The organism is Pseudomonas sp. GM33, assembly GCF_000282295.1.
Classification (GTDB): domain Bacteria; phylum Pseudomonadota; class Gammaproteobacteria; order Pseudomonadales; family Pseudomonadaceae; genus Aquipseudomonas; species Aquipseudomonas laurylsulfatiphila.
Genome location: NZ_AKJO01000028.1, coordinates 1 through 57,671 on the forward strand (window position 1 = coordinate 1; position 57,671 = coordinate 57,671).

General features: G+C 60.2%; 46 protein-coding genes and 1 pseudogene (1 of these 47 running past the window's edge). 17 read left to right on the forward strand and 30 right to left on the reverse strand.

Annotated features, from left to right (window positions below; all coding sequences use genetic code 11):
• Positions 1-184: 184 nt before the first annotated feature.
• Entirely contained in the window at positions 185-886 is a 702-nt protein-coding gene (locus tag PMI26_RS24620) for an EthD domain-containing protein (protein WP_007971204.1), read from the forward strand.
• 44 nt (positions 887-930) lie between these two features.
• Here the strand turns inward: PMI26_RS24620 and PMI26_RS24615 are convergent, their stop codons facing one another.
• Positions 931-1,866, reverse strand: a complete 936-nt coding sequence (locus PMI26_RS24615) for a LysR substrate-binding domain-containing protein (RefSeq protein WP_007971206.1) — start codon at positions 1,864-1,866, stop codon at positions 931-933.
• 90 nt (positions 1,867-1,956) lie between these two features.
• On the opposite strand from PMI26_RS24615, the gene PMI26_RS24610 reads away from it, so the two are divergent.
• Positions 1,957-2,907, forward strand: a complete 951-nt coding sequence (locus tag PMI26_RS24610; protein WP_007971208.1) for a DMT family transporter — start codon at positions 1,957-1,959, stop codon at positions 2,905-2,907.
• A 37-nt stretch (positions 2,908-2,944) separates the two neighbouring features.
• On the opposite strand, the gene PMI26_RS24605 is transcribed toward PMI26_RS24610, so the two are convergent.
• Genes PMI26_RS24605 through PMI26_RS24595 form a run of 3 tightly spaced genes read right to left on the reverse strand, consistent with a single transcriptional unit; the run spans position 2,945 to position 6,784 of the window.
• The gene (locus tag PMI26_RS24605; protein WP_007971210.1) at positions 2,945-4,372 is read right to left on the reverse strand and encodes a GGDEF domain-containing protein; all 1,428 of its coding nucleotides are present in this window, start codon (positions 4,370-4,372) and stop codon (positions 2,945-2,947) included.
• 23 nt (positions 4,373-4,395) lie between these two features.
• Positions 4,396-5,355: an alpha/beta fold hydrolase gene (locus PMI26_RS24600; RefSeq protein WP_007971212.1), complete on the reverse strand. Its 960-nt coding sequence runs from the start codon at positions 5,353-5,355 to the stop codon at positions 4,396-4,398.
• A gap of 16 nt (positions 5,356-5,371) precedes the next feature.
• Positions 5,372-6,784: a hypothetical protein gene (locus PMI26_RS24595; protein ID WP_007971214.1), complete on the reverse strand. Its 1,413-nt coding sequence runs from the start codon at positions 6,782-6,784 to the stop codon at positions 5,372-5,374.
• 367 nt (positions 6,785-7,151) lie between these two features.
• Between PMI26_RS24595 and PMI26_RS24590 the strand changes: the two genes are divergently transcribed.
• Together PMI26_RS24590 and PMI26_RS24585 are read left to right on the forward strand one after the other, a co-directional pair.
• On the forward strand, positions 7,152-7,433 hold the full coding sequence (locus tag PMI26_RS24590; protein ID WP_007971216.1) for a DUF2790 domain-containing protein: 282 nt from the start codon (positions 7,152-7,154) through the stop codon (positions 7,431-7,433).
• A gap of 272 nt (positions 7,434-7,705) precedes the next feature.
• A complete protein-coding gene (locus PMI26_RS24585; protein ID WP_007971218.1) occupies positions 7,706-8,359 on the forward strand; it encodes a hypothetical protein in 654 nt (217 codons plus the stop codon).
• A gap of 83 nt (positions 8,360-8,442) precedes the next feature.
• Here the strand turns inward: PMI26_RS24585 and PMI26_RS24580 are convergent, their stop codons facing one another.
• The gene (locus PMI26_RS24580) at positions 8,443-8,742 is read right to left on the reverse strand and encodes a hypothetical protein (protein WP_007971219.1); all 300 of its coding nucleotides are present in this window, start codon (positions 8,740-8,742) and stop codon (positions 8,443-8,445) included.
• 242 nt (positions 8,743-8,984) lie between these two features.
• Positions 8,985-9,626, reverse strand: a complete 642-nt coding sequence (locus PMI26_RS24575) for a response regulator (RefSeq protein WP_007971220.1) — start codon at positions 9,624-9,626, stop codon at positions 8,985-8,987.
• Between the two features lie 349 nt (positions 9,627-9,975).
• Here PMI26_RS24575 and PMI26_RS24570 point away from each other — a divergent pair, with 349 nt between their 5' ends.
• Both PMI26_RS24570 and PMI26_RS24565 read left to right on the forward strand, forming a co-directional pair.
• Entirely contained in the window at positions 9,976-14,838 is a 4,863-nt protein-coding gene (locus tag PMI26_RS24570; RefSeq protein ID WP_007971221.1) for a response regulator, read from the forward strand.
• Entirely contained in the window at positions 14,835-15,965 is a 1,131-nt protein-coding gene (locus PMI26_RS24565; protein WP_007971222.1) for an ATP-binding response regulator, read from the forward strand. Before PMI26_RS24570 ends, PMI26_RS24565 begins: the two co-directional genes overlap by 4 nt.
• Positions 15,966-16,031: 66 nt before the next feature.
• Here the strand turns inward: PMI26_RS24565 and PMI26_RS24560 are convergent, their stop codons facing one another.
• The 3 genes from PMI26_RS24560 to galB are packed head-to-tail and all read right to left on the reverse strand — an operon-like array spanning position 16,032 to position 18,570.
• Positions 16,032-17,120 carry a 4-oxalomesaconate tautomerase gene (locus tag PMI26_RS24560; protein ID WP_007971223.1) on the reverse strand — a complete coding sequence of 363 codons (1,089 nt, stop codon included), beginning with the start codon at positions 17,118-17,120 and terminating at the stop codon, positions 16,032-16,034.
• A 2-nt stretch (positions 17,121-17,122) separates the two neighbouring features.
• The gene (locus PMI26_RS24555) at positions 17,123-17,839 is read right to left on the reverse strand and encodes a 4-carboxy-4-hydroxy-2-oxoadipate aldolase/oxaloacetate decarboxylase (protein ID WP_007971224.1); all 717 of its coding nucleotides are present in this window, start codon (positions 17,837-17,839) and stop codon (positions 17,123-17,125) included.
• Positions 17,836-18,570 carry a 4-oxalmesaconate hydratase gene (galB, locus tag PMI26_RS24550; protein ID WP_007971225.1) on the reverse strand — a complete coding sequence of 245 codons (735 nt, stop codon included), beginning with the start codon at positions 18,568-18,570 and terminating at the stop codon, positions 17,836-17,838. Before galB ends, PMI26_RS24555 begins: the two co-directional genes overlap by 4 nt.
• Before the next feature lie 157 nt (positions 18,571-18,727).
• Between galB and PMI26_RS24545 the strand changes: the two genes are divergently transcribed.
• A complete protein-coding gene (locus tag PMI26_RS24545) occupies positions 18,728-19,939 on the forward strand; it encodes a LysR family transcriptional regulator (protein ID WP_007971227.1) in 1,212 nt (403 codons plus the stop codon).
• A 95-nt stretch (positions 19,940-20,034) separates the two neighbouring features.
• Here the strand turns inward: PMI26_RS24545 and PMI26_RS24540 are convergent, their stop codons facing one another.
• From PMI26_RS24540 to PMI26_RS24530, 3 genes are all read right to left on the reverse strand, one after another.
• On the reverse strand, positions 20,035-21,282 hold the full coding sequence (locus PMI26_RS24540; RefSeq protein WP_007971229.1) for an OprD family porin: 1,248 nt from the start codon (positions 21,280-21,282) through the stop codon (positions 20,035-20,037).
• A gap of 125 nt (positions 21,283-21,407) precedes the next feature.
• The gene (locus PMI26_RS24535; RefSeq protein ID WP_007971231.1) at positions 21,408-22,670 is read right to left on the reverse strand and encodes a gallate dioxygenase; all 1,263 of its coding nucleotides are present in this window, start codon (positions 22,668-22,670) and stop codon (positions 21,408-21,410) included.
• Positions 22,671-22,695: 25 nt separating this feature from the next.
• The gene (locus PMI26_RS24530; RefSeq protein WP_007971232.1) at positions 22,696-24,033 is read right to left on the reverse strand and encodes an MFS transporter; all 1,338 of its coding nucleotides are present in this window, start codon (positions 24,031-24,033) and stop codon (positions 22,696-22,698) included.
• A gap of 341 nt (positions 24,034-24,374) precedes the next feature.
• Between PMI26_RS24530 and PMI26_RS24525 the strand changes: the two genes are divergently transcribed.
• Both PMI26_RS24525 and PMI26_RS31800 read left to right on the forward strand, forming a co-directional pair.
• Positions 24,375-25,394 carry an amidohydrolase family protein gene (locus tag PMI26_RS24525; RefSeq protein WP_007971234.1) on the forward strand — a complete coding sequence of 340 codons (1,020 nt, stop codon included), beginning with the start codon at positions 24,375-24,377 and terminating at the stop codon, positions 25,392-25,394.
• Positions 25,395-25,433: 39 nt separating this feature from the next.
• A pseudogene (locus PMI26_RS31800) lies at positions 25,434-25,583 on the forward strand (MBL fold metallo-hydrolase); the annotation flags it as partial.
• A 65-nt stretch (positions 25,584-25,648) separates the two neighbouring features.
• Here the strand turns inward: PMI26_RS31800 and PMI26_RS24520 are convergent.
• The 7 genes from PMI26_RS24520 to PMI26_RS31305 form a co-directional block, all read right to left on the reverse strand.
• Positions 25,649-26,647, reverse strand: a complete 999-nt coding sequence (locus tag PMI26_RS24520; RefSeq protein ID WP_007971236.1) for a 3-hydroxybutyryl-CoA dehydrogenase — start codon at positions 26,645-26,647, stop codon at positions 25,649-25,651.
• Positions 26,647-27,753 (reverse strand): NAD/NADP-dependent octopine/nopaline dehydrogenase family protein, encoded by a 1,107-nt coding sequence (locus tag PMI26_RS24515; protein ID WP_007971239.1) that lies wholly within the window; start codon positions 27,751-27,753, stop codon positions 26,647-26,649. The genes PMI26_RS24520 and PMI26_RS24515 overlap by 1 nt, the downstream gene beginning before the upstream one ends.
• Before the next feature lie 96 nt (positions 27,754-27,849).
• Positions 27,850-28,824, reverse strand: coding sequence for an AraC family transcriptional regulator (locus PMI26_RS24510; protein WP_007971240.1), 975 nt, complete (start codon positions 28,822-28,824; stop codon positions 27,850-27,852).
• 85 nt (positions 28,825-28,909) lie between these two features.
• On the reverse strand, positions 28,910-30,271 hold the full coding sequence (locus PMI26_RS24505; protein ID WP_007971242.1) for a spinster family MFS transporter: 1,362 nt from the start codon (positions 30,269-30,271) through the stop codon (positions 28,910-28,912).
• A gap of 160 nt (positions 30,272-30,431) precedes the next feature.
• Positions 30,432-31,682: an OprD family outer membrane porin gene (locus tag PMI26_RS24500; RefSeq protein ID WP_007971244.1), complete on the reverse strand. Its 1,251-nt coding sequence runs from the start codon at positions 31,680-31,682 to the stop codon at positions 30,432-30,434.
• A 637-nt stretch (positions 31,683-32,319) separates the two neighbouring features.
• Positions 32,320-32,670, reverse strand: coding sequence for a BON domain-containing protein (locus tag PMI26_RS24495; RefSeq protein WP_007971245.1), 351 nt, complete (start codon positions 32,668-32,670; stop codon positions 32,320-32,322).
• 134 nt (positions 32,671-32,804) lie between these two features.
• Positions 32,805-33,269: a hypothetical protein gene (locus PMI26_RS31305; protein WP_157222256.1), complete on the reverse strand. Its 465-nt coding sequence runs from the start codon at positions 33,267-33,269 to the stop codon at positions 32,805-32,807.
• A gap of 420 nt (positions 33,270-33,689) precedes the next feature.
• On the opposite strand from PMI26_RS31305, the gene PMI26_RS24490 reads away from it, so the two are divergent.
• Both PMI26_RS24490 and PMI26_RS24485 read left to right on the forward strand, forming a co-directional pair.
• Positions 33,690-34,343 carry a hypothetical protein gene (locus PMI26_RS24490; protein WP_007971247.1) on the forward strand — a complete coding sequence of 218 codons (654 nt, stop codon included), beginning with the start codon at positions 33,690-33,692 and terminating at the stop codon, positions 34,341-34,343.
• A 91-nt stretch (positions 34,344-34,434) separates the two neighbouring features.
• Positions 34,435-34,641, forward strand: a complete 207-nt coding sequence (locus tag PMI26_RS24485) for a co-regulatory protein PtrA N-terminal domain-containing protein (RefSeq protein WP_007971248.1) — start codon at positions 34,435-34,437, stop codon at positions 34,639-34,641.
• Positions 34,642-35,060: 419 nt separating this feature from the next.
• On the opposite strand, the gene PMI26_RS31310 is transcribed toward PMI26_RS24485, so the two are convergent.
• The 9 genes from PMI26_RS31310 to kynU all read right to left on the reverse strand — a co-directional run bounded on the left by PMI26_RS31310 (position 35,061) and on the right by kynU (position 45,429).
• Positions 35,061-35,669: a hypothetical protein gene (locus PMI26_RS31310; protein WP_050549197.1), complete on the reverse strand. Its 609-nt coding sequence runs from the start codon at positions 35,667-35,669 to the stop codon at positions 35,061-35,063.
• A gap of 400 nt (positions 35,670-36,069) precedes the next feature.
• Entirely contained in the window at positions 36,070-36,819 is a 750-nt protein-coding gene (locus tag PMI26_RS24480) for a hypothetical protein (RefSeq protein WP_007971251.1), read from the reverse strand.
• A gap of 102 nt (positions 36,820-36,921) precedes the next feature.
• Positions 36,922-38,544, reverse strand: coding sequence for a DUF5666 domain-containing protein (locus PMI26_RS24475; RefSeq protein ID WP_007971252.1), 1,623 nt, complete (start codon positions 38,542-38,544; stop codon positions 36,922-36,924).
• Positions 38,541-39,383 (reverse strand): DUF6502 family protein, encoded by an 843-nt coding sequence (locus tag PMI26_RS24470; protein WP_007971253.1) that lies wholly within the window; start codon positions 39,381-39,383, stop codon positions 38,541-38,543. The genes PMI26_RS24475 and PMI26_RS24470 overlap by 4 nt, the downstream gene beginning before the upstream one ends.
• A gap of 130 nt (positions 39,384-39,513) precedes the next feature.
• Positions 39,514-40,290: a hypothetical protein gene (locus tag PMI26_RS31805; protein ID WP_081500939.1), complete on the reverse strand. Its 777-nt coding sequence runs from the start codon at positions 40,288-40,290 to the stop codon at positions 39,514-39,516.
• Between the two features lie 423 nt (positions 40,291-40,713).
• Positions 40,714-41,145 carry a glycine zipper domain-containing protein gene (locus PMI26_RS24455; protein WP_007971259.1) on the reverse strand — a complete coding sequence of 144 codons (432 nt, stop codon included), beginning with the start codon at positions 41,143-41,145 and terminating at the stop codon, positions 40,714-40,716.
• A 122-nt stretch (positions 41,146-41,267) separates the two neighbouring features.
• Complete coding sequence (locus PMI26_RS24450) at positions 41,268-42,677, reverse strand: amino acid permease (RefSeq protein ID WP_007971261.1); 1,410 nt, start codon at positions 42,675-42,677, stop codon at positions 41,268-41,270.
• Between the two features lie 85 nt (positions 42,678-42,762).
• Positions 42,763-44,076 (reverse strand): OprD family porin, encoded by a 1,314-nt coding sequence (locus PMI26_RS24445; RefSeq protein WP_007971263.1) that lies wholly within the window; start codon positions 44,074-44,076, stop codon positions 42,763-42,765.
• A gap of 102 nt (positions 44,077-44,178) precedes the next feature.
• A complete protein-coding gene (gene kynU, locus PMI26_RS24440; RefSeq protein WP_007971265.1) occupies positions 44,179-45,429 on the reverse strand; it encodes a kynureninase in 1,251 nt (416 codons plus the stop codon).
• Between the two features lie 210 nt (positions 45,430-45,639).
• On the opposite strand from kynU, the gene PMI26_RS24435 reads away from it, so the two are divergent.
• Positions 45,640-46,113, forward strand: coding sequence for an Lrp/AsnC family transcriptional regulator (locus tag PMI26_RS24435; protein WP_007971266.1), 474 nt, complete (start codon positions 45,640-45,642; stop codon positions 46,111-46,113).
• 14 nt (positions 46,114-46,127) lie between these two features.
• On the opposite strand, the gene PMI26_RS24430 is transcribed toward PMI26_RS24435, so the two are convergent.
• The gene (locus tag PMI26_RS24430) at positions 46,128-47,141 is read right to left on the reverse strand and encodes an AraC family transcriptional regulator (RefSeq protein WP_033047484.1); all 1,014 of its coding nucleotides are present in this window, start codon (positions 47,139-47,141) and stop codon (positions 46,128-46,130) included.
• 374 nt (positions 47,142-47,515) lie between these two features.
• On the opposite strand from PMI26_RS24430, the gene antA reads away from it, so the two are divergent.
• Genes antA through antC form a run of 3 tightly spaced genes read left to right on the forward strand, consistent with a single transcriptional unit; the run spans position 47,516 to position 50,438 of the window.
• On the forward strand, positions 47,516-48,907 hold the full coding sequence (gene antA / locus PMI26_RS24425) for an anthranilate 1,2-dioxygenase large subunit (RefSeq protein WP_007971270.1): 1,392 nt from the start codon (positions 47,516-47,518) through the stop codon (positions 48,905-48,907).
• Positions 48,907-49,398: an anthranilate 1,2-dioxygenase small subunit gene (gene antB, locus PMI26_RS24420; protein WP_007971272.1), complete on the forward strand. Its 492-nt coding sequence runs from the start codon at positions 48,907-48,909 to the stop codon at positions 49,396-49,398. The genes antA and antB overlap by 1 nt, the downstream gene beginning before the upstream one ends.
• 17 nt (positions 49,399-49,415) lie before the next feature.
• Positions 49,416-50,438, forward strand: a complete 1,023-nt coding sequence (gene antC / locus PMI26_RS24415; RefSeq protein ID WP_007971274.1) for an anthranilate 1,2-dioxygenase electron transfer component AntC — start codon at positions 49,416-49,418, stop codon at positions 50,436-50,438.
• 45 nt (positions 50,439-50,483) lie between these two features.
• Here the strand turns inward: antC and kynB are convergent, their stop codons facing one another.
• Positions 50,484-51,137 (reverse strand): arylformamidase, encoded by a 654-nt coding sequence (gene kynB, locus PMI26_RS24410; RefSeq protein ID WP_007971275.1) that lies wholly within the window; start codon positions 51,135-51,137, stop codon positions 50,484-50,486.
• Positions 51,138-51,491: 354 nt separating this feature from the next.
• Between kynB and otnI the strand changes: the two genes are divergently transcribed.
• Both otnI and PMI26_RS24400 read left to right on the forward strand, forming a co-directional pair.
• Positions 51,492-52,295 (forward strand): 2-oxo-tetronate isomerase, encoded by an 804-nt coding sequence (gene otnI, locus PMI26_RS24405; RefSeq protein WP_007971277.1) that lies wholly within the window; start codon positions 51,492-51,494, stop codon positions 52,293-52,295.
• A 277-nt stretch (positions 52,296-52,572) separates the two neighbouring features.
• The coding region annotated (locus tag PMI26_RS24400) for a GH36-type glycosyl hydrolase domain-containing protein (protein WP_007971278.1) crosses the window boundary (this coding region is incomplete at its 3' end): on the forward strand, positions 52,573-57,671 show 5,099 of its 7,434 nt. Its footprint extends 2,335 nt past the window's final position.

A 57,671-nucleotide genomic window follows, 5' to 3' on the forward strand; every position in this document is an offset into this window, starting at 1 on the left:
AGAAACGGACAGTCGAGCGTGCGCCCGAACCCAAAGCGCCGGCATCTCCCCGCCTGTTTTTTTGTTGAATAGTCTGTTTGAGGTATTACCGAGGGCTGAGTTTGATCAACCATGACGCCCGTATTTTCCCCACGTGTCTGCACGGTTGCTTCATCCAACAATCACAACGAGGCGCTTGATCGCTATGGAAAAAGTCATCTATCTGCTGTGGCGTGATACTCAAGTCAGTCCTGATACCTTCAGCCATCGCCTGCGCAGTGAAGTCGCCGGGCAATTGCTGGCACTCGGTGCCTGTGGTGTGCAATTGAACCTGTCCGATGTCGATGTGCAGCCCGCAGCCGGACTGCGTCAGGAAAACAACCGACCACTGCCCGATGCCAGCCTGTCGCTGTGGCTGGACAGTGCCAACGGGCCCGCTCGTCGTCCTTTCGACAGCGTCATCACGGCCGCAACGGTACGCATGGCCGCCTACCTGGTATGCGAGTCGGTAGCCATCGCCAATACTCGCTTCCCTTCAACGCCCGGTGAACGTACTCACGGGTTCGCCCAGTTGGCCCTGCTGACCCGACCTCCGCGTCTGACGCACGAAGCCTGGCTGGACATCTGGCGCAACCATCACACTGAGGTGGCCGTAGACACCCAGGACAACTTCCAATACGTGCAAAACCTGGTGGTGTTGGCTCTGTCGCACGGTGCGCCAAGGATCGATGCCATAGTCGAAGAATGTTTCCCACCCGCGGCCATGACCGATCCCCGGGCCTTTTTCGATGCAGTGGGCGACGAAGCGAAATTCCAGCGTAACCTGGCGACGATGATGGACAGCTGCAGCCGATTCCTCGATTTCGACAAGATCGACGTGCTGCCTACCAGCCAGTACTGTCTGTAGGCCCGACGCCGACTTACGGCGAAGGGCTGATCTGCCCTTGGCCATCAGTCACCCATCGACCCCAGTAGCCACTGGCGAAATATCTCGGCGGAGGCAGAACGCTTGCGATGCTTGAGCGACACCAGGAATTCGCCATTGCCCGTCACGCATTCGAAAGGCGTCACTCGCTGCAATTCCCCCTTGGCCAGCGCCTCATCCGCCATGAACGTCCAGGCCAGGCCGATGCCCATGCCTTGCTGAACGGCCCGATACGCCAACGTCAGCTGGTTGAAGACCGGGGCCTTGTCCCGTGCGACGAAGTCGATACCAAAGTGGCCGAACCATTGATGCCAGTCCAGACACTGCCAGGCGCAAGTGTCGATCTGCACCAGGTTGGCTTGCGCCAATTGTTCCAGTGTCTCGACCCCCGAGATATCCAGTGAAGGATGAGCCACGGCGTAGACGATTTCCGGCAGCAGGAAATCGCTGTCCAGCGAGGGCCATTGGCCAGAACCATAGAGTACGCCCACGTCGAAATCATTGAGGCTGGCCTCATCGAATTCATTCATCGCGTGAACGTGCACGGCGATGTCGGGGTACGCCTTGTTGAATTCGATCAGTTTCGGGAACAGCCAGAATTGGGCCAAGGCATGGGTCGCCAGCACCGAGACAGCGTTGGACTGATGAACGTTGCGAATTCGCGTGACGCTTTGGTACATCGTGGTCAGGAGCACGTTGACCGTCATCAGCAGTTCATCCCCTGCGCTGGTCAACTTGACCCCTCTCGGCTTGCGTTCGAAGAGCGGGACGCCCATGCAGTCCTCAAGCTGGCGCATCTGTTTGCTCACGGCGCTCTGGGTCAGAAACAGTTCGCCGGCGGCGCCCGTGAAGCTGGCGTGTCGTCCCACGGCCTCGAACGTGATCAGGGTCTCCAATGGGGGCAAGGTACGCAGATAACGGTTGATGACGGTTCTCCAGGACTGGCGATTGCCGCAAGACATTCCCCTGCGGAATGGGTGACCAACTTTATATCGCAGGTGGCGCTTATCTGCCATGGCTAGAATGCGGCTAAACAGCCTGTCAGAGCCGAGATGATGAACAGTGGAGTTGTATTTGCGATACTGGCGGGCGCCATATGGGGTGGCGTGATTATCGGCCCTTCGTTGCTGCCGGAATTCAATGCCGTGCTGATCAGCAGCGTACGGTTTGCCCTGTACGGGATGATCTCGCTCCTCGTGGCCTTGCCCTTCGCATCCCGACTGCTGTCGCGTTTGACACGCCGCGATGCCTGGATGCTGCTGCGTCTGTCACTGACCGGCAACGTCCTGAACTACGCGCTCCTGGGCGCTTCCGTACAGCTGAGCGGGGTGACCGCGGCCGCCCTTATCAACGGCATGATGCCGGTCGCCATCACCTTTCTGGGGCGTAGCGATGCAGGGTCCCTGCCCCTGACCAGGCTCAAGCTCCCTCTGCTGCTGGTATTCCTGGGCATCGTATCGGTCAGTCTGGAACATACCGGCGTGCAGGTGGCGAGCACCTCGCTGTCTTCGCGGTTGCTGGGCCTGGCCTGCGGGTTCAGTGCTGTGGCCTGCTGGTCGTGGTACGCCACCCACAACGCCCGGTATCTCAAGCAAAGCCATTTCAACAGCAGCGAATGGTCGACGCTGACCGGCATCGTGACGGGCATCGTGGCGATCGTGTTCGGCATCGCGGCCTTGATGCTGTTCCCGAACCTGGTGCCCTCTGAAGTTGAAAGCAGCCGCTGGACGACTTTCCTGTGGGTTTGCCTGTTCCTGGCACTCTGTGGTTCATGGCTGGCCAATGGGCTCTGGAATGCTTGCTCGCGTCGCATGCCCGCGTCGTTGAGTGGCCAGATGATCGTGTTCGAAACGCTGTTTGCCTGCGTTTACGGCTTTCTGTTCAGCCAGCGAGTGCCTGGCTTGATGGAAGTGATCTCGATCGTGTTGCTGGTGGGCGGGGTCGTATGGGCGGCGAAACGTCATCGGATAATGCCGGTGAAACAGGCTGAACCCTGCGAGTGACACCCCATACCGTGGCGCAACGACTTCGAGACGACGGTCAAGGCAGAGGTTGCAGGCTGGTCTTGAAGGCCGTGACCACACGGTTACGGCCTTGGTGTTTCGCGTGATACAGGCGTTGATCGGCGGTACGCAGAATGGCCTCGATGGTGTCGCCATCGCGACCGGATTGCGATACGCCGATGCTCACTGTGACCACGGTTGGCCGCTGCAGGCCATGAAAGGAACTATTGGCCACGGTGCTTCGCAGACGCTCGGCGATTTCGTGCGCGCCTTCAAGTGAAGTCTGAGGCAGCAGTATCATGAATTCTTCTCCGCCCACTCGGGCCACGCCGTCATACGGCCGGATCGAGTCGAGGCATTTCTCCACGAAACTCTTCAGGATGTCATCGCCCACCTGATGCCCGAAGCGATCGTTGATGGACTTGAAATTATCCAGGTCCAGTGCCAACACGGAGAACGGCGCATCGCCGCGTTTGGTCCGGCCAATTTCGCCTTCGACCCGCTCCATGAACCGACGCCGATTATCAGCGCCTGTCAGTGGATCGGTCGCCGCAAGGTGCCCCAGTTCCTGATTGGTGCGCTGGAGTTCCTGCAGGGCGTTCTCGGCATACGCCATCGCTTCGGCAAGACGCACCATCAACTCCTCCTGGCTGTAGATCCTGGAAAACGACCGCGTGGTGAGGAACGCTTGCACGACTCCATAGCTCAACATGAAGAACCCACCGGCGAAGATCGCGTGCGCGAGCCACCACATATGGTTCCACGGACGTGCAAGGATGAAGGCAAGGGAGGACAGCGCGAACGCGGTGACCGAGATGATGAAAATGGTCATCAGTGGCGAATGGATACGGCGCAGCAGAAGTATGGTCACGGTCAACGTGGAAAGAACGAGAGCTCCCCCCTCCATCGAGAGACGCACCGCGAGATTGCCGGCGATCGGCGAATTCGCGACGTACGCCACTGCCACGTCAACCACCAGGAACAGTCCTATCCAGGTCAACCACGGGCGGGCCTTCATTCGCTGGTCCGCGGCATCCGGTGGGCGGTGGTACGACAGCATTCCGATCAACAGCAAAATCGACATGACCAGGCGAGAGGCGGGCCCATAAAGCAGGAAGAGCCAGATATTGTGGTGTGCAAGTCCGGTGAACGCACCATGCAACGCGTAGATCACTACAAAGCCGAGAAATCCAAGCGTCATCCATCGCAGCAGCGGCTCTCCCGATGACTGATAACAGCGCCACGTGACGTAAGTAACAAACAGGCCTGCCAGGGTGGCTGCCGTGATCGCAAAGATATGGAACAGGTGATTCTCGAATAAAAGCGTGGGGTCCTGAAAAAAGTACAAGTAGCCGATCAGATAGGCCGGAACCAGCGCAAACCCTGCGAGCAGCAAGCAGGCGTAAACCTTGACCATCAGGCGAACGGCTTCAGGTGGCTCGTCGGTGGCGATGAGATTGCTCATGGGTCCCTCCGGTTTCGATCCATTCATAGTTTTTTCAGGAAGCCCAGTAGCAGCTCATTGACCTCTGTCGCGCGCTCTTGCTGTATCCAGTGGCCGGCACCTTCGAGGATATGACACCCGCGCAGTTGCGGGAGTGTCTGCGCGAAGGCTTCGATCTGCCGCGGGGAACTCGGAAACTTCAGCACGGCGTCGCGGCTGCCGGCAATGAACATCGACGGCTGCCGAATAATGCAACCACGCCAGGGTGCCAGCAGTGCCCATGAGCGCGTCATGTTGCGGTACCAGTTCAACCCGCCGCGAAATCCGCTGCGGGTGAATTCGCGGGTGTAGTAGGCAACATCCTCCAGGCTTAGCCAGCCTGGCAGGGTTTGAGGCTCGATCATCGCGCCCAGGAAGCCCTGGCCCGGCTGCAGCCGGCCGAACACCAGCCCCTCGGGGCCGTCTCCCGAGCCACTGAAGTAGATGCGCCGGATCGACGACTCGACGTCCCTTTCCAGCTCGGCTTCGGCCACACCCGGCGCCTGGAAATACTGGATGTAGAAGTCGCTGATCCCCCGCGAGACCAGCGCACTGAGGAGCTCCACGCGCGCCGGCGGCGAGAACGGAACGCTCATGCCGACCACTGCGCGAAACAGATCGGGTCGCAGCAATGCGGCGCTCCAGGCCACCTGCGCCCCCCAGTCATGACCGACGATCACGGCTTGCCGTTCGCCGAGTGCGTTGACCAACTCGACCATGTCGCCTACCAGGTGCAGCGTGGTGTAGGCATCGGGCTCGGCGGGCGCATCTGTGCCGCCATAGCCGCGCATGTCGGGCGCTACCGCCCTGTAGCCGGCGGCCGCCAGCGCCGCAAGCTGGTTGCGCCACGAGTACCACAGCTCCGGAAAACCGTGGCAGAGCAAGACCAGTGGGCCGCTACCTTGCGTGGCTATCCGCATGCGGATGCCATTGATGTCGAGCAGTTCGAAGTGTGGCTCGTTCATGTGCGCTTCCTGCGATTCAAGCGATGGCCTCCAGCAACCGTGGCAAGTTCGCCAGCGCCTGCTGCCTGCTGACAGAGAGCCGATGCAGCTGTGCCAGTTTCTCGGTGTCGGTTTCCTGCAGGCCCCTGACCACCGCCGTCATAAAGTACAAACGCGACTGCTTGACCCAGCGGGCCAAGCCTTCATGCTCTCCCCAGCGTAGCTGGTTACCCAGGTAGACCGCCCAGATTCTGATCCAGTCCGTGGGGACGTGAGGCGCAGGGACCATCCTGCACAACGCGTTCATTTGCGCTTGATCGACCAGGTGACTTTCCACATAGGCGATCAAGGCCGCGCCGAACACGGGTTGGCAGCTGCTGACCATCAACAGGTTGATCTTGCCGCCGTCGAACACCTTCATGTCAGGCAGTGTCGGGATGGCACTGGCGCTGCAATCAATGTGCAGCGCATGCGGGCTTGTGGCGATGCTGCCCTGCTCGAGCACGATGCGCGTTGACCCGATAACCCGCACCCGCCCCAGGCGCACAATGTTGTCGATGCGTCGAAGCTCGCGTAATTCCGCTTGAGTGACGGTGGCGCAGCGGTAAGCAGTCGGTGCGACGGCCTTATCGATGCGCAAGAGCTGGCCCGTCGCCTCAAGCCTTAAGAACAGGTCCGGGATCGAGTCTGCAGCGGCGATGGCCTCGAACTGTGCCGTGAGTCCGCCGATGGTTTGTTCGAAGCTGTCGAGGCCGGGTTGCAGGTTGGCCCGATCGATCAACCACGGATCGTTCGGCATGATCCAGCAGATGGTTGCGGGCGCAACACCGTTTTGCAGCAACCACAGGCAAGCGTCGATCCCGGTCTTGCCTGCCCCCACCACGACGTAGCTGGCGTATGGGTGGCGGATTTTCGGCAAGTCGTTCAGTGGCATGCATTGCACGCCGGGTTCTACCCTGTACCTGGGCGGGTGGGTCGAGGGCACTGCGGTCTGGGCATGGGTGGCGTCCACCACCTTTTTGTGCACCCGCACCTGATGGTCTGCGCCGCTGACGAGCGAGGTAAACCGGTGATCGTCAATGCGGTCGCCGGTGTAGTTGCACATGGGAAAAAAACGGACTCGACCTGAGGGCAGAAACTGCTGATTCATCACCTGATCGAAATAGCTCACCACCTCGGCGCCGGAGGCCAGCTCATACAAACCCTCGTTCAGTGCTGTCGTGTCTTTCGTTCCGCTGCCCAGCTCCCGTGAGTTGACGCCATAGAAGGCCGAGGGCTGGTGCAATCGGACAAAGGGGTAGGCGTCATTCCAGTGCCCGCCAGCTCGTTCGTGTCGATCCACCATCACGATGCGTGCATTCGTTTCCTTGAGTAGCGTATCGACGAAAGCCATGGCCATCGCGCCAGCACCGATGACCAGGTAGTCGGTTTCAATCGGATTTTCGTCCATATGGCTGCACCGTTCTGAAGGTTGCCCTCCTTCAACCTCCGTAGATTAGCCACCCATGCCACGGGCAATAGAACGAATGCTTCTGACCTCCATAACCAATGGAATTAATGGCTGCAGCCCGCGCATTCACCCTGCGTAAAAATCCGTCATGACATGTTATGACCTCCTTCAAAAACGGACTTTAACCAACAAATTCAGGGGTTTTAGGACGAATGGTCGAGAGGCGTCAAGCGCGGGGAATTGCAGAGAGTTTGCAGCCACTACAGGCTTTTCAGACGGGCACGTTCGTCGTGGTGAAGTGAACTTCACTTTCACGACGTGTCACATTAAGTCCTTGTCAAGTGAACTTCAGTGGAGGTACAGCCTTATGAGCATGGCCACGATCGTCAGTGCCGTGATTTCCAGTCTCGCACCCAGTGTCTTTGACCAGAACAACCTGCAAGACCCCGGTGCACATGTCTCAGCCGTCGAATACCACTACGGTATGGACATCGATGTGAAACGGGTGCTGCAGCGCACCGATACATCCGACAAGACCGGCGTCGTACCGGTGACCCTGGTCTACGAAGACAGCGAGGGCGAGATTCACAAGATCCGTTTCCTCGAATGGGGTGGAAGCCCTGCCGCCGAGCCTGCCAGCATTGCCTGATCAACGCGTCGATCGGGTTCCGGGCGTAGCCGCCCCCAACAAGAAGCGGAAGTTAAACCTCCTGTGCACTCAGTGCGATTGAGGTTTTGTGTTACCTGAAAATGGACATATTCGAATGACTGAAAGTTCATTCGCGAAACTCACTATTATCTTGGCGGCGTATTGCCCCAGGATTAATTGATAACAATGGCTGGATCTGAATGGCAGTCAGCAACGGTAATCAAGCCGTGCCAAGAGCCAAGTTGATTCACTATTGAATAAAAGAGGTCACCATGGAACTTAGTATGTTTTCTTCGTCCACCGTGGAATATGTGCGTTTGGGCGTTGTCTATTTTCATCTCATCGCCTGTTGCGTGGCAATCGGGCTGGTCTTGACCAGTGACATTGCAATGGTCAAGCAACTCCTGAAGGGGGATGCGTCGGGTCACCACGATGACGCGCACATGGAAAGCCTTCAAAAAACCGTATCGCTTGCACTTCTAGCGCTTTGGATTACGGGCATTGGTATCGTCGGGATCGATTATGCCGGTAAGGGGATGGAGTATTTCCTCAATCCAAAATTGCAAGCCAAAATCGGCATCGTAGTGCTGTTGACCTTTAACGGTTTCCTTCTGCATAGCGCTGTATTGCCAGCGCTGAAAAAAGCCGGTTCGTTACTCAAACTCTCCTTCAGCCTGCGCATGCTGGCGCTGTTCTCCGGCGCACTCTCCGCCGTGTCCTGGTTCTATGCCGCCATGCTCGGTGTCGGTCGGCCGCTGGCCTGGAAATACTCGCTGGTCGAGTTGCTGGCAGCCTATCCGGTTCTCATCGTCGGCGGTTTCGGGATGATGGTCCTGCTCACTGCCTGGGCAAAAAACAGAGACACCGAAACGCGTATGGAGCAAGGCTTCAGAACTCCAGGAAACGCCGCCCTCGCTGGATGGTGAAGCCAGGCTGAACAAGGACGTTCAGCTTTAGCCAATAAAGCCTGCTGTCAGTCAGCCGTTCGAAAACGGTGCTGCCAACGCCTCTATCGCTTCCCCTTCATGCAGACCACGGAAAGATAAGCCCCCCACAGAACGCCACCCAGGGCAAGTATCAGTTCCGGATTGAAAATACTCTGTTCAACCGGCGCCACCAGGATTTCGCTGTAAAGGCACATCGCGCCCGCGATCAATGCAATAAAGTAGCCCGTCCGGTTTCTGGTCCGGCGCAGCAGCAAAACCTTTTTCAGACCCTCTTCTTTCCATTCCTGACGGGGTATGAGTTGGATCTCCTCCAGCAGCACCACACCCCACAGCAATGCGCATAACCCATAACCTACCATCATGATGCCCTTCAGTTTGAACGTTGATTCAACATGAATGCAGCGTGCACTCAGTACTCAACTTGCGAATATCCATTGCGGAGTCTTTTCCCACTTGTTGACGAAGACAACGTCATTGAGCGGATCAAATTTTTCCGAGGGGTAAATATGCTTGATTGGGACGGCCCCCGCTATCGACGTTAGCAGGAGTTCTTTGTGGAGATATCGACCAAAAGTTTGTAGTGATTCCACTACAAACAGTCACCCTAGGTTAACAAGCCGTTTTCAAGTGCATAGCGGGCCAGTTTCGCGTTGCTGTCCATCCCGGTTTTTTCCAGGATGCGTGCCCGGTACGTCGTGACGGTACTCGGACTCAAGTGCAGTATCTCGGCGATGCGCACAATTCTTTCGCCTGCAGCGAGGAGCTTGAGTACTTCCAGCTCCCGGTCGGATAGCGCTTCGTGGGGTGCCTCGTCGCCTCTGCCGATAGCGTTGACCAGTTTTTCTGCCAACTCAGGGCTGACGTGCTTGCCGCCCGAGGCCACCTTGCGAACGGCCGCCACCAGGGTGGCTGCGGAAATATCCTTGGTGAGGTATCCCGCTGCGCCGTGCTTGATTGCACGTAACGCATAGGCCTCGACCGAATGCATGCTCAACATCAGAACGGCGAGCTTGGGCTTGTGCGCACGCATGAGTTTGAGGAGTTCGAGGCCGTTCTTGTCGGGAAGCTGAATATCGACCAGCGCCACGTCGAACTCCTGCTCGCGGACCAGGAGCATGGCGTCTTGTGCCGTCTCGGCTTCACCCGTTACGTCGATCTCGCCGGCCGTCTCCAGCATGCGTCGCACGCCGCTACGCACGATGCTGTGATCATCCACCAGCAAGACTCTGATTTTGTGGTCAGTCATCGGTCTTTTCCATTCGCACCCGCCAGGCCCTGGCCGTATCGTGTCTCGATGTACAGATGATGTGGAACCCACCGGCCCCGCCGACACAGATGCGCGCGCTCATGTTTTTCCACACTTATCCTGCGGCCAGTGGCCAGCAAGCCAGGGAATCTGCTGCCGGGTTCTACGTTAGCAGGTCGGGATTGCACTGCAAGATGACAATTCCCCCCAGGATCCGGGGCATTGCGCCAACCTTGCTAGTATTTCGTAAGCCAGCGCTCAGTGTTCGACAGGGTAAACACTGCGAAGCCGGCTCCTGCGGCAAGGGTTGATGCCTTGCCCGCGGCATCAATTTCGACTGGACACAGACATGGCCACAGTGACGACACCGATCGAAGTATTGGACATGAAGACATTGCTGGCAGCGCTGAAATCGTTGCGCAAAGGTGACTTCACCACCCGTATGCCGGAAGACTGGACCGGCATGCCGGGCAAGATCGCCGACACGCTCAACGAGATCATCGACATGGCGGCCGAGACCACCACCGAATTCGAGCGCGTGGCGCAACTGATCGGCAAGCAGGGCAAGGTCGATGAGCGAATCCAATTGCCGATGATGAAAGGCTCGTGGCAAAAGATCGTCAACTCCAGCAATGCGCTCACCAGCGACCTCATCAGCCCGATGAACGAGATCATTCGCGTGGTCGGTTCGGTGGCCGAGGGTAATCTGAGCCAGCAGGTACCGCCGGTACTCGACGGCCTGAAACTGCGGGGCCAGTTCCTCAAGTCCGCCGAGATCGTGAACACCATGGTGACGCGCCTGGGTTCCTTCGCTTCCGAGGTCACCCGCGTGGCGCGCGAAGTCGGCACTGAGGGGATTCTCGGTGGGCAGGCCAATGTCAAAGGGGTGTCCGGCACCTGGAAAGACCTGACCGACTCCGTCAACGACATGGCCGCCAACCTGACCACCCAGATGCGCAACATTGCTTACGTGACCACGGCAGTGGCCAAAGGCGATCTGGGCAAGACGATTACCGTCGAAGCCCGGGGTGAGATTCTCGAGCTGAAAAACACCATCAACACCATGGTCGGCCAGCTCTCGAGTTTCGCGGCGGAGGTGACCCGCGTGGCGCTGGAAGTCGGTACCGAAGGCAAGTTGGGCGGCCAGGCGAAAGTGCGCGGCGTATCCGGCACCTGGCGCGACCTGACCGAATCGGTCAATGGCATGGCAGCCAACCTGACCACCCAGGTGCGCAACCTCGCCCAGGTGACGACGGCGGTGGCGCGTGGCGACCTCGGCAAGAAAATCACCGTTGAAGCCAAGGGCGAGATTCTCGAACTGAAAAACACCATCAACACCATGGTCGACCAGCTCTCCAGCTTCGCCTCGGAGGTGACACGGGTCGCGCTGGAAGTCGGTACCGAAGGCAAACTGGGCGGACAGGCCGAAGTGACCGGCGTGTCCGGTACCTGGAAGGACTTGACCAATTCGGTCAACGGCATGGCGGCCAACCTGACCACCCAGGTGCGCAACATTGCCGACGTGACGACGGCGGTGGCCAACGGCGACCTGTCGCGCAAGATCACCGCCGAAGCCAAAGGTGAAATTCTCCAGCTCAAGGAAACCATCAACACCATGGTGGACCAGCTCTCGACCTTTGCCGACGAAGTGACGCGCATGGCTCGCGAGGTGGGCACTGACGGCAAACTCGGCGGCCAGGCCAAGGTGACGGGCGTCGGTGGCACCTGGAAAGACTTGACCGACTCGGTCAACAGCATGGCGGCCAACCTGACCAACCAGGTGCGCAACATCGCCGACGTGACGACGGCGGTGGCCAAGGGCAACTTGGGGCGCAAGATCACCGTGGAAGCCAAGGGCGAAATCATGGAGCTGAAGAACACCATCAACACCATGGTGGACCAGCTCAACAGCTTTGCCGCCGAAGTGACACGGGTGGCGCGCGAAGTCGGCACCGAAGGCAAGCTCGGTGGGCAGGCACAGGTGCAAGGCGTGTCCGGCACCTGGAGGGATCTGACCGAAAACGTGAACTTCATGGCGGCCAACCTGACCAGCCAGGTGCGAGGCATCGCCAAAGTGGTGACCGCCGTGGCCAATGGCGACATGAAGAAGAAACTGACACTGGAAGCCAAGGGCGAGATCGCCGAACTGGCCGACACCATCAACGGTATGACCGATACGCTGGCGCTGTTCTCCGACCAGGTGACCTCGGTGGCGCGTGAAGTGGGCGTCGAGGGCAAGCTGGGGGGCCAGGCCAACGTGCCGGGTGCTGCCGGCACCTGGCGCGATCTGACTGACAACGTCAACGGTCTGGCGGCCAACCTGACCAACCAGGTGCGTGCAATTGCCGATGTGGCGACGGCCGTGACCAAGGGCGATCTGACCCGTTACGTGGAGGTGGAAGCCAAGGGTGAAGTGGCGGAACTCAAGGACAACGTCAACGAGATGATCCGCAACCTGCGCGAGACCACGCGGCAAAACGCGGAGCAGGATTGGCTCAAGAGCAATCTGGCGAAGTTCAACCGTCTGCTGCAGGGCCAGCGCGATCTGGCGGCAGTCTCCAAGATGGTGCTGTCTGAACTGGCTCCGCTGATCAACGCCCAGCACGGTGTGTTCTACATGATGGACGAGAACCCGCCGGATCCGGCGAAACTCAAGCTGCTGTCCGCCTATGCGTACAAGGGCAACATCAATGTGAACGATGAGTGGCGGCTCGGCGAGGGCCTGGTCGGGCAATGCGCCTACGAGAAGCGGCGCATCCTGCTGACCGATGTACCGGCCAATTACGTCGCGATTTCATCGGGACTGGGTGCTGCCGCCCCGCTGAATATCATCGTGTTGCCGATCCTGTTCGAGAACAAGGTCAAGGCCGTCGTCGAAATGGCTTCGTTCACGCGCTACAGCATCATTCATCAAACCTTCCTTGATCAGCTGGCCGAATCGATCGGTATCGTGCTCAACACGATCGAAGCCAATATGCGTACCGAAGAACTGCTCAAGCAGTCGCAATCGCTGGCGCACGAGTTGCAAAGGCAACAGGAGGAATTGAGACAGACCAACGAGGAACTGGAGGACAAGGCCGGACTGCTGGCGGAGCAGAAAGCCGAAGTCGAGCGCAAGAACCGCGAAGTCGAGATCACCAAGCTGTCGCTGGAGGAAAAGGCGGAGCAGCTGACGCTGACCTCGAAGTACAAGTCCGAATTCCTCTCCAGCATGTCCCATGAGCTCAGAACGCCCTTGAACAGCTTGCTGATCCTGGCCCGGCAGCTCAGCGACAACGCGGAACACAATCTCACCCCCAGACAGGTCGAATATGCCAAGACCATCCGCAGCGCGGGCAAAGACCTGCTGGAACTGATCGACGAGATTCTCTACCTGTCCAAGATCGAGTCGGGTACGGTCACACTGGATCTCAATGAAGCACGGTTCGCCGATCTGCACGACCAGATCGAACGCACCTTCCGGCCGGTCGCCGAAAGCCGCGGCCTGACCTTCACGATTGAACTGGCGCCTACCCTGCCCCCCGTCTTGTGGACCGACGAAAAGCGCCTGCTGCAGGTGGTCAAGAACCTGCTGTCCAACGCCTTCAAGTTCACTGAGCAAGGCAGCGTCAAGATCAGCATCGAGCCCGTTGTGTCCGGGTGGAGTGTGGATCACAGCGAACTGAATCGCGCCGATGCGGTGGTCGCCTTCGTGGTCACCGACACCGGCATCGGCGTATCGGCCGGCAAGCAGAAGCTGATCTTCGAGGCGTTCCAGCAAGCCGATACCGGAACCTCACGAAAATACGGCGGCACCGGCCTCGGCCTGTCGATCAGCCGCGAGCTCGCACACCGGCTGGGCGGTGAGCTGCGGCTGATTCCCGGTGAGATCGGCAAGGGCAGCACTTTCGCGCTGTACGTGCCCTTGCGGACACAGGACGCCCAGCGTCAGACGCTGGACGAACCCGCGACAGAGACAGCACCTGGCCAGGTCAGGCGCGACCTCCTGTCAGGCCCGTCTGCACAGATACTCGACGACCGCGAGTCGGTCCAACCCGGGGACCAGGTGCTGCTGATGCTCGAGAGCGACGCCCGATTCGCCGGCATCCTGCTCGAGGCTGCGCACCAGAAGGGGTTCAGGGCTATCGTCACGACCCGTGGCGCGGATGCACTGGAGCTGGTCGAGCGTTTCAAACCCGCCGCGATCACGCTGGACCCGGGCCTGACGGACATCGATGGCTGGTTGCTGCTCGAGCAGTTGAAGGGAAATTTCGCCACGCGTCACATCCCGGTCCAGATCATCTCGAACACCAACGACCGCACACGCGGGCTGCGCTATGGCGCTTACGACTATCTGCTCAAGCCGGTCACCGCCGACGAGATTCAACATGCGCTGGTCGGCATCGTCGCATTCGCAGGGCGCAACACCAGGAGCCTGCTGCTGATCGACGGCGATGAAACGAACCGCGCCCGCATCCTCGATCTGCTCGGCAACACCGACGTGAAGATCGAAACGACCGCCAGCGGCGCTGAAGCCTTGAAGAAACTGGCAAAGAAACGCTACGACTGCATGGCAATCCATCTCGAACTGCCCGACGCCTCCGGCATCAAGCTCCTCGAGGCGTTGCAGCAGGACCAGGCCAGGCGTGAACTGCCGATCGTCGTCTACGGTGCAGAGACACTGACCAAGCCGCAACACGAGCGTTTCAGGACACTGCTGGGCACGGGCGTGATCAAGGCCGTTCAGTCTCCCGAGCGCATACTCGACGAAACCGCGCTGTTTCTACACCGTGTCGTCGACAGGCTGTCGCAGACCCAGCGCAGGATGCTGGAAAAACTCTATGAGGGCTCGGACAGCCTCGAGGGCAAAACGGCCCTGGTGGTCGACGACGACGTGCGCAATATCTTTGCCCTGACCAGCGTGCTCGAGAGCAACAACATGCGGGTGGCCACGGCCGAAAACGGCCGGACCGCCATAGAACTGCTGCAGCAGCAGCCCGATACCGACATCGTGCTGATGGACATCATGATGCCCGAGATGGATGGCTTTGAAACCATGCGCCAGATCCGTACCTTCAAGCGATTTGAAGCCCTGCCCATGATTGCGCTGACGGCCAAGGCGATGATGGGTGACCGTGAAAAGTGCATCGAGGCAGGCGCCTCGGACTATGTCAGCAAGCCGGTGGATACCGACCAGCTGCTGTCACTGATGCGCAAATGGCTCTATCGATGAAGCAACCTCCGGTATTCAAAGAGAGCGCCCAGGTGCGGCACCCTGCCCCGCCTGATGGCGTGCCAGCCTCCGTGTTGCTGGTGGATGACAATCCCGCCAAGCTCACGGCGCTCGCCGCGGTGATTACCGACATGGGCCTCGATGTCGCCACGGCGACGTCCGGACGCGAAGCGCTGCGCCTGCTATTGCAGCGCGACTTCGCCGTCATACTGCTCGACGTGAAAATGCCGGCGATGGACGGTTTTGAAACCGCTGCACTCATTCACGGCCGCCCGAAGTCGGCCCATACACCCATTATCTTCGTCACCGCGGAGGCCGACACGGATTCCGAGCGTTTCCGCGGTTACACCTCCGGCGCCGTGGATTACATCTTCTCGCCGATTGTGGCCGAAGTGCTTCGCGCCAAGATCCAGGTGTTTGTCGACCTGTTCTACTTGCAGCGCAAACTGACGATGCAGGCCGAAGAGTTGCTGCAATCGAAGCGGCAGCTGCGTGAACTGGCCTCCTATCAGGAGCACATCAAGGAAGAAGAGCGAAAGCGCATCGCACGCGACATCCACGACGAGCTGGGACAGAGTCTGCTGGCGTTGCGCATCGATGTCTCCATGCTGCAGGCACGCACCGGCACCCTGCACCCCAGGCTCAACGAAAAGGCCAGCGATGCGCTGAATCACCTCGATACAGCCATCCGCAGTGTGCGCAGTATCATCAATGATCTTCGGCCCCCCGTACTCGACCTGGGATTGCAGGCCGCGATCGAGTGGCAACTTGAAGAGTTCCGGCAGCGCAGCGCGATCGATTGCACGATGTCGGCGAAAGACGAAAATTTCCGCTGTGACCTGAATGAAAAATCCGCCACGACGCTGTTCCGCATCGTGCAGGAATCACTGTCGAACATTGCCCGGCATGCGCATGCGACACAGGTGCACATCGAACTCTCCAGGGAGGGTCGCCGGCTTTACCTGCAGATCAAGGACAACGGCGTAGGTATGACGGATCGCAAAAAACTGAACTCGTTCGGGCTGGTGGGCATGAAGGAGCGCATCAGCATGCTGGGCGGGGAGTTCACGATCGACAGCGCACCGGACAAAGGCACGAGATTGAGCATATCGCTGCCCATCGACTGAGCTGGATGGCGTTCGGGGCTTTGCAGTCAAAGCGCCTGATTCTACGGGAGCCCTTGTACACACCGCTTAATCGCCCTGCTTGCCTGCCCATAGCGTCCGCGGGACACACACAGCCCCGTCCAGTAACAATCGGGCCGTTCTCATCAGGCCGCAACTCGTTAATCGATCGTGTTCGAAGCGCAACTCTACGGTGAATTCTCCCGTGGGGTGTTCAACCGAGAGTTGCCTGATATCGCCCCCACCGACACACGCCACACCCGCCGCCACGCTGCCCTCGATCAAGCAGGCAACCGCCACGCTCACCGCACCGAACACGCCGATGCTGGTGTGGCAACGATGGGGGATGAAGGTCCGGGTACTCAGTGCTCCACCCGCTTGTGCTGGCGCAATCAGACACATCTTGGGCACATTGCGTTGGCTGACATCCCCAAGGTTCATGGGTGGGCCGGCCTGCAACCGGATCGATTCGAGTCTGGCCTTGATTGCGCTGTCGGCATCCAGTTGTTCAGGGCGTTCATGACCGCTGAGGCCGAGGTCTTCTGCGCGGATCAACACCACCGGCATACCGTTATCGACACAGGTGACTTCAACGCCGTCGAACAAATCGACCACATTGCCTGTCGGCAGCAACGCACCACAACTGGAACCGGCGATGTCCTTGAACTCAACGATCAACGGCGCAGCGCAGCCCGGCACCCCGTCAATGCGTGCTTCGCCGGAGTAGCGCACGGTGCCGTTCGGCGTAGGCACATGAGCGATCGCGATCTGTCCGGTGTTCTCCATGAAAATGCGCACCGGCGTTATATCACCCGTCGCGGCCACCAGTGCGCGCTCAATGGCGAAGGGGCCGACACCGGCAAGAATGTTGCCGCAGTTCTGGCCATAATCGACCCGCGGTTCATCGACCAGTACCTGTGCGAACAGGTAGTCCACGTCGGCGTCGGCGCGCGCGGAAGGCTTGATGATCGCCACCTTGCTGGTCAGCGAGTCGCCGCCACCGATGCCATCGATTTGCCGCGCATCCGGCGAGCCCATGACCGCCAGCAATACGCGGTCTCGAAGCGCTTGCTCGTCGGGCAAGTCGCGGGCCAGGAAGTAGACGCCTTTCGACGTCCCACCGCGCATCAACAGGCAAGGAATACGTGTCTGGTCCATGTTCAGTCTCCGAGTTCATCGAGGCTGTCGACGTAGCGCAGGCCCTTTTCCGCGAGCCGTTGGCGCATGTTGTAGATGTCCAGCCCCAACTCGCCCCTGGCCAGGCGCAAGGCCTTCTGCTCCTCCAGGTCGGCGCGGGCACGACTGGCTTCGACAACTTGCGCGACCTCGCCCCGACGCACAATGACCACGCCATCGTCATCGGCGACCACCACGTCGCCCGGGTTGATCAATTGACCGCCGCACACCAGCGGCAGGTTGACCGAACCGAGGGTCTCCTTGATGGTGCCCTGGGCACTGATGGCACGGGACCAGACCGGGAAGCCCATCTCGCGCAAGGTATGGGTGTCACGCACCCCGGCATCGATCACCAGGGCACGCACGCCGTGGGCCTTGAGCGAAGTGGCAAGCAGGTCGCCAAAGTAGCCGTCGGTACACGGCGAGCTGGGGGCAACCAGCAGAATATCCCCGGGGCGGCACTGCTCCACCGCCACATGGAACATCCAGTTATCGCCCGGTGCAACCAGCACCGTGACGGCCGAGCCGCTGACGACCGTTCCTCGTTGAATCGGGGTAATCGAAGACGTCAGCAGGCCTTTTCGCCCCTGGGACTCGTGGATGGTCGCGACGCCGAAGCGCCCCAGTTCATCGACCAGGGCCTGCTCGGCCCTGGGGATGTTGCGCACGACAACACCGGTTTTTCCGATCAGCTCGCTCATGCCAGGTTCTCCGTCACGCGGGGGAAGAGGCTCTGGTAGCCCTCGCCATAAACGATGTCGCGGCTGGAGGTGATGCCAACGTTGCGCTTGGCCTGCACACCGCGTTGCAGGGCGACGCGAGTGTAGTACTCCCAGAGGTGTTCCTGACCGGCCATGCACTGGATGGCGGCGTACTTCTTGTCCCAGACCGAGGTGATGTCCAGCAATACATCGGGGCGCCATTCGCATTGCTCGGGCTGGTGCGGCTCGAAGCTGTAGACCGGTGGCGCACCGACAATTTTCTCCCCCGGCCTGTAGCCTTCGGCCTGGGCGATGATGCGGGCCTCTTGCGTCAGGTTCATGGCCAGCGGGTGATCGTAGTTGTAAGGGTCTTTCACCGAGTGGCTGAGGACGAACTCGGGCTGGACGCGACGAAACACATCCGCCAGGCGAAACAGGGTGTCCTTGTCGGCGCGCATCGGGTAATCGCCGATGTCGAAGAACTCAACGCTGGCCCCCAGGATATCGGCCGCAGCCTGGGCCTCTTCACGCCGTGCGGTTTTGACTTTCTCTTCGCTCATCTGGCCCTTGCGCCAGAGCTTGGCGGACTCACCGCGCTCGCCGAAGGACAGGCAGACGATGTGCACGACATAGCCCTGTTGCGCATGCAGCGCGATGGCACCGCCCGCGCGCCAGACGAAATCGGCAGAATGGGCGCTGACGACCAGCGCGTTTTTCGGTGAATCGATCATTGCGGATACTCCTCCTGCGTTTCCAACGAGCATCGCATCGCGGCCCGTCCAAGGAGTAATGCGTTGAAGTGTTGCAGGTATGCGTTTTTTTTATTGCTACTCGATCAAGGCAGCGGCATAGTCCAACCGGAATGACCCTTTGCAGAGCCCACGCACCATGGAAGCCACAGAACTGCCCAGCCTGATGCACGTCCGCGCCTTCGTCCGGGTGGCCGATCACGGGAGTGTTTCCAGGGCCTCTGTGGCGCTGTTTCGCGCTCAATCGGTAGTGACCCGGTCGATTTCCGAGCTGGAGGCGCGGCTCGACGTGCCACTGTTCGAACGCCACGCCAACGGTATGCGCCTGACCGATTTTGGTGAGCGCTTGCTGCCACGGGCACGTCGTGTGCTGGCGGAACTGGACAGCGTGCCGCGGTTGCTCGGTGGCGGGGACAAACGAGCGGTCGAGCCGCTGTACCTGTTCCAGGCCCGGCGCCTGCAAGTGTTCGTCAAACTCTGCGAAACCCGGCACATGCAGACCGTTGCCAGCCTGCTTGGCCTGAGTCAGCCGGCCATCAGCTCGACCATCAAGGTGATGGAAAGCGGTTGCGGCCAACCGCTGTTCGAGCGCACGCCACGCGGCTTGCAACCCACCCGCGCCAGCCACGAAATCCTCTTTGCGATCCGCCGGGCGCTGAACGAATTGCGCCACATCGAGACCGATATCACCGCTCTGCACGGCACCTTGCAAGGCGTGGTGCAAGTCGGCGCCCTGCCCTTGGGCCGCACCCGAATATTGCCCGAAGCCATGGTACGCATGATGGCCGAACACCCGGGCATCCAGGTGATCACCAACGAAAGTCCGTTTGATCTGCTGGCCACAGAGCTGCGTGCCGGTGACGTCGATTTCGTCTTTGGTGCCCTGCGCCCGGAGGCCTACGCCAGCGACCTGGCCGGCGAAGCACTGCTCACGGAAGACATGGTGGTATTGGCGCGGCACGGTCACCCGCTCTGTTCGACAGCCGTGTCCCACGATGAACTGGGCGCCGCCCGATGGGTGCTGCCTCGCGCCGGCTCGCCGGCCCGGCAAATGCTCGATGAATGTTTCGCCCGGTTCGGCATTGCCCCGCCCCGGCCTGTTGTAGAAAGCGGCGACATGGCGATCATTCGCGGCCTGTTGTTGCGTTCGGACATGCTCGCCGCCGTGTCCGCCCATCAACTGGAACAGGAGATCGCCTCGGGCGAGTTGTGCATCCTGCCCCTGCAACTGAACCAGACCACCCGGGCTATCGGTCTGACTTATCGCAATGGCTGCCTGCACTCCCCGGTGGCCCAGGCCCTGATGGACATGATTCGCCGGGTGATCCGCGAGCAGGCAGCGCAGGAATGAGGTAACGGCTTCAAAAAAAGATCGCAACCTTCGGCAGTTCCTACAGGGATATGTGAATATTGGTAGGAGCTGCCGAAGGCTGCGATCTTTTGATTTTACAGCAGGCTGATCGGATAGCTGACGATCACCCGGTTCTCATCGAACTCATTGCTGCTGAAGCTCTTGCGAATACTCGAGTTGCGCCATTTGACGTTGAGGTTTTTCAGCGGACCGCTCTGCACCGTGTAGGCCAGTTCTGACTCACGCCCCCACTCCTTGCCGTCGGTGATCGCGCCGGTGTGCACGTTGTCGCCGCTGATGTAGCGGTTCATCAGGGTCAGGCCGGGGACGCCGAGGGCGACGAAGTTGTAGTCGTGGCGCACCTGCCAGGACTTCTCCCGGGCGTTGTCATAGCTGGAGTTGTAGCTGTCGTTGGCCAGGGTGCCGCCGCTGGTGCCATTGACCCGCATCCACACATCGTCGCCGGTGAGTTTTTGCAGGCCGACGTAGAAGGTGTTGCCGCCATACCGAGCCGATAACAGCGCCGAGACGGTACGGTTGTCCAGGTCGCCGGCACGGGCACTGCCATCTTCACTGCCCCAGAAGTAGCCGAGGTTGGCGCCCAGCGTCCAGTCACCCATGGGCTGACTGTGGACCAACTGCAGGTATTGCTGCTGATAGATGTCCTTGAGCTCGGCATTCCACAGCCCGATCATCGTGCGTTTGTCGTTGAAGCTGTATTCGCCGCCGACGAAGTTGAAGCGATCAGAGGTGAACGCAGTCTTGCCCTGCATGAACATGTCTTCCATGCTCGCATCGTTGCGCGGACTGTTCTGCCGGAACTGTCCTCCGTACAGGGTCAGGCCGTCGATATCCTGGGAAGTGACCTGGCCACCACGAAAGGTTTGCGGCAACGAGCGACCGTCGTCGGATCGCAGGATCGGCAACACCGGCATCCATTCCCCGACCTTCAGTTCGGTCTTGCTCACTTTCATTTTCCCGGCCACCGCCAGGCGACCGAAATCATCGGCGGGACGCCCATCGCCATGGATCGGCAACAGCTGAGTGCCGCCGGTGCCCTTGCCGCCATCGAGCTTGACCGAGTAGAGCCCCAGCGCATCCACCCCGAAGCCCACCGGGCCTTGGGTAAAGCCGGAGCGGACGTCGAGAATGAAATTCTGGGTCCACTCTTCGGCCTTGCCTTGCGGATAGGCCGGGTTGGTGAAGTTGCGGTTGATGTAGAAGTTGCGCAGGTTCAGGTTGGCGCTGGCATCTTCGACGAAGCCTGCAGCGGACGCTTGCAGCGGGAGTCCACAGACAACAGCCAGGGAACAGACGAATCGGTGATCAACGGTGATTTTCATTGTTATTGTTTTCCGATTTTCGGGTAAGGAAATGCCCTGCGCCCGCCATAACCGGGCACAGCAGGATCAAGAAGGAAAAGAATGGATAGCGGCCCGGGACGAGCCGCTGCACTAACCGCTAGAAATCAGCGTGGGCCATTGCCCGCCACCGAGTAGAGCACCTGCTGGTTCCGGGTTTTCATGAAGGCTTCCAGGCTCTGTCCACGCATGGCGGCATAGACCTGCAAGTTGGGAATCCCGAGTACCGCCGCAAGTTTCTCCAGCACGAAGAAGATCGCCCCGTACTGGATCAGCCCGCGCCAGTCACGGCGGCGCAACAGATCCCGCTCTTCGTCGCTAAGGCCCCCTTCGTCGAACAACGCTTCCGGCGCCTCGAGAAAACGCTGGCGCCACTGCGGTTCAATCATGCGATGCAGGAACTTGTTCAGGCGATACCCCTTGGCGCTGCGCTCCAGGGTGAATGGATAGGTGCCCTCGAGTTTTTCGATGCCGGCCAACTGGTGCTGCATGTGCTGCAAGTGGCGCGCGTTGACATCGGCAGGCACCGCACGGTCCTGGTTTTCCAGCAAAAGAGTCGCGATACCGGTCATGGAGGGCAGGTAATAGTCCTGATGCAGATTTTTCACCGTGGCCGACAACGCACCACGCATGATCAGCCAGGTGATCACCTCCGAGCCTTCCATCCCGCCCAGAGTGGCATATTCGGCGTGGGTCATCTCGGTCAGGCGCTGCGGGTCGTTGACCAGCAAATCGATGAACTGCTCATCCCACTGCGGGTTGTTGAAGCCGCAACGCTCGCCATGCACCTGATGGGACACGCCGCCGGTTGCGACAATGGCTACTTTCAGGTCTTCGGGATAGCTTTCAATCGCCCGGCGCAGGGCCTGGCCCAACTTGTAGCAGCGCAATGCACTGGGGATCGGGAACTGCAACACCCCCACCTGCAGCGGCACGATTTGCACCGGCCACGCCGGGTCACAGGGCAACAGCGCCGACATCGGCGAGAAAAACCCGTGGTCCAGCGGCTTGTCGCGGAAGAAGCTCATGTCGAACTCATCGGCCATCAGGCTTTGCCCAATGTGCCGCGACAGCGCGGCATGCCCGCCCACTGCGGGCAGCGAGCGCGGATTGCCGCCTTCGTCGGCGACCTCGTAACGCTCATCGACACCGAGGGAGAACGCGCCATAGTGGTCGAAGAAGAACGACGTCACATGGTCATTGAAGATGTAGAACAGCACGTCCGGCTGCTGCTCCTTCAACCACACCTTGATCGGTTCGAAGCCTGCGAAAATCGGCGCCCAGGCCGCTTCATTCTGTTTATCGTGATCGACAGCGAAGCCGATGGTAGGTGTATGGGAGACAGCGAGGCCACCGATGATGCGTGCCATGATGAGTTCCTGTGTTCGAAAAAGTTTATTGCGCCAGCAGCGCCCGGTTGACCCGGCGCCGTGCAAGACCGTTGGCCAGGATCGCCAGGGCGGCGATGAAGGCCGGCACGCTCAACAGTGCGAACAGCAACGGCAGGCCCAACCCGAGACTGAGCACCGCACCACCGATGAGAGAGCCAAAGATACCGCCGAAACGACCGATGCCGAGCATCCAGCTCACGCCTGTGGCACGGAAATCCGTCGGGTAGTAACCCGGGGCAAACGCGTTGAGGCCCGTCTGCGCGCCGCTCATGCAGAAACCGGCGGCAATCACGCCAAGCGCCAGCAGGCTCGACTCCAGGCTGAAGGCCCCCAGCAGCAGGATAAACACACCACCTAGTGCATAGGAGGTGGCGATCACGCCGTTCGGATTGCGTCGGTCCATGATCCAGCCCACCACGATCGCCCCGACCGTACCGCCGATCTGGAACAGGCCGGTGATGGTGGCAGCGCGCTCGATGGACAGACCGCCTTCGCGCAACAGGGTCGGCATCCAGCCCATGGTCAGGTAGATCACCAGCAGGCCCATGAAATAGGTCAACCACAGCGCCAGGGTGCCGGCCCGATAACGTTCGGTGAACAGCATGCGCACCGGCGCCTTGTGCTGGGCCTGGGGTTCGGCGAGGGTGAAACTCGTGGCTGGCGAAAATTTGCCCCCCAGCTTGTTCAGTACTTTGGCGATCTGGGCAGCCGGCGCATTGCGCGCTGCCAGGAATCGCGCGGACTCGGGCAGCAACAGCCAGAGGAAAGGCAGCAGCACCATTGGCAGAATGCCACCGGCGAGCAACACCGATTTCCAGCCGTACAGGGGAATCAGCCAGGCTGCCAACAAGCCACCCAGCCCCGACCCCATGTTGAACCCGGTAAACATGATGGTGATGAACAGCGAACGATTGCGCTCCGGCAGGTATTCGGCAAGCAGCGTGGTGGTGTTGGGCATCGCGGCGCCCAGGGCCACACCGGTCAATAGCCGCAAGGCCGCCAGCTCATAGGGGTTACGCGCAAACGCACACGCCAGGCTCAGTACACTGAACCCTGTCACCGCCAACAGCAGCACTTTCTTGCGCCCCACACGATCAGCGTAAGGGCCGGCGGTCAGGGCGCCGATGGCGAGCCCGATCATCCCGGCACTCATGACCGGGCCAAATGCCGCTTTGGACAACCCCCACTCCTGAATCAGTGAAGGCGCAATAAAACCCATGACCGCCACATCCAGCCCATCGAATAGAACAATGAAGAAGCACAGGCTCATGATGAGCCACTGGTACCGGGCAACCGGTCGGTTGTCGATCCACGCCTTAATGTCGACCGCTTCGTGACTCATGTTTTCACCTTCTTATTTTTGTAGAGATAGCGAACGGCCTGGAGATCGCTGCAGGCCAGAGGCCGCCCGACAGCCGAACGCTGGGCGTGACTTTAAAGCCGCAGTTGTCTGCACCGCCTCTGGGAAATCCTTAAACGGGTATCTGTTTTTCTTATCGGAGGATTTGAAACGCGCAGGATCCCAGTCATATGGAAATGCCCATAACAAAAACCGATACCTGCTTAACGACTTCACAGAGGACGCTTGGGAAGCGCTTGTTCTAAGGTCGACGCAACTGCCTTGACGGCGGTTGCAGTAATGGACGCTCTGTAGCTGCACACACTAAAAACAAGGGTTTGAACATGACCACACATCTCGATGACACGGGCTTGTCCCGCCGCTCGCTGCTCAAGAAAGGCTCCGTCGTGCTCAGCGCCAGCGCCGCGCTTGGCATGCCGGTCCTGAGCCAGGCCTCCCGCAACAGCACCACGCAGCGCGCAGACAATGAAGGCACCGATCAATCGCCAGGTACGGTTATGGACTCCCAACTACTCAGTCTGCTGTCGCAACCCAAGATCGATTGCCACCATCATGTGATCGACCCTGTCCAATACCCTTATCCGGCTGACTCTACCTACCAGCCGGCAGGCCCTGAGGTCGGCCCCGCGGCGTATTACGAACAGGTCATGCAGGCCTATGGGATACGCCATTCAGTGATCGTGCAGCCGACTTCTGCCTATGGCTACGACAACCGTTGTCTCCTGGACACGCTGGCTCGCAACAAGGGCCGTCATAAAGGTGTGGTCGTGGTGCCGAACGACATCTCCAGCGAGACGCTCGCGCAGTACAAGGCGCAGGGTGTCGTCGGTGTGGCGCTCAATGCTGCGCTGCTGGGTCCTGAGCGCTTTCTGAAGATCGACACCCTGATGGGACGCCTGGCCGATCTGGACCTGTATGCCCAGATCCAGGTCAAGGACGATCAGTTGCTTGCGCTGTTGCCGCTGCTGCAGCGCACACGGTCCCGGGTGCTGATCGACCACTCCGGCCGGCCCGATGCCAGCGCCGGCTTGCAGCAGCCGGCTTTCCAGGCCTTGCTGTCGCTGGCTGGCAACGGACGGACCTTCGTCAAACTCTCCGGGCTGTCGCAATACTCCAGGGAGAGCTACCCCTTTGCCGATGCCAAGCCATACCAACTGGCACTGCTGCAGGCGTTCACTGCCGAAAACTGTATGTGGGGCACGGATTGGCCGTTCTTGCGCGCACACCAAAACATGGAGTTGGGCACCGTCCTGACAAACTTCGGCGAGATGTTCCCGAATGCCAGCGACCGCCACCAGATACTGTGGGAGACCCCAAAACGCCTGTTCGGCTTTACCGCCTGATCCGCAAGGTCCCGGATAAATCAAACTGATGCCGCATGCGAGCGCCTGACCTTCGCCGGTGACGCCCTGTTCCCGCTGGCCTTCGACCATCCCGACTGACACAACGGCTTCGAGCACGATCCCAAGGAATCGATTCGCGTTCGAGTCCGCCTGCTACAGGAAGCAGCGGCGAGCTGTTCGCCATTTCTACGATATGGCGAAGGCCCCCCGCTGCAACCCCATGTAGTCAGGGCCCGGCATCCGGGCCCTGAGGCTCAGGCCTGCTTCAAGGCGCCATCGAACGCTGGCGTCAACCCCGACAATTGCAGCTTGCGGACAAAATCACCAAGTCGCTGCTGCTTGTAGGCGTCCACGTCCATGTCACGGTAGTCGTAGAAACCTTGGCCGTCTCGCAAGCCATTGCGGCCGTTTTGCATGTTGTCGGCGATCACCTGTGGCGATTCGAAGCGCGGTGACAGCGCTCCACTCAGGTAGCGCGAGGCGTAGTACAAAATGTCGCCGCCGCCCCAGTCGATGAATTCAAGCAGGCCCAGCACCGAGAAGCGCAGCCCGAAACCGACGCGCACCGCGGTGTCGATATCTTCTGCGCTGGCCACGCCCTCTTCCACCATCCGTGCGGCTTCGTTCATCACCAATGCCTGAATGCGCGGCACGATGTAGCCAGCCACCGGATTGCACACCACGGGCACCTTGCCGATCCGCTTGAGCAGTTGCAGCAGCCGTTCGACGACCTGAGGGCAGGTCGCTTCGCTGCGGCTGACTTCCACCAGCGGCATCAGGTACGCGGGATTGAGCCAGTGCGCGTTCACGAAGCGCGCAGGCGTGCTGACCATTTCGCTCAACTCGGTGACGAGAAACGTCGACGTCGTCGAGGCGATGATGGTCGACGCCGGGACATGCTCGCTGACCCAGGCGAAGGTCTCCTGCTTGATCGCGATGACCTCCGGCACCGCTTCGAACACCAGGTCGCACTGAGACAGTGTCGCCGCGGCCCGGGATTTTGATTGCACCGTCAGCCGGGCTATCGCGATGTCCGCCTGATCCCCCTCGAGCACACCCAGGCGTACCAGCATCTGCAATTCGCTGCGGATGTTGTTGCGCACACGCTCGAAGTAGCCGTGTCGCTCATCCTCCGCGCGATCCTTTATATCGATGAGGGTGACCGGCAGGCCCGCATGAATGAACGCCAGGGCAATGCCCTCACCCATACGGCCGGCGCCGACCACGCTGACCTGGGGCTGCGCGGCGTTCATCAGTTGTAGCCCTTGGTCAGCAGTTCGGTCATCTGCGCTCGACTCAGTTTGGCCAGACCGAGGTTTTCCAGGGTGCGGCCTTCGGCGTAGAGATCCCGTGCAGCGACGACCGAAGCAATGCTCAGCAGACCCTGCGCCACCGGAGTCGGCACACCGGCCCAGCGGCCGACGGACACCAGGAAAGACAGGCCCAGGCGTGTGTCTTCAAGCATGTAGCGGTGCTTCTGCAGGTCGATGTCTTCGCGCCAGTCGCCGCTGTCGGTCAGCTTGCCGTGGGCACCACGACCGTACATCCACTCATCGCCTTCGGTGGTGTTGTAGTGGTCGGCCAGGGGGAAGTGCGGAGCGCCGTAGGTCAGTGCTTCGCGCACGGCCATGCGCTCGGCATCGAGCTGGTTGGTCACGCGGCGGATCGACGGTTGGGTACCTTCGTTATGAATGTCCCAGGCCTCGAAATGCTCCAGGGGACCGGCGTTCATCATGATCAGCGGCGGGTGGATGATCGGGCCTGCGTTCATCAGCGCACCGCTCAGGGCGTCTTCAATCGGCTCGACGCTCGGGTAGGCCTCGCGCAGTACCGCGAAAGCATGCTCGGACAGGTTGCTGGGGAATACGCCGGTTGGCAGGCGGGTGGCGTAACCGCTGATCACCAGGTCGCTGGCGCCATGCTTGCGTACCAGATACGGCAGCGTACCGGTTTCAGCGAAGGCGACCTTGCTCCGGTTGCCCGCATCGGCCATGGCCTTGGCGAACACGAAACTGCCGAAGGTGCCCGGTGGCAGGAACACCACCTGACCGTCGTGCAGGTGCGGCGCAACATGTCTGGCCAAGTCTTCGTGGGAGGTCGACGGCAGCGGGATGATCACCAGTTGCGCGTCGCCCAGGGCTTCGGCCAGGTCGTCGGTGAACGACAGCTTGTCGCCCTGCTGGCCGACGGACAACTGGCGAGTGCCCTTGTAGTCCTTGATGGTCAGGCTGCCGATGGCCAGCAGCTCCTTGAGCGCGGTGGAGTCGCGACGCCACAGGCGGGTCGGGTGCCCCTTTTCAGCCATTTCGACAGCAGCGGCGTAACAGCCGTGACCACCACCCAGCACAGTAATATTCATGCAGATACTCCTTTTTGTCAGTGACTCGATCCTATCGAGCCGCACCGTCGCGCACTTATCCGATTGCGCAGCCGACTGACGGATTGCGCAGGAGTCTCAATACTTCTGCCGCCGCAGGGTGTCCGACGGCAGACAGCCATAGCGTTGCCGATAAGCGCTGGAGAAATGCCCGAAGCTGTTGATGCCGTGACGCAACAGGATATCGGTGACGGTTTCGCCGGCCCTGCCCTGTTTGAGCGATTCGTGGATCACCGCCAGGCGACGGTCACGGATGTATTCGACCGGTGCCTGCTGAAGGAACTGGTTGAAACCGTTTTGCAGGGTGCGCACCGAGACGCCACACAGTTCGCTCAAGGTCGTCAGGCTGATCGGTTCGTCGAGGTGTTCCTCGATGTAGTCACGGGCCTTTTTCACGTGGTGCGGCAGCGGCGCGCGCGAGTCGATCAACAGGTCCGCCGAGTAGTTGTGCGGCAGCTGTGTGAGCAGCAGTTGCATCAGGTATTCGGACAAGCCGCTGGCGAGACGCGAACCGTCCACGCCGCTGCCGTACAGCCGGCAGATGTAGTCCAGGGTGTGATAGAGGCTGACGACGCCCGCGCCCAGGTGGTCGACGCTGACATCAAAGATCACCGACTGCCGCAGACTGCGGCCGAGCAGGCGTTGCAATTGTGTCTCCAGGGCATCACGGTCGACCCGCAGGATCAGGTTGCGGCACTCGCCATCGGTGACGATGCGGCTTTGCGCGAACGGCGAGGAAACACTCAGGTAGCCCGACTGCATCGCCGCGCTGCGCCGCCCGTGGGCCACTTCGCAGTGCCCCTGCAAGGTAATGCGAAACAGGTACTGATCGGCAATGTCGCCGATGGTGATTTCCACCGGCGCGCCATAGCGCAGGTCGAGCAGTGCCGAATCGCCGAAAAACACCCCGTTGAGCCGAGTGTGGATGGGCTCGTCACGCAGCACGTTGAAGCTGTGCGGGCACAGGTATTGGCTGACCTTGTCCTTGATCTCGCGGTAATCGGCCGAGCTGAGCAGGCTGTGCCGTTCCAGCAGGTGTACATCATTCAACATCACGGGTTCTCCTGTCCTGGAGCACCTCGGCCCCGCGCCCTTCAAAGGGAGCGAGGCCGAGACGCCGATCGTGGACTATGACCAATCAGGCTCGGGTCGGATACTCCCGGGCATAGCTTTCCCGAAAACGACGGCAGCCACGCCAGAGCAGTAGCACCGTCAACACCGATGCACCGGCGATCACCAGCGACATCGACGACCCCACCGCCGCGGGCGATCCGAAGTAGCGGTCGGTCAACAGCGCCACCAGCGTGGTGCCCAGGCCCAGGCCCAGCAGATTGCTGATCAGCAGGAACACCGCCGAGACCTGTGCGCGCACCTGGTTCGGCGCGAGGATCTGCATCGCCGCCGTGGACGCCGGCATCGGGAACGAAGCGAAGAACATCGCCGGCACCAACAGCGTCACCGACAGCCACAGTTGATCGACTTGTGGGAACAGCACGGCCGGCACCGCCATGCCGAGGGCACCGATGACGCCGGTGCGCATGGCGGCGTCCTGATGACCTTTCTTGGCCAGGTAGTCGGTGAGCCATCCGCCGAACAGCACGCCTGCGGTATTGGCCACCAACAGCACGGTGCCGAGCATGTAGCCGGCCTCCATTGGCGACAGGCCGAACTTGCGGATGTACAGCGCCGGGCTCCAGCTCATCATGCAGAACAGGGCCATGGCGTAGAACGAAAAGCCCAGGTAATGGCAAGTGAAGGTGGCACGGTGGCGACCGAGGAAACGCAAGCCATCGCTCATCGCAACCTTCTTGGCCTGCCCCTGTGCATCGACCTGCAGCCCCTTGCGCGCCGGGTCGCGCACGGTAAGCCAGATCAACAGGCCGACCACGATACCGGGCAGGCCGACAATGAAGAACGCCAGTTGCCAGGCCTTCATCGCACCGAGAACGGCGACTTCGATGGTGTTCATGTCCTTGAGCATCGCGATCACATAGCCACCCACCAGGAAGGCCAGGCCACCACCGACGAACGAGCCGATCGAGTAGATGCCCACGGCGCGGCCAAGTTTTTCCTTGGGGAACATGTCGCTGAACATCGAGTAGGCCGAGGGCGACAGGGCCGCTTCGCCGACACCGACGCCAATGCGGGCGAGGAACATGTGCAGGAAGTTCTTGCTCATGCCGCAGGCAGCCGTCGCCAGGCTCCAGAACACCACGCCGACGGCGATGATCTTCGGCCGGGAGAAGCGATCCGCCAGGTAGGCGATGGGCATGCCCATGAAGGCGTAGAACAACGAAAAGGCCAGCCCATGCAGCAAGCTGAACTGAGTGTCGCTGATCTGCAGGTCGGCTTTGATCGGTTCGATCATCAGCGCCAGGATCTGCCGATCCACAAATGAAAAGATGTAGGCGATCATGCACAGGCCGACCACGTACCACTCGTAGATGTAGGTTTTCTTCTTCTGCTGTTGCAGGACCGCGTTATCGACCTGGATATTCATTAGTGTTTGCTCCTCTTGGAATCCGCTCATGGGCGCAGCGCGCCGGGTGACGGTGCACAGCGCACCGACTGGGAAGTTGCGGGGCAGATGTAAAGGACAAAGGGTTCGAACATGGTCAGGCCTCTTATTGTTATGGGGTCAAACTCCGGGTGGACCGGGCTTACCAGAACTTCCAGGTGTAGGTCGTGGCGAAACGGAATTCGTTGTAGTCGTAGCCGTACTTCTGTTTCACGTCGATGTTGCGCAGGTCCAGCCCCAGGCCTTGCAGCGCTCCGCTCTGCACCACGTAGCTGAGCCCCAGGAAGCGTTCGCTTTCCTGGTTGTCGCTCAGGTTGGCGCCACGGTCCCAGTGGGTTCCCTTGATGTAGCGGGTGTAGAGCTTCAGCCCCGGCATGCCCATCCCGGCAAAGTCATAGCTGTAGCGCGCGCCCCAGGACTTTTCATCCGGGCGGACAAACCCCAGGGACGACCAGTGCACCAGATAAGGTTGCGGGATAAACCCGTTCATCGTCGGGAACACGCTCTCGCCGAGCATGCGCTGGTAACTGAGGCCAAACATGTGGGCGCCTTTGAGCAAGGTAAACAAGCCACCGTAGGAACGGTTGTCGATCTCACCGTTCAAGGCACTACCATCTTCATTGTTATTGAAGTAGCGCAAATCGGTCTTGAGTTTGTAGCCATTACCCAAGTCAGCCATATGCATCAGGCCGAAATAGTGCTGCTGATAAATATCGTGCAATACGCCATAAAAATAACTGGCTTGCAGGTTCTTGGTAATGTCGTAAGTGGCGCCGCCGAAGTCCAGGCCGTCACTGTCGAGATTATCGGTGGAGCCAAACTTGTACAGTTTCTCGTGGTTGGAAGATTCCCGTGTCACGGCAGACCAGAACCGGCCACCGGTCATCGTCAATCCATCGACTTCCCTGGACTCGACCACCGCCCCTTGATAGATCGTATCCAGTTGCCGACTGGTGTCATCGTACGCCACCGGCAATTGAGGGCGAAGGTCACCGACCTTCAACTCGGTCTTGCTGTAGCGCATCTTGAAGGTTGCACCGGCGCGACTGTAGTCATCCGCCGTCTGCTGGTCACTGACGCTGAAAGGCAGCGAACCGTCGTTGCCCGATGAATCCAGACGCACTGCGTATTGCGCATCCACATCAAGGCCGATCGCCAGGGCCGTGTCGGTGTAACCGGACGTAAACTGTGCATCGAACCCCTGAGACCAACTATGCACTTCAGAAACCGGCGCATTGTTATTGGTGTAATTACGGTGCAAGTAGAAGTTACGCGTATCCACTTTCAAGTGACTGTCATCAACAACATCGGCATAGGCTGCCAACGGCGAACAGATCATTCCCAATACGCCGGCAATACCAAGCCCACGGCAAGATTGTTTTACCTGAAGCATCTAACTTCTCCACATCTGTATGTGCTGGGCACTGTATTTATAGGAGCAGATTCGAACTAAAAGTTAAAAATGCCGGCAGCCGAACACCGAGCCTTCCTGCGCAGGAAGGCGAATTGCATCAGGGATATAAAGAACGATGGGTTCGAGCATTGTCAGGCCTATTGTTGTTATGGGGTAAAACGCCAGGCGGGCTCAATGCAGCAGCCAGCCAAGACGACACGCCTCTTGTCTACCCAAGGTAAGTCAGTAGGCGCCGCGCCGATATCGAGATGAACAGCATCCGTTGGGGGGAAAACTTCAACCCGGCTAAAGGTTTCCCTTAGTCAACTCAAACGCGCAGGGCACACAGCGCGAGATGGCAAGCCTGTATTGCATAAGCCTTCCTATAGCGAGGTCTTGTTGTTGGATGGGCCCTAAACTAGCGATTGCGCTGCCTGCCAACCTCCCCGATTGCGCAGGCGATTCTCCAATTACGCAGCCTGATGCAGACCCTTGGATGACAGGCAGAGAACGGCCTGAGCAGCCAGTCGCAAATGTCCACGAAACCATGGGCGTTTCACTCTGGGGCACACAGGCATTCAGCTCCCTGCGCTCCCGGTTCCCGACTGGGAGCGCGGCGCCTACAAAGTTGCCATTGTCATTTGTCGTCCATCTTTGTTGACGATTGTGGCCGGCGCTCAGTGCTTTCTTCGGCGTTGGGCGCTTCTGGAAAAGTCCCTGGCGTGAACACATGGGTCTGCAGGTCGCTGGCATCGACTTCGGCGACACCATGAACCGAACGGGCCAGTTCAATGGCCTGTTCACACTGTCTATGAGTGTTGACGCGGCCGCTTAACCCCACTATGCCCGCATGGGTTTTGACATTGATATGCAGGCTAAGGGTCGGATCGGAAAATGCCAGGGCCGATTTCACCTTGGCGGTAATCCATGCATCGTGAACGGCCATTTCCAGACCATGAGAGTAATGCTGGAAGGAGTGAATTTTCATGGCTGAACCCTCTCTCGAGTCATCAGACGTATTGTCCATCCCTTTTGCTGTGCTGCCCTCTGCCTGTCAGGTGAACGCTATCTATGGATACCTGATTCGTTTTGGAACGCTCGCCATACAAACATTGACAGACATTAATTATAGTACGGCCGTTGCCTGCGGTCAGAGCGCTGTCCCCGTGCACGTCCGCCCTGGTCGCTTTGTGACAGGCGCAATACCTGCAGAGCCTCCAAACAGACCTTGCTTGGCCGATTGCTACCTGTCGCCAGTACCTCATGGGTTGCGCTGACGCCCTCCCGGGCGGTGCTGACCGCCGTGTTAATGCGAAAAGTTTGCTCAAAAACCTGCACATTTTTATTCTTCAAACCAAAGCCGTCGTCGGGCGCCCTCTCACACCCGCAAACATTGCCGGAGTAAGAAGGAGCATTGCACGACGCAATCAACTGTCCGGAATGTGCTTTTTTCGAGGGAAAAATGGCAGTGCATTGACCTGGTTTTTTACCCCGACCAGGGCTTTTTTGATGGCCGATTGGCTTATAACCCCCGATTTTCACCCTGGAATATGGAAAAAAAGACGAAAAAATCGACGGGGCTTTCATACACCTCCCGACTCGCCGAAAGCCAGTCATGGTGCTGGCTGCGTCCTCCGGTGATAGCAATATGCGACCAGTTTCGGCACTGCCGTTGGTCAGCAAAATTGATCAAAAAATGAACGGAGACGGCTTTTTTCGTTCAGAATACGCAACAGGTCACACGGGCTCCGATGCTCAGCTGACTCAAGAAGCGGAAGTTAAACCTCATATAGACGCCCAGTGCGGATGAGGTTTTTTGTTACCTGAAAATGGAACTAACCGAATGATCAAAAAGTTCATTCGCTAAACTCGCTTTTTTCTTCGCAGCAAAATGCCGCAAGATTAAATAATAGAAATTGCTGGATCCTGACTGCAGTCAGCAACGGATAAATTCAACTAAGCCGTGCTGAAGCCATGTTGATCCACTAAGAGTACAAAGAGGTAATCATGGAACTTGGTATACTGACTTCGCCAGCAGCGGAATATATTCGCTTGGGCGTTGTATATTTCCATCTTATCGCCTGCTGCGTGGCAATCGGGCTTGTGTTGACCAGTGACATTGCAATGGTCAAGCAACTCCTGAAGGGGGATGTGTCGGGTCACCATGATGACGCGCATCTGGAAAGCCTTCAAAAAACCGTATCGCTTGCACTTGTAGCGCTTTGGATTACGGGCATTGCTATTGTCGGAATAGATTATGCCGGCAAGGGGATGGAATATTTCCTCAATCCAAAGTTGCAAGCCAAAATCGGCATCGTTGTGCTGTTGACCTTTAACGGTTTCCTGTTGCATAGCGCTGTATTGCCGGCACTGAAGAAAGCCGGTTCGATACTCAAACTCTCTTTCAACTTGCGCATGCTGGCGCTGTTTTCCGGCGCGCTCTCTGGTGTGTCGTGGTTCTATGCCGCCATGCTCGGTGTCGGTCGTCCGCTGGCCTGGAAATACTCGCTGGTCGAGTTGCTGGCGGCCTATCCGGTTCTCATCGTCGGTGGCTTTGGAATGATGGTGCTGCTCACCGTCTGGGCGAAAAACAAAAACGCTGAAGGCCGTATGGAGCAAGGCACCTGGGGAACCAGAAACGCCGCTCTGGCTGGCTGGTGAAGTCAGGTTGAACAAGCCCGTTCAGCCTTTGCCAATGAATTCCGTTTTTAACTATTTACCCATCTCACTTTTCTCACTTGAGGATATCCAAATGAAATCCATGAAAGCTCTGTTCGTAATTGCCGCTCTGACCGCTTCTTCTCTGGCGATGGCCACCGGTGGTGGTGACAAGACATTCAATCGCATGGAGTCGGCCCGCAAGGTCTCGATGGAAGCCTTCCAGGTTGCGCAGAAGCAGAAGGCTGAAGCCGCTGTAGCGCAAAGCAAGGCCAAGGCAAGCAATCGCAGCAACGGCTGATCCGTGTAGCGCGATCGCGCAACACGATGGCAAAAAAAGTCGCAAACCCTGCAGGGTTTGCGACTTTTTTTTCGATATGTCCTTCAAATTCCCGGGACGTTTTCTACGGGTATGCCTGCCGTTGCGTAGCGTGCAGGCCTAGTTCTGTACCTCCACCACGTCGACATCCGGCGCGTCTGGGGCATCCGGAGCATCCGGGGCGTCTGGAGCGTCAGGGGCATCCGCCACATCCTCTCTGGCGGCCCTCTTCTCGGCCTTGGCCGCCTCTCTGGCCGCGTTCGCATCAGCCTTGGCGTCGTTCCTGGCAGCATCTGCAGCAGCCCGGGCTGCATCTCTGGTTGCATCTGCGTCTGCCTTGGCAGCGTCCCTGGCGGCATCTGCAGCGGCCCTCGCAGCATCTCTGGTTGCATCTGCACCCGCTACACCTGCAGCTTTTGCAGCGTCACGGGCAGCATCCGCCGCAGCTCTGGCGGCATCTCGGGTTGCATCTGCGTCAGCTTTCGCAGCATCCCGGGCTGCGTCTGCATCAGCTCTGGCAGCGTCTCTGGCTGCATCTGCGTCATTTTTGGCAGCGTTCCGGGCTGCATCTGCGGCATTGTTGTCAGCCCTATTAGCCTTATCGGCTCTATCGGCTCTATCGGCCTTATCGGCCTTATCGGCTTTATCGGCTTTATCGGCTTTATCAGCCTTATCGCCACGGGCATTGCCTTGGCCTGCGTTTCCGGCAACACCACCATGGTCAGCATCGCCGCGCCCCATGCCGCCATGTCCTGCGCCACCATCACCGCCACCATCGCCATGGCCACCGCCAGCGTTACCGCCTGCGCCATTACCACCGTGACCACCGCCTCCGGAGCCTCCATTGCCGGAGCCACTGCCGCCACCGTTACCGCCAGCGCCGCCGCCACCGTGGCCGCCTCCGCCGTCACCACCATGACCGCCCCCACCGGAGCCACCACCGCCGCCACCACCGTGACCGCCTCCGCCTCCGTTACCGCCACCACCACCGCTGCCGCCATCTTTGGCATGCACGCTGGAGAAGCTACCGACGTAATCGGGCACCAGCACAGTCGATGCAGACAGGACTGCGCCAATTGCCAGGGCCAACAAACATTTTTTGAGAAGCATGATGCACCTCCGCTTGGAGTTGCGTAGTCATGTCCGTATCGAACGCAATGTCCAGTGAGTTCCCGGCCGCCCATTGGAGCGGCCAGCCAACCGGCACGGCCATTAATTTGCAGCAAAAACAAGCATCTGCGGTTCCGAACGATCCTTCAGAGCCAGTCGGCATCCGAGCGTGGGAAATATTCCCACATATTTAGATTAGGCCTGTAAGCCCCTGTGTCAACGACCGAACATCAGGACTAAAGCAGGCGCAGGCCAGGGTTGAGGCGACGAAACCCATCAGAGCCGGGAAACAGGCGGGTATCAGTAGGTGTGGGTGAACACCAGTCCAGCCTCGCCATCCGGACTGGCGTCGGAAAAACCCTTGACGGCATATAACTGAAACTTCCAGTTCTGATTGAGCTTGTGGGTGAGGAAGAGAGTGAGTTCCTTGATCTGGTCGCCCGTGGAGACGACTTTCTGCCGCCAGTCGTAGGACACCCCCGCCGTGGTGCGCGCGAACACGGGCATGGCGAAACCGAGGCCGGCGAATATCGGGTTGTCGAAATCGGAGCCCGACGGATCGCCGTATTTTTTCCAGCCCAGGGTGGCGAACCCGGTCACCCGGCCGAAGGCCTTGGCGACATCGACCTGGGCGGAATAGTCGGTTTTGCCGGTGCCCAGGCACTTGTCTTCGTCGGCGGTGGGCAACTTGACCTTGCCGATCAGGTCCACGAACAGCCCGCCAATGTTGCCGTCAAGCACGGCGTAGTCGGCACCGGCGACAGTGTCGCCCAGACCGCTTTCCACTTTGCCGCAACCGCCGGGCAACGGCTCACCGTCAGGGCCCACCGAAGGATTGGTGATGCGCAACCAGGGTACAGTGAGCTTGTAGGTCATGGGACCGGTTTCGTATTTGCCCACCAGCGGGACGTACCAGGTTTCGGAAGTCGTGCCGGTGCCATAATCGCCCCGGGAGTAGTCGGTTCCGATCGAGGTCGAGAAGGTATCGGCCAGGGCCGGCAAGGCCAGGCTGGCCAGCCAACCGATGAGCAGGATGCGCTTGGGGTCCATGTTCACCTCGTGTCTTGCGTCATCGAAGTCCACACGCAGGCTTTGTTGCGTGACTTACACAGCCTAGTGACTTATGGCGCAAGTGCATCATGCCTTCACGGTTTATCCCGACTTGCCAGAGCGGTCGACCTTTTCAACCTTCTCGATTTTTTCAACTTTTTCAACTTTTTCGACCTTCTCGACTTTTTCCGGCCGATCAACTTTCTCAACCTTTTCTGGCCGATCGACTTTCTCGACTTTCTCCGGACGTTCGACCTTTTCGACTTTCTCTACCTTCTCTACCCTCTCTACTCTCTCGACCTTGCCGGATTGCTCGACCTTCTCGACACGCTCTGACTTGCCGGACTTGTCCACGTCCACGCGTTCGATATTGTCACCTCCACCATGACTGTCATTGCCCCCGTGGCGAGTATCGTCGACAACGCTCTCGGAGCGGCCGCTCCTGTCACTGCCCGAGTTCCCCGAATCCCCCGAGTGACCGGAGCCGTTGGCGTCGCTTGAGCCGCTCGAGTCGCCGGAGTTGTTGAAATCGTCCGAGCTGCCCGAATGGCCCGAGCCACTTGAGTCGTCCGTGTTTTGCTCACTGTTTCGAAGTTGCCCGTGCCGGTTGCCGGCTGGCGAATCGGAGCGCTCGCGGGGCAATTCGATACGCGTGGCCTGTACCTCCCGTGCGCCGCTGAACACGCCGGTGATCCGCACGCGTCGATCCAGCGTCAGCTGCGAAGACTGCACACCGACAAACACGGTGTCGCTCGCCATCGTCACATTAAAGCCACCCACCACCAGGCGACGGTCCTGCCGGCCCTGTACCAGGCCCTCGATCACCGCATTGTGTGCCCGGCCAATGAAGGGCAGGCTCGGGTCGGGGCGACTCTGGCTCACCTCCAGTTCGCGGCCCGACCACTGGCCACGCACCAGCATTTCCTGCGCCGGTCCCGGACGGTTGCCGAGTTTGAGCCCCTGCAGATAACCGCTGCGATCGACCGGGCCGATGGCGCTGGCCTCCTTGAGGCCGGGCGCGCGGTCGATGCGGCTGGCCACCACTTCACCCCGGGCATCGCGCAGCCCGCTGACCCGTACGGGATCACCCGCACGCAAACCGGGAGCGACTTGAGCACCGTTGGCCAGCCGTACCGGTTGGCCCATGACACGCATGGGCATGGAATCTCTGGGCAGGGCTGTCAGAGGGCCTTCGTAAACATGCAGGATAGCAATGCGCCCGGCCTCCAGACCGCGCCGGGAATTGAATGCTTCCACGGCAACCACCTGGCCTACTGCCAGGCGGGTGCTGGTGGCGGCAATGCCGTTCTCGCTGACAGGCACGTTTTTGTTGAAGTGCACTTCCACGCCATTGACGCAGATCGAGGCGAACCCGGTGATGGTGCCGACAATGCCGGTGCCGCCGATACCGCCGTTGTCGTTGCTGATGCCCGTGCCACCCACACCGCCGGCAATTGCACCGGTGCCGCCAATGCCGCCTGGACGCTTGTTCAGGGGGGCGCCGGTACCGCCCACCCCGCCGTTGTCGGTGCCGATGCCCGTACCGCCCATGCCACCAGGCGCCGCCCCCGTACCGCCGGTGCCACCCGGAGCCTCCATGAGCGGCACTTCATTGCCGCCCGCCTCATTCTGGCTGACACAGGCCGGCGCGGCTTGCAACACAATCGGAAGCCCGAGGCCCAGAGCGAGGGCGGCTGCTCGAATCAGGCGCAGATTGACAGTCATGGCTTGGGAGCCGTCGGTGAGTTGGGATCGGAAGTTTCAGTGTAGAAGTACAGGCCGACCGTGATGCGCTGACGCGGTTCTGGGCTGGGCAGATCGCGAAATTCCAGCTCGGCGGCGAGTCGGTTGAAGCTCAACAGGGCCTGCATCCCCTCGCTGGCAACGGCCTCGCGCAGCGCCTCGACGCTCATTGGGGCCAGTGCGTCATAGTGGACGCTGCGTTCAAAAAAGGCCGGACCTTCGCCGCTCAAGTTGTGTACCGCTGCGCAGGCATGATCGTGCAGGTTGTGCCCCAGGTAAGCCGCTTTCTCATCGAAGCCCTTTTGCGGCACGAAGGCCTGGGCTTCGAGGTGCACACGCTCTTGCTCGTCAAGGCGCACGACGCCCAGGCGCAGCCATTCGTCCAGCACCACCCGCGCCCGGATGTCCGTGCTGACCTTCGCCACCAGGGCATCAAAGGAGCGGTCGCCGCCGACGCTGGCCAAACGAGGCAGCGGCAATGGCTGGCCGGCGTCGTCGCAGAAGGGTGCGGTGGTCCAGGCATTGACCAGTTGCGCACCGAAGGTGATGTTTTCCGGAAGCGTGGAAGTGGCGGGGTCGCCGCTGTTGCGCAAACGCCGCACGTCCTTGCGGTGCACGCCGGTGAGCAGGCTGATGCGGCTGTCGGTCGGTGCCTTATCGTCCAGACGGAACTCTCGGTCCGCCACATCGACGAAAACCTCCTTGAGCAGGTCGGCGAAAACCAGGTACGTGACGCCTTTGCGCAGCATCAGGCGTACCAGCGGCCGCATGACATGCCGCAGGGCTTTGAGGAGCGAGGTGGGCAAGGTAGATGATTGCATTCAGCGCATTCCCGGATAGTTAACCCCAGTATAGCTGCGTGGGAAATAATCCCATGAATGCAGGCTGTTTTTTTTGCGTGCCCCCATGCAAAACCGGTCTCCCGGGTTTTGCATGGGGCATCAGGCCGCTTCAGGTCCGGCTGTTGTCGTCGCCGGGTTCGCCGCCAGTGTGAACGCCATTGTCGTCACCCGGTTCGCCGCCGGCGTGAACACCCTTGTCGTCACCCGGTTCGCCGCCGACGTGAACGCCATGGTCGTCACCTGGCTCACCGCCAACGTGAACGCCATGATCGTCACCTGGCTCACCGCCTACGTGAACGCCGTGATCGTCACCTGGCTCGCCGCCTACGTGAACGCCATGATCGTCACCCGGCTCACCGCCTACGTGGACACCATGATCGTCACCCGCTTCTGCATGGGTACCACTGCGACCGGAGTTCGAGTTTCCGGTACCGGCATGGCCTGAATTCCCTTTGCCATTCCCATGGTCGCTGCCATGGTCGCTGCCGCTATGGCCACTGTTGCCGCCATTGCCACCGCTGTTACCACCGTGGCCTCCACTGCTGCCACCGCCGTTACCACCGTGGCCTCCACCACCGTTACCGCCACCGCCGTCGCCACCGTGACCTCCACCACCGTTACCGCCACCGCCGTTGCCACCGTGGCCTCCACCACCGTTACCGCCACCACCGTTGCCACCGTGGCCTCCACCACCGCCGCCGTTGCCGCCACCGCCGTTGCCACCACCACCACCACCACCACCACCACCACCACCACCACCACCATCCTTGGCATAGGCAGTGGCGTCATGGGAAATGGAGTCCGGTACCAAAACGACGGAGGCCGACAGGACGCCACCGATTGCCAGCGCCAATAAACCTTTCTTGAAAAGCAGGTAAGTGTTCATCGTGCATTCTCCTGGTGATTTACCGCGAGCAGTGTCAACGCGATCCGCGTTGCAATCCGGGAGCGGCATGGGAATAAGCTTTACTATTTCCCCTTGAATCTTTGGCGTGGGAAATTTTCCCACCCAATGAAAACTAGCCCTTTCTGGCTCCGGGTCAACCCGCGCAGCAGAAAGCCGACCGACGGTGAGACACGTCAGCACCCGGCGTAAATGGATAACGCTGTGTGAAAGCAATCGAATGATCGGCAGAACGCCAATGGCTCATGGATAAAGGGCAAGTGGGCGAGAGGCCTCTACCCCGGGTGATCACCGAGACGTCAAGGCGGCTCGGGCATGACCTGAAAGACCACCCATAAGGGGAGCGCCATGCCCGCTCCCCTTTTTCAAACAAAGCATTCCAAATGCTCTGTCTCGCACCCGCGATCAGTCGTGATGTTTGTGTTTATGTTTATTCTTGTATTTATTCTTGTGCTTGTAACCCGAATCGTGGTGATCGTCGTCATCGGCCATATTGTTGCCGATCGCACCACCTGCTGCGCCGCCCAGACCCGCGCCGATCAGGCCACCGGTGGAGCCACCGACACTGTTGCCGATGACCTGGCCACCCGCCGCACCGAGACCTCCGCCAATAGCCGACTCGGTCTTCTTGCCACTCTTGGCGGTCATTGCGCCCCCGGCCGCGCCACCGACGCCGGCGCCGATCGCAGCGCCAGTGCTACCGCCCATAGCCTGACCGACCACGCTGCCAAGGGCGCCGCCGACACCGCCACCGATAGCCGTGTTGGTGGCTTCGCCGGCGAGGGAGTACTGCGATACAAGCAGACTTAATGCAACAACAGTGAATGACTTACGCATCAGACGGACCTTTAGGAACACACAAAAGGACAAAGTCTGTTGCTACGAAACAGCCAGGTCAACAGATATTCGGCCGTGCGTTGCAAACAAGGGAGCCCCGCAACAGCGAGGCTCCCTTCGGTCTAGCCCCTGGGCTGCGGATTCAACACCGCAACGCCCTTGGATTTCCTGAAGAAAATGCCGTAGACAACCGACAGCACCAGCAAGAACGGCACACCGAACACCAGGGTCATCTTGAAGGCCTCTGTGAAGTAGGTCGTGATCATCACGGCCCCCATCAGGACCAACCCCAACAATGTGCTGTAGGGAAACAGACGCATGCGGAACGACAATTTGCGGTTGCCATTGCGTTCATGAAAACGACGGAAACAGTAGTGAGTGAGGAAGATCATGAACCAGGTAAAGATCGCGCCGAACATCGAGATCGCCATCATCAGGGTGAACGAACTTTCCGGGTACAGGATGTTGAGCAAGGTCGCCAGGGCGATCCCCGAACTGGAAAGCAACAGCGCGTTCAACGGGATCCCGGTCTTGCTCAACACCCCCATGGATTTTGGCGCGTAGCCGGCTCGAGACAGGCTGAACATCATGCGCGTGGTGATGTACAACTGGCTGTTCATCGCCGACAACGCCGCGATCAGGATCACGAAGTTCATCACTCCGGTGGCGCCGGGAATACCGATGGCCTGCATGACCGTGACGAATGGACTCTGGGCATGGCCAGCCTGGACCCAAGGCACGATCGCCAGCATCAATGCCAGGGTCAGCAGGTAGAACACCACCAGGCGCACGATAGTCCCGCGAAAGGCTTTCTTCACCGCTTGCTCCGGATCCTTCGCCTCACCGGCCGCCACCGCGATCATCTCCACGCTCAGGTAGCTGAAGATCGACACGATCACCGCGATCCACATCCCTTGCAGGCCATTGGGGAAGAAGCCGCCGTGAGCGGTGTAATTGTGCACGCCGTATTCCGGATTGCCGGAACCGAACACCACATACACCGCCAGGATAATGAAGCCGACAATCGCGCCGATCTTGATGGTCGAGAACCAGTATTCGAAGGTACCGAAAGTCTTCACGCTGATGGCATTGAGCACGATCAACACGCTGGAGAACGAGACGATCCAGATCCACTCCGGCACATTGGCAAACCAGTACTTCATGTACATCGCCACCGCCGTCACTTCCGTACCGACCGCGAGCACAATCGCCGCCCAATAGGCATAGCGCACCAGGAACCCGGCCAGCGGGCTGACATAAAATTCAGCATAGGCGCCGAACGAACCCGAGGTCGAATGGGCCACGGTCATTTCCGCCAGACAGCCCATCAGCAGCAAGGTGATGATTGCGCCAATGGCATAGCTCAACAGCACGCTCGGCCCGGCATAACCGATGGCATAGGCGCTACCCATGAACAGCCCGGTGCCGATTGCACCCCCAATGGCGATCATGCTCATCTGCCCCGACGTCAGTTGACGCCGCAGGCCATGTTCACGGTTGGATATCGTTTCGAAACCGCAGTTATCGGTCATTTCTATGTCCTCTGGATTTTGTCTTTCTTGAAGAGCACGTCGTGGGTTTAACGGTGGGGATCAGCCACGCACAGCAGGACACGGATCAGAAAATACTCAGTGGATACTCGATGATCACCCGGACTTCGTTGTTGTCCGTGGTGTCGGCGCGGGCGACTTGCGCGGTGGAGCGCACACTGGCCTGGCGCACGCGTATTGAAAGGTCCCTGGCCTTACCCGACTGCACGACATAGCGCGCCTCGAGGTCGCGTTCCCAGCGCTTGCCGTCATCGCCGTAACGCCCATAGGCGCCATTGGGGCCGCCGTCGTAATGGCTGTCATCGATGTGGTCGCCACTGACGTAACGCGACATGAAGCTCAGCCCCGGCACGCCGAAAGGCGCCATGTCCAGGTCATAACGCAGTTGCCAGGAGCGTTCGTTGGGGGCGTTGAAGTCGAGAACCTGAATCGAGTTGGCGAGAAAAATCGAAGTGCCAGGTTGCTGGTCGAAACCCAGGTAATCGAACGGCTCTTCGCCATCGACCCGCTGGTACGCCAGGGTCAACCGATGAGCGCCGAACCTGTACGCGGTGGCAAACGACCAGGTGGTGTTGTCGATCCTGCCGGCCAGGCTGTCGCCGTTGTCGTTGGTGCGGTAGAGATTGAAATCCAGGTTCAGCGACTGGTCTGGCGTCAGCACATAGGTGTAGTTGACGTTGCCGTAGTACTGCCGCCAGATGTCGGTGAACTGCGAACCGTACAGGCTGACACTCAACTGATCGCTCAGCGCATAGCTGCCGCCCAGGTAATCGACGCTGCGGGTTTCCACCCCGGCGTACAGCGCTTTAAGGGCGCCATCGGCATTGGTCGAATTATTGTCGTTGCCGGCAGTGAAGTGGCCAATGTCCAGTTGCAATGCCTTGAGCTCATTGCTGGTCAGCTGGAAGCCGGTGGCACTGCTGGTGAACAGTCGCGCATTGCCGGTGCCGAACACCGGATTGAGCGGTGTCAGGTTGCCGTACTTGAGCTCGGTCTGCGAAATCCGCGCCTTCAGCGCACCACCGGCTTCGGAGTACTCATCCTCGGGACGACCATCGGAATCGACCGGCAACAACCCTGTGCCCGTGCGCCCCTTGCCACTGTCGAGCTTGATGCCCAGCTGCGCGTAGGCATCGACCCCGAAACCCACCGTTCCCTGGGTGTAGCCGGAGCGGTAGTCGAGCATGATCCCGTGGGCCCACTCGTCCCGATAGTTCTGACCGCCCGGGTTGTTGAGGTTGTTGCGGTAGAAATAGAAGTTGCGGTTGGTCAGGGTCAGGCTGCTGTCTTCGACAAATCCGTTGTCAGAGGCGGCACAGGCCATTTGGCCAAGGCAACTGGAGATGGCGAGCGGCAAGGCAGGCCAGAGGGACAGTTTCATTCTGCGTGCTCCTTATTATTGTGATTGCAGAACTGGTTGTTGCCGGCGCCCGAACGCCCGCCGCGGGAAAATGCCCGCAGCTGGACCAGGACGCCGTAAGGTTCAAGTCACGCTGTGGCGAACCTGGTATCGCGCTTGCGACCAGGTGTTCCGATCGAGGATCTCGCCGAGAATCTGCACGGCATCCCAGACTTCGGTGAAAGTTGTGTACAACGGGGTGAAACCGAACCGCATGATGCGCGGCTCGCGGTAGTCACCAATCACGCCACGGTCGATCAGGGCCTGTATCACCGCATAACCTTCGGGGTGTTCGAAGCTGACATGACTGCCGCGTCTGACGTGCTCACGCGGCGTGATCAACTTCAGTTCGTGAGCCGCGCAACGCTGCTCGACCAGTTCGATGAACAGGTCCGTCAGGGCCAGGGATTTGCGGCGCAGGCTGGCCATGTCGGTCTGGGCGAACACGTCCAGGCCGCACTCGACCATCGCCAATGAGGTGATCGGTTGAGTGCCGCACAGGTAACGCGCGATGCCGCTGCTCGGCTCGTAATGCGACTCCATGGCGAATTGCCGCGAGTGGCCGAACCAGCCGGACAAGGGTTGCGGCACCAGATCGCACAATGACGGCGAAACCCAGACAAAAGCCTGCGATCCCGGTCCGCCATTGAGGTACTTGTAGGTGCAACCGATGGCGTAGTCGGCACCGGCCTGGTGCAGGTCGACCGGTACTGCGCCTGCGGAATGCGCCAGGTCCCAGATGGTCAGCGCGCCACATTCGTGGGTCAGCGCGGTCAGGGCCTGCATGTCGTGCATGTAGCCGGTCTTGTAGTTGACGTGGGTGAGCATGACCACCGCCGTGTCCTGGTCAATGGCTTGCGGCAAGGCTTCAGGACTGTCGACCAGGCGCAGGGTATAACCCTGTTGCAGCATCTGCGCGAGGCCTTCGGCGATGTACAGGTCGGTGGGGAAATTGCTCGATTCGCTGACGATCACTCGCCGCTGCGGTGACCTTGTGGCCTGCACGCGCAAGGCAGCGCTCAGCACTTTGAACAGGTTGATCGAGGTGGTATCGGTCACCACGACCTCCCCCGCCCCCGCGCCGATCAAACCCGCCAGGCGGTCGCCCAGACGCTCGGACAGCTCGCGCCAGCCGGCGCTGTTCCAGCTGCGGATCAAGCCATTGCCCCATTCCTCGGCGACCACCGCTTGTGCCCGCGCCAATGCCGCGACCGGCCGCGCACCGAGGGAATTGCCATCGAGATAGATAATCCCTTCGGGGAGCGCGAATTGCTGGCGCAGGGGCGCCAGAGCGTCCTGGGCATCAAGCGCCAGGCAACTGTTTCTTGTCGTCATCGAGTGTCCTGTTTTTTTGTCATGGGACGCCATCCGGACGGGTTGCATCAGCCGGATCAGGCGCCCTGGTTCAAGGCGATCAACCTGCCTTTGGGTAGAGAGATAATGAACGAACCTTTGGAGAATTTTCGTGCAAAGTAACCAGTCATGTAGTAGTTATTTCGCAGATAATTCGAATCAAACACCCATAAACGCGGATTTATTCAAACCATGAATCTTGACTCGACAGACCTGCGAATCCTGCATCAGCTGCAACAGGATGGCCGAATCAGCAATCAGGAACTGGCGGAGAAAGTCGCCTTGTCACCGTCGGCCTGTCTGCGTCGGTTGCGCCTGCTGGAAAGCGAAGGAATCATCACCGGCTATCGCGCGGTACTGAATGCCGAACGGTTGGGCATCGAGCTGGAAGCCATCGTCCATGTGTCGTTGCGACAGGACGTCGAGGACTGGCACGAGACCTTCATCAAGAAGGTCCAGCAGTGGCCGGAGGTGGTCACCGCCTATGTCATTACCGGGGCGAGCAACTATGTGTTGCGGGTCCAGGCCCGCAACCTCAAACACTTCTCGGATTTCATCGTCAATCACCTCAACCGCACCGCCGGCGTCACCGACATACGTTCGGAGATCGTCCTGCAGAAAATCAAGGAGCGCGAGCAGTTGCTCGATCTGGTGGTACGCAAGTAAGACCGCAGTGTCCTTCAGAGCCCGTGCAGGCGCCGGGCCTCCTTGCGCTGCAACGTCATGCTCGGGGTTTCGTCGAACAGCTTGCGGTATTCGCTGGAAAAACGGCCCAGGTGCATGAACCCCCAGCCCATGGCTATCCCGGAAATGTTGCGTGCCGAACCGTGCTCGAGAATTTCCTGGCGTACGGCATTCAAGCGATACTTTTTCAGGTAGGCCATGGGCGACAAGGCGAAGTACTTCCTGAACGCGTCGAACAACTTGAAGCGTGAAACGCCGGCAGCGGCTTCGATGTCCTCCAGGTGCAACGCTTCGCGGGCGTTGTCGTGGATGTACTGTCGAGCCCTGACCAGATAGTGCGGCAATTTCACGCCCAACGCGTCCCGCAGTTCCTGCGAATAGTTGTTGGGCTGGGCGAGGATCAAGCCTTTGATCAGTGAGCTTTCAATGTCCCGGGTAAAGGCCACCTGCTCGAAAAGTTCGCTGCTGCGTTCCAGCTCGTCGATGAAATAACGCGCCATGCGCCACCACGACGCCGACGCCCCATCGATCGCATCCATCATCGGCTCGAAGCGCAGCGGCACATCCAGCGGCCGTTGCAGCATCCCTTCCAGAGCCTCGCTCATCGCCACTCGGGTAATCACCACCTGAACCTTGCGACAGTCACCGGAGATTGCCAGCAGTTGGTGTTCATTGGGGGAAATGATGACCCCCTGATCGCGGTCGGACCTGACCACGCTGCCCGCCTTGCTCAGCTCCTGTTCGCCCGACAACGGCAGGCTCAGGCTGTAGCTGCTGAAGTGCTCGGCGTCTTCGATATCGATGGTGACGTCGGTACCGTATTCGATGGTGCCCAGGGTGGTCGCCATCGATTTGAACATGTTGGCGTTGTGATGAAAGCGGATCCGTTCGGGGGTCGCGCTCACGAGGCGATGGGGTCCGCAGATACCGGACATCCAGCTTCTGGCAGCCTCCAGGTTATCGCTGTCGACACGAATGTCGCGAAACTGCGGATCCACTTTGCTACTCATCATGGTGCACTCACGGAGTCTGGTTCTGCGCGCTCTGGTGGCGCTTGTCAGGCGGGATGGGAGCAACTTCCACGCCATAAAACGTCGGTGCCGAATTAACGGATAGTGAATGGCAACTAAGCGGACAAGACATGGCTGGCGAAGCCGCAAAAGCCCTCGATCCGCACTCGACGTCGTGCAAAACAGTATCTGATTGGCGCCATCAGGTGCAGCCGTTTATCACCTGGTGGCGGATTTGTGTCATCGCTGCCCAACCGACTGTTACCTGGCCCCCAATTTTACGGACTGCCTTCGCCAACTTATCGGATAGACCATCACCCGCCCCGCTTCTCTAATGAGCGCACCGATTAGCCGAATAAAAAAAGGTGCACACCATGAGTGGCGAAAGAAACGTCGAGCAATGGAAAACGTTTATCGAAAGCTGCCTGGACTTCCGTCCCGCAGAAGGTGTATTCCGCATCGCCCGGGAGATTTTCACCGAGCCGCAGCTGTTCGATCTGGAGATGGAACTGATCTTCGAGAAGAACTGGATCTACGCCTGCCACGAAAGCGAACTGGCCAACAATCACGACTTCGTGACCCTGCGCGCCGGCCGCCAGCCGATGATCATTACCCGCGACGGTGAGGGTCGGCTCAATGCACTGATCAATGCCTGCCAGCATCGCGGCACGACGCTGACCCGCGTGGGCAAGGGCAATCAGTCGACCTTCACCTGCCCGTTCCATGCCTGGTGCTACAAAAGCGACGGCCGCCTGGTCAAGGTCAAGGCACCGGGCGAGTACCCGGAAGGCTTCGACAAAGCCACACGCGGTCTGAAAAAAGCCCGCATCCAGAGCTACAAGGGTTTCGTCTTCATCAGCCTGGATGTGCACGCCGACAACAGCCTGGAAGACTTCCTCGGCGATGCCAAAGTGTTCTTCGACATGATGGTCGCCCAGTCGCCGACCGGTGAGCTGGAAGTGCTGCCCGGCAGGTCGGCCTACACCTACGACGGCAACTGGAAGCTGCAAAACGAAAACGGCCTCGACGGTTATCACGTCAGCACCGTCCACTACAACTACGTCGCCACGGTGCAGCATCGCCAGCAGGTCAACAGCGAAAACGGCAACGCCGCCAGCAGCACCCTCGACTACAGCAAGCTCGGCGCCGGCGACGCCAATACCGATGATGGCTGGTTCGCGTTCAACAACGGTCACAGCCTGCTGTTCAGCGACATGCCCAACCCTTCGGTACGCTCCGGCTACGCGACGATCATGCCGCGGCTGATCGAAGAACATGGCCAGCAAAAGGCCGAGTGGATGATGCATCGCCTGCGCAACCTGAACATCTACCCGAGCCTGTTTTTCCTCGATCAGATCAGCTCGCAATTGCGCATCATCCGTCCGGTGGCGTGGAACAAGACCGAAATCATCAGCCAGTGCCTGGGGGTCAAGAACGAGTCGGACGCCGACCGCGAAAACCGCATTCGCCAGTTCGAGGATTTCTTCAACGTCTCGGGTCTGGGCACGCCGGATGACCTGGTGGAATTCCGTGAAGCCCAGCGTGGCTTCCAGGCGCGCCTGGAACGCTGGAGCGATATCTCCCGCGGCAGTCACCGCTGGGCCAGCGGCGCCACGCCCAACAGCGAAGCGATCGGCATTGCCCCGGCCATGACCGGCACCGAGTTCACCCATGAAGGGCTTTACGTCAACCAGCACAGCAACTGGCAGAAATTCCTGCTCGACGGCCTGGACGCCAAATCCCTGAAACTCCGTGAGGTGCAATGATGAATGCGCAACTGCAGTACCGGATCGAACAGTTTTTCTATCGCAAATCCGAACTGTGCGACGCCCAGGACTGGGATGCCTATGTCCAGCTGTTCGCCGAGCACAGCGAGTTCCACTTGCCGCAATGGGACTCCGAACACGTCTACACCCGCGACCCCAAACGCGAAATGTCGCTGATCTATTACCCCAACCGTTCAGGCCTGGAAGACCGCGTGTTCCGCCTGCGCACGGGCAAGTCCGCGTCCTCGACGCCGATGCCGCGCACCCTGCATCAGATCAGCAACGTGCGGATCGCCCCCCTGGAAAACGATGAACTGCAAGTGCAGCTGAACTGGCACACCCTGTATTACCGCCTGGCCACGGCCGAGCAGTTTTTCGGCCGCGCGACCTACCGCCTCAAGCCCCACGCCGATAGCTGGCTGATCGTTCGCAAGCATGTGTTGCTGCTCAACGACACCATCAATTCGGTACTCGACTTCTATCACCTCTGAACCCAGGGAGACCGGGCATGAACCATAAAGTCGCGTTCAGCTTTGCCGACGGCAAAACGCTGTTCTTCCCTGTGCAGGCCAATGAAATCCTGCTCGACGCCGCCCTGCGCAATGGCATCAACATCCCCCTGGACTGCCGCGAAGGCGTCTGCGGAACCTGCCAGGGGCGCTGCGAGTCGGGCGATTACAGCCAGGACTATGTGGATGAGGAAGCCCTCTCCAGCCAGGACCTGCAACAACGCAAAATGCTCACCTGCCAGACCCGGGTCAAATCCGACGCAACGTTCTATTTCGACTTCGCTTCCAGCCTGTGCAACGCCGCTGGCCCCGATCAACTCACGGCAACGGTCACCGAGGTCAAACAGGTGTCGGCCAGTACGGCGATCCTGCATCTGGATCTGGGCGATGTGGGCCAGTCGCTGGATTACCTGCCCGGGCAGTACGCCCGGCTGCAGATTCCGGGGACCGAGAACAAGCGTTCCTACTCCTTCGCCAACCGGCCGGGCGTCAGCAATCGGCTGCAGTTCCTGATTCGCCTGCTGCCCGATGGCGTGATGAGCAACTACATCCGCGAACGCTGTCAGGTGGGTGACCCCATCGTTCTGGAGGCACCGCTGGGGGCTTTTTATCTGCGGCACGTCGCCCGGCCACTGATCCTGGTGGCTGGCGGCACCGGACTTTCTGCCTTGCTGGGCATGCTCGACGAACTGGCTGAACGCGGCTGCGAGCAACCCGTGCATCTGTACTACGGCGTGCGCGATGCGGCCGACCTGTGTGAACAGGCGCGCATCCAGGCGTATGCGCAACACATCCCGGGGCTGCGATACACCGAGGTGGTCAGCGAACCGTCGCCGCACTGGACCGGCAAGCGCGGCTACATTGCCGAACACTTCGACGTCGCCGAACTTCGCGATGGCCCGGTCGACATGTACGTCTGCGGGCCGCCGCCGATGGTGGAGTCGATCAAGACCTGGCTGCAGGCACAAGCACTGGAGAGCGTGCAGCTGTACTACGAAAAATTCACCGAGAGTAACGTCTGACACCCGCTACCGGAACCGGCGCCCGGCTCCGGGTTGCCGTTTGGGTCACTCGCGTTGTTGAGTACTCAACGGCCGCAAAATCGCCCGGACCGGGCTGGCGTCGAGGTTGGCAAAACGTAGCGGCAACGCGATCAACTCGTAATCCCCTTCGGGCACGTCATCGAGCACGACCCCCTCAAGAATGGCCATGCCGTGACGGGCCACGGCACGATGCGAATCCATCGTCTTGGATTGCTGCGGGTCCAGTGACGGCGTATCGATGCCGATCAACCTCACACCCAGGCTGGCCAACAAATCGACGGTTTCCCTGGCAACGGCCGTGAAAGCCGGGTCCCAGGCAGCCAGCGGTGCCTGGCGACAGGTCCGCAGCAGCACGCGCTCGGGCACATCGTGCAAACGCCCTTCCAGTTGCCCGGGCTGCACCAGGTCGCCGCTGTCCAGACAATGCAAAACGCGGCAAGGCCCGATATACACATCCAGCGCGACTGCGCCAATCGCCGCGCCGTCAGCGCTGTAATGCAGCGGCGCATCGACGTGGGCACCGGTGTGCGGTGACAGGGTGATGCGTCCGACATTCACCGGGCACTCGGGACCGTAGGTCCAGACGCGCTCCTCCAGAAAAGGCGTGTCCCCCGGCCAGGTCGGTGTTTCGCTACTCAAGGGTGGACTGATGTCCCACAGGGTCGTGTTTTTTGTCATCGCAAATGCTCAGCGTTTTTACCGAGTGAAATGATACGAGCGACAGCCGTGCAGATTCGTGCGAAAACCCCGGGCAAGCGGGCGGGTTTTCGCATAAACCGCCATGGATGAGCATGATGGCGGCAGGAAATTTCAACGTGCCCCCTTCGACGCGGCGGTCTTCACCGGCAGCAACGCTAGATGAGAGACCAAATGACAGTGGACATTACCCGCCGCAAGGCGCTAGCGTCGACCGCTTCAATTCGACGGCCGTACCATTGGATGCAATTGCCGACGACTCAAACGAACACCACGAAGCCTTTGGTATGCAGTGGCAACAACCCACAGATTGATTTTTTGACCGCAGGAGTCTTCATGCCTCGTTTCGCTGCCAACCTCAGCATGCTCTACCCCGAACATGACTTTCTCGACCGTTTCGCCGCAGCCGCCGCCGATGGTTTTCAGGCAGTGGAGTACATGTCCCCCTACGACTACAGCCCACAGCAATTGAAACAGCGGCTCGACGACAATGGCCTGGTCCAGGCCCTGTTCAACGCACCGCCTGGCAATATCGCGGCCGGCGAAAAAGGCACCGTGTCCCTGCCTGGCCGTGAGTCGGAGTTCCGCGCCGGTTTCGACCAGGCCCTGGAATACGCCGCAGTACTGGGCAACGACCGCATCCATGTCATGGCCGGGCTGCTGGCCAACGAAGCGGATCGCGCCAGGCACCAGCAAACCTACCTGGAAAACCTCAGCCACGCAGCGACACAAGCGGCCAAGGCTGGCATCACCGTATTGCTGGAACCGATCAACACCCGCGACATGCCGGGGTTTTTCCTCAACCACCAACATCAGGCCCAGGCCATCTGCAAAGCGGTCGGCCAGGCCAACCTCAAGGTCCAGTTCGACGTCTACCATTGCCAGATCGTCGAGGGTGACGTGGCGACGAAGCTGCGACGGGATATCGCCGGCATCGGCCATATCCAGATCGCGGGCGTACCGGATCGCCACGAACCGGACATGAACAACGAGCTGAACTATCCCTACCTGTTCGAGCTGATCGATCAACTGGGGTATACCGGTTGGGTGGGTTGCGAGTACCGGCCACGCGGCGACACCTCCGAGGGCCTGCAATGGCTGCGCGATTGGCAGGGTCGGTCAACTCAAGGCCAGACATAGGCATTCGGCGCCCACGTTTAGCGACCACTTCCACGGCGACGGTCATGCCGTCGCTTTGCGGCCAAAAGCGGCATCCCGGATCGCTCACTGTTCACACGGCCCCCTGCATTTGACATGCCCTATGTTCGCTAACGAACAGACTTCGCCGCGATGAACCATCCACACTCGTCGGTGGAATGCAGCGCCCGGCGGCGCAATGCCCCGCACACCTGGCCTGGCGTAGAACCGCCTTCATTCCACAAGCGACCTGCCCCGCGCGGGTCGTACGAAGGAATTCATGCAAAATATCCTGACTCGCACGCTGTCCAGCCTTTGGCGCTCACCGGCCATCTGGCTCAGGTGGAGTGCAGCACGGCACAAGTTCGAGTACGAGCCTATCCTGCGTGCCGACCTGTTCAATGCCCAGCAGATGGCAGAGCACGGCATCGTGCTGGCACGCCAACATTTGCTCGGGCGCCTTTCAAAAAAGGATGCCCTGCTGGGCCGTCTGACTGACAACCAACTGCTTCTGGAACGTAGCTGTGCGGCGCTCAAGACCGTACAACTGTCCAGCCGACGCGCGACCCCGGCGGCGGAATGGCTGCTGGACAACTTCTACCTGATCGAAGAAAACATCCGTACCGCCAGGACCCACCTGCCCGACGGCTATAGCCGCGAGCTGCCACGCCTGGCCGAAGGCCCTTCGGCAGGCCTGCCGCGGGTCTACGACATCGCCCTGGAAACCATCGCGCACGGCGATGGCCGGGTCGACGCGCCCAGCCTGAACTGTTTCATCGCCTCTTATCAGACCATCACGCCCCTGACCCTGGGCGAGCTATGGGCAATCCCGATCATGCTGCGCCTGGCGCTGATCGAGAACTTGCGACGCGTGGCTTCCCGGGTCATGGCCAACCGGGATGACCGCAACCTTGCCGATGACTGGGCCGATCGATTGATCGAAATGGCCGAGCGCGACGCCAAGAGCGTGGTATTGACCGTTGCCGACATGGCGCGATCGGCACCGCCGATGACGCCACCCTTCGTTGCAGAACTGGCGCGCCGCCTGCACGGACAAAGCGCCGCGCTGATATTGCCCATGGCGTGGATAGAACAAACGCTCGGTGAGTCCGGCCTGACAGTCGAACGCCTGGTGCAGATGGATGCCCAGCAGCAATCCGGTGATCAGGTGTCCATCAGCAACAGCATCGCCAGCTTGCGCTTGCTGGCAGCGACCGACTGGCGCGAGTTCGTCGAGCTGCTCAGCCATGTCGAACAGGTATTGCGCACGGACCCGGCAGGCGTCTACGCGAACATGGACTTTGCCACCCGTGATCGTTACCGCCATGTGGTCGAACGCCTCGCCCGGCATTGCGTGCATTCCGAAACCAGGGTGGCACAAGCCACCCTCGAACTGGCCGCGAGCACACAGCCCATGGCCGGTGTCACCGGGCACGTGGGCTATTACCTGGTGGCTGACGGGTTGCTCAGCCTCGAGCAGGCGCTGCACGCCAGCGTGCCGCTGCACGAGCGATGGAAGCGGCTGCTGCAGAGTGCGCCGTTGAAGTTCTACCTGTGCCCTTCCCTGCTGCTGACACTGCTGCTGGCCTGGCCGTTTCTCGGCAGTGCCTATCACAGCGGCACGCCACTGTGGTGCCTGGTCCTGCTCGCCGTGCCCGCGTTATTGATGACCAGCCGCCTGGCGATCGGGCTGGTCAACTGGCTGGTGACGCTCACGGTAGTCCCGTCGCTGCTGCCGCGCCTGGATTACAGCAAGGGCATACCGACCGAGGCGCGAACGCTGGTGGCGGTGCCGACGATGTTTGCCAACGCCGGCGACATCGAGGCCCTGGCGGAAGGCCTGGAAGTGCGATTCCTGGCCAATCGCGATGCCAACCTGCATTTTGCGCTGCTCAGTGACTTCATGGACGCCCCTGCCGAGGTGATGCCCGAGGATGCCGAATTGCTCGCCCTGGCGCGCCAACTGATCGAGGCGCTCAACCACAAGTATGCCGATGACCAGGTCGACCGGTTCTTCCTGCTGCACAGGCCCAGGCACTGGAACGCGACCGAGCGGGTATGGATGGGGCATGAACGCAAGCGCGGCAAGCTCGCCGAGCTCAACGCGTTGCTGCGAGGTAAAGGACCGCAGCGCTTTGCATTGATCGTCGGTGATGTCGCGCCACTGGAATCGGTGCGTTTCGTCATCACCCTGGACACCGATACCCTGCTGCCCCGGGATGTCGCGCGCCAGTGCATCGGTGCGATGATGCACCCGCTGAACCATCCGGTATTCGATGAACAAAGCGGCAAGATCGTCAGCGGTTACGCCATCCTCCAGCCACGCGTGGGGATCAGCCTGCCCAGCACGGCACGCTCGACCTACGCCCGCCTGTTTGGCAGCGATGCCGGTGTCGATCCTTATACCCGTGCCGTCTCCGATGTTTATCAGGACCTGTTCCAGAACGGTTCCTTCATCGGCAAGGGCATCTATGCCGTCGACGCCTTCGAACAGGCACTCGAGGGCTGCCTGCCCGACAACCGCATTCTCAGCCACGACCTGATCGAAGGCTGCTATGCCCGCTGCGGGCTGCTCAGCGATGTACAGCTGTATGAGGAATACCCGTCTCGCTACAGCGCCGATGCCAAGCGCCGACACCGCTGGATTCGCGGAGACTGGCAAGTGCTGTACTGGGCCTCGCCATGGGCACCGAAACCCCAGGGGGGATTTGCGCCCAACCTTCTGTGCAACCTTGCCCGCTGGAAGATTTTTGACAATCTGCGCCGCAGCCTGGAGCCAGGCGCCTTCCTGGCCATGCTTGCATGGGGCTGGCTGGGTTCGAGCGAGGCCGTCTCCTGGACATTGGCGGTGGTCATCCTGGTATTTCTCCAACCCTTGCTGCAGTCGGTACTGGCGCTGGTACAGAAAGCTGCCGATATTCCATTGGGGCAACACCTGAGTGCGGCATTACGGACCTCCGGCCAGCATTTCATGCGCGCGCTGTTGTCGATTGTCTGGTTGCCGTCCGATGCGTTGTTGAGCTTCGATGCGATTGGCCGCTCACTGTGGCGCATGCTGATCAGCAAGCGCCGCCTGCTGCAATGGCAACCGTCTCGTGAAGTCGAGCGCTCCAGTGGCAACGATCTGTCCGGCATGTATAAAAGCATGTGGATTGCCCCTGCGCTGGCGCTGATTCTATTCGTGGCCCTGCTCCCCTCTCTTCATGTACTCGCACTGGCGGCACCCTTGCTGCTGGTGTGGCTGGTAAGCCCGGCGATTGCCTGGTGGATCAGCCTGCCGACAACCCCGACGGGGTTTGACCCGTCAGTGCAGGACCTGCGTTTCCTGCGCATGCTGTCACGCCGGACCTGGGCGTTCTTCGATCGCTATATGGGCCCCGAGGACAACTGGTTGCCGCCGGACAACGTCCAGGAGATACCCAAGCCAACCATTGCCCATCGCACCTCGCCGACCAACATGGGCATGGCCTTGCTCTCGCACCTGGCGGCCCACGACTTCGGTTACCTGAGTAGCGGGCGCCTGCTGGAACGCGTCACGGCCACGCTTGAGTGCATGGCCGGTCTTGAGCGTCACCATGGGCACTTCTATAACTGGTACGACACCCAGTCACTCCTGCCGCTGGCGCCTCGGTATGTGTCCACCGTGGACAGCGGCAACCTGGCGGGCCTGCTGCTCACCCTGCGGCCGGGACTGCTGGGGTTGGCCGACACGCCCCTGTTCGATCAACGCACCCTCAGCGGTCTGGGCGACACCCTCGATGTGCTGCAACAGGCATTACAGGAAGGGAACCTCGATGAGCGTGCCGTGCTTGAACTGCGTGCGAAGGTGGCGTCGGCGATTGTCCAGGACACCCCGGACAACCTCCTGCAAGTACTCGACCTGGTGGATGCCTTGGCAATCGACACGGCGGCCACCGCTGCTGAAGAAGCACACTACTGGTTGCAGGCATTGCAGGCGCAGAGTGCGGATCTGCGGGCAGAACGACTGCGCTTCGAGCTGCCATTGGCACCCGCCCAGGCACCGACAACAGCTCTCAGCCTGCGGCAAATGGCCGAGCTCGATTGCACGCTGTGGCTGCCCGCCGATCAGGCGCAAGTGCAGGCGGTACAACGCCTGGCGCGCGCACGAATCAGCCACCTTGAGCGCCTGGCCGAGTTGTCCGCGTCACTGGCGAGCATGGACTTCACCTTCCTCTACGATGCTCAACGTGACCTGTTCTCGATAGGCTACAACGCCGACGAGCGCAGGCTGGACAACGGTTACTACGACCTGCTCGCGTCAGAGGTTCGCCTGACCAATTTCGTGGTCATCGCCCAGGGCCAGCTGCCGCAACAGGCCTGGTTCACCCTCGGGCGCTTGCTCAGCAACAATCGGGGGGTACCGGTACTGCTTTCCTGGTCCGGATCGATGTTCGAGTACCTGATGCCAAACCTGGTCATGCCCAGCTACGAAGGTACGCTGCTGGAGCAGACATGCCGTGCCGCCGTGGCCTTGCAGATCGAACATGGCAACCTGTTGGGCATCCCCTGGGGCGTGTCCGAGTCGGGTTACAACACCCTGGACGCCCACTTCAATTATCAGTATCGGGCGTTCGGTGTTCCTGGCCTTGGCCTCAAGCGCGGTTTGGCCGACGATACCGTGATTGCGCCCTACGCCAGCGCCCTGGCGCTGATGGTCGAGCCGCAAGCCGCCTGCCGCAACCTGCAACGCCTGGCGGCCCAAGGGTCGGCCGGCCGCTATGGCCTGTACGAAGCCGTCGACTACACCGAGGCACGCCTGCCACGCGGCCAGCGCTATGCGGTCGTACGCTCGTTCATGGCGCACCATCAGGGCATGAGCCTGCTGGCCTTGACCAGCCTGCTGCTGGACCGGCCCATGCAGCGACGCTTCGAGTCGGTCCCGGCCTTCCAGGCGACCACCCTGTTGCTGCAGGAACGCGTCCCCAAAACCGCCGCACCCTACCTGCATGCAACCCTGGCACCTGCCACAGATGAAAACGGACGCGCGCAGGAAAACAGGCTGCGAGTGTTCGCCGATCCCGGGCGCAAGCGCCCCGCCGTCCAGCTACTGTCCAACGGACGTTACCACGTCATGCTCAGCAGTGCCGGCGGCGGTTACAGCCGCTGCAACGACATCGCCGTGACCCGCTGGCATGAAGACGCGACCTGCGACAACTGGGGCATGTTCTGCTACCTGCGCGATGTCAGCAGCGGCGTATTCTGGTCCTCGGCTCACCAGCCGACCCGGCACCGGCCAGAAAGCCATGAAGCGATTTTCAGCGATGCCCGAGCCGAGTTTCGTGTTCGCGAGCTCGACTTCGATACCCACACCGAGATCGTCGTGTCCCCCGAAGACGATATCGAACTGCGCCGGCTGCA

What these genes read in the sequence shown, in the direction of transcription:
- PMI26_RS24495 (WP_007971245.1), bottom strand. Translation starts at nt 32,670, where the DNA reads ATGAAAATTCACTCCTTCCAGCATTACTCTCATGGTCTGGAAATGGCC.
- PMI26_RS24470 (WP_007971253.1), bottom strand. Translation starts at nt 39,383, where the DNA reads ATGCAATCATCTACCTTGCCCACCTCGCTCCTCAAAGCCCTGCGGCAT.
- PMI26_RS24610 (WP_007971208.1), top strand. Translation starts at nt 1,957, where the DNA reads ATGATGAACAGTGGAGTTGTATTTGCGATACTGGCGGGCGCCATATGG.
- PMI26_RS31805 (WP_081500939.1), bottom strand. Translation starts at nt 40,290, where the DNA reads ATGAACACTTACCTGCTTTTCAAGAAAGGTTTATTGGCGCTGGCAATC.
- antC (WP_007971274.1), top strand. Translation starts at nt 49,416, where the DNA reads ATGAACCATAAAGTCGCGTTCAGCTTTGCCGACGGCAAAACGCTGTTC.
- PMI26_RS24575 (WP_007971220.1), bottom strand. Translation starts at nt 9,626, where the DNA reads ATGACTGACCACAAAATCAGAGTCTTGCTGGTGGATGATCACAGCATC.
- PMI26_RS24455 (WP_007971259.1), bottom strand. Translation starts at nt 41,145, where the DNA reads ATGCGTAAGTCATTCACTGTTGTTGCATTAAGTCTGCTTGTATCGCAG.
- antB (WP_007971272.1), top strand. Translation starts at nt 48,907, where the DNA reads ATGAATGCGCAACTGCAGTACCGGATCGAACAGTTTTTCTATCGCAAA.
- PMI26_RS24530 (WP_007971232.1), bottom strand. Translation starts at nt 24,033, where the DNA reads ATGAGTCACGAAGCGGTCGACATTAAGGCGTGGATCGACAACCGACCG.
- PMI26_RS24430 (WP_033047484.1), bottom strand. Translation starts at nt 47,141, where the DNA reads ATGAGTAGCAAAGTGGATCCGCAGTTTCGCGACATTCGTGTCGACAGC.
- PMI26_RS24590 (WP_007971216.1), top strand. Translation starts at nt 7,152, where the DNA reads ATGAGCATGGCCACGATCGTCAGTGCCGTGATTTCCAGTCTCGCACCC.
- PMI26_RS24615 (WP_007971206.1), bottom strand. Translation starts at nt 1,866, where the DNA reads ATGTCTTGCGGCAATCGCCAGTCCTGGAGAACCGTCATCAACCGTTAT.
- PMI26_RS24600 (WP_007971212.1), bottom strand. Translation starts at nt 5,355, where the DNA reads ATGAACGAGCCACACTTCGAACTGCTCGACATCAATGGCATCCGCATG.
- PMI26_RS24565 (WP_007971222.1), top strand. Translation starts at nt 14,835, where the DNA reads ATGAAGCAACCTCCGGTATTCAAAGAGAGCGCCCAGGTGCGGCACCCT.
- PMI26_RS31310 (WP_050549197.1), bottom strand. Translation starts at nt 35,669, where the DNA reads ATGCCAAAGATGGCGGCAGCGGTGGTGGTGGCGGTAACGGAGGCGGAG.
- PMI26_RS24585 (WP_007971218.1), top strand. Translation starts at nt 7,706, where the DNA reads ATGGAACTTAGTATGTTTTCTTCGTCCACCGTGGAATATGTGCGTTTG.
- PMI26_RS24485 (WP_007971248.1), top strand. Translation starts at nt 34,435, where the DNA reads ATGAAATCCATGAAAGCTCTGTTCGTAATTGCCGCTCTGACCGCTTCT.
- PMI26_RS24570 (WP_007971221.1), top strand. Translation starts at nt 9,976, where the DNA reads ATGGCCACAGTGACGACACCGATCGAAGTATTGGACATGAAGACATTG.
- PMI26_RS24595 (WP_007971214.1), bottom strand. Translation starts at nt 6,784, where the DNA reads ATGGACGAAAATCCGATTGAAACCGACTACCTGGTCATCGGTGCTGGC.
- PMI26_RS24525 (WP_007971234.1), top strand. Translation starts at nt 24,375, where the DNA reads ATGACCACACATCTCGATGACACGGGCTTGTCCCGCCGCTCGCTGCTC.
- otnI (WP_007971277.1), top strand. Translation starts at nt 51,492, where the DNA reads ATGCCTCGTTTCGCTGCCAACCTCAGCATGCTCTACCCCGAACATGAC.
- kynU (WP_007971265.1), bottom strand. Translation starts at nt 45,429, where the DNA reads ATGACGACAAGAAACAGTTGCCTGGCGCTTGATGCCCAGGACGCTCTG.
- PMI26_RS24475 (WP_007971252.1), bottom strand. Translation starts at nt 38,544, where the DNA reads ATGACTGTCAATCTGCGCCTGATTCGAGCAGCCGCCCTCGCTCTGGGC.
- PMI26_RS24580 (WP_007971219.1), bottom strand. Translation starts at nt 8,742, where the DNA reads ATGATGGTAGGTTATGGGTTATGCGCATTGCTGTGGGGTGTGGTGCTG.
- PMI26_RS24505 (WP_007971242.1), bottom strand. Translation starts at nt 30,271, where the DNA reads ATGAATATCCAGGTCGATAACGCGGTCCTGCAACAGCAGAAGAAGAAA.
- antA (WP_007971270.1), top strand. Translation starts at nt 47,516, where the DNA reads ATGAGTGGCGAAAGAAACGTCGAGCAATGGAAAACGTTTATCGAAAGC.
- PMI26_RS24540 (WP_007971229.1), bottom strand. Translation starts at nt 21,282, where the DNA reads ATGAAAATCACCGTTGATCACCGATTCGTCTGTTCCCTGGCTGTTGTC.
- PMI26_RS24500 (WP_007971244.1), bottom strand. Translation starts at nt 31,682, where the DNA reads ATGCTTCAGGTAAAACAATCTTGCCGTGGGCTTGGTATTGCCGGCGTA.
- PMI26_RS24605 (WP_007971210.1), bottom strand. Translation starts at nt 4,372, where the DNA reads ATGAGCAATCTCATCGCCACCGACGAGCCACCTGAAGCCGTTCGCCTG.
- PMI26_RS24490 (WP_007971247.1), top strand. Translation starts at nt 33,690, where the DNA reads ATGGAACTTGGTATACTGACTTCGCCAGCAGCGGAATATATTCGCTTG.
- PMI26_RS24555 (WP_007971224.1), bottom strand. Translation starts at nt 17,839, where the DNA reads ATGAGCGAGCTGATCGGAAAAACCGGTGTTGTCGTGCGCAACATCCCC.
- PMI26_RS24520 (WP_007971236.1), bottom strand. Translation starts at nt 26,647, where the DNA reads ATGAACGCCGCGCAGCCCCAGGTCAGCGTGGTCGGCGCCGGCCGTATG.
- PMI26_RS31305 (WP_157222256.1), bottom strand. Translation starts at nt 33,269, where the DNA reads ATGAAAGCCCCGTCGATTTTTTCGTCTTTTTTTCCATATTCCAGGGTG.
- PMI26_RS24445 (WP_007971263.1), bottom strand. Translation starts at nt 44,076, where the DNA reads ATGAAACTGTCCCTCTGGCCTGCCTTGCCGCTCGCCATCTCCAGTTGC.
- PMI26_RS24515 (WP_007971239.1), bottom strand. Translation starts at nt 27,753, where the DNA reads ATGAATATTACTGTGCTGGGTGGTGGTCACGGCTGTTACGCCGCTGCT.
- PMI26_RS24620 (WP_007971204.1), top strand. Translation starts at nt 185, where the DNA reads ATGGAAAAAGTCATCTATCTGCTGTGGCGTGATACTCAAGTCAGTCCT.
- PMI26_RS24560 (WP_007971223.1), bottom strand. Translation starts at nt 17,120, where the DNA reads ATGGACCAGACACGTATTCCTTGCCTGTTGATGCGCGGTGGGACGTCG.
- kynB (WP_007971275.1), bottom strand. Translation starts at nt 51,137, where the DNA reads ATGACAAAAAACACGACCCTGTGGGACATCAGTCCACCCTTGAGTAGC.
- galB (WP_007971225.1), bottom strand. Translation starts at nt 18,570, where the DNA reads ATGATCGATTCACCGAAAAACGCGCTGGTCGTCAGCGCCCATTCTGCC.
- PMI26_RS24545 (WP_007971227.1), top strand. Translation starts at nt 18,728, where the DNA reads ATGGAAGCCACAGAACTGCCCAGCCTGATGCACGTCCGCGCCTTCGTC.
- PMI26_RS24535 (WP_007971231.1), bottom strand. Translation starts at nt 22,670, where the DNA reads ATGGCACGCATCATCGGTGGCCTCGCTGTCTCCCATACACCTACCATC.
- PMI26_RS24510 (WP_007971240.1), bottom strand. Translation starts at nt 28,824, where the DNA reads ATGTTGAATGATGTACACCTGCTGGAACGGCACAGCCTGCTCAGCTCG.
- PMI26_RS24480 (WP_007971251.1), bottom strand. Translation starts at nt 36,819, where the DNA reads ATGGACCCCAAGCGCATCCTGCTCATCGGTTGGCTGGCCAGCCTGGCC.
- PMI26_RS24435 (WP_007971266.1), top strand. Translation starts at nt 45,640, where the DNA reads ATGAATCTTGACTCGACAGACCTGCGAATCCTGCATCAGCTGCAACAG.
- PMI26_RS24450 (WP_007971261.1), bottom strand. Translation starts at nt 42,677, where the DNA reads ATGACCGATAACTGCGGTTTCGAAACGATATCCAACCGTGAACATGGC.